Raw genomic sequence first — 57671 nt, forward strand, 5'->3', positions numbered from 1 at the left:
GACAATGCAGACGCTCGACGGGGTGAAACCCTGCAGGCGTTCAGCAAACAGCGACAGGCAGTTCAGCCCGCGCTCCATCGCCTCTTCGCTGAGCATATTGTCCGCACCCAGGCCGTCAGCCAGGTGGACGCGCTGCTTCAGACGACCGATGATCTGCATTGCGCCATCCACCTCACGGGCGATGACCATGTGGAAGCTGTTAGAACCAAGGTCGACTGCAGCAAACTCCTGCGGTCGTGGGGTCTTATCGTTTATCGGCATAGGTTAATCGGGTTGCTCGAGTGATTTGATATAGTCGTAAATCGCCAGCTGTGCCCGTACTTTACGGCGATTGCCGCGCGGCACATAGCGGTTACTCAGTTCTTTATCGACATAACGTGCTTTTACAGTATCACTTAACAACAGGTCGATAATATCAAGAATTTGTTGCTTCAGCCGCGGATCGAGCAGCGGGGCCGCTACTTCAATTCGGTAATCGATGTTTCGCGTCATCCAGTCGGCGGAAGAGAGGTAGACGCGTTTATCGCCGCCGTTCTCAAAAATATAGATCCGATCGTGCTCAAGATAGCGATCGACGATGCTGATGACGCGAATATTTTCACTGATGCCCTCAAGATCGGGGATCAGCGAGCACATGCCGCGGATCAGCAGATTAACCTGAACTCCCGAACTGGAGGCGGCATACAGGCGATCCACCAGCCCTTTATCGACCAGGTTATTCAGCTTAAGCGTAATGCCGGCTGGCTGGCCGTTTTGCGCGTTGGCGATCTCGCGGTCGATCATGTCATACAGCAGGCGACGGGAGTTCTGCGGGGAGACCAGCAGATAGTCGAAGCTGACCGGGCGATACGGGTTTTCGATAAAGTTAAATACCCGACGCACCTCGTTGGTGATCCGCGCATCGGCAGTGAGCAGCGAGTAGTCGGTATAGATGCGCGCGGTCTTCTCATTGAAGTTACCGGTGCCGATATGAGCATAACGCACCACGTCATCGCCCTCTTTACGGGAGATGAGGAACAGCTTGGCGTGGATCTTCAGCCCTGGGGCTGAGAAGATCACGTGCACGCCCGCTTCGGTCAGACGACGGGCCCAGTGGATGTTGGCCTCTTCATCGAAACGTGCCTGCAGCTCCACCACCACGGTCACTTTTTTGCCGTTGTGGGCAGCGTGGATCATCGCATCGATGATGCGGGAATCTTTCGCCACGCGGTAGATGTTGATTTTAATCGCCAGCACGTTGGGGTCGAACGACGCCTGGCGCATCAGCTCCAGCACATGCTCAAAGGTATGGTACGGATAGTAGAGCAGGACATCGCGCTCGCGAATGGCGTCGAAGCCGTTGCGGAACTTATCAAACCAGATATGGCGCAGGCGCGGCAGCGGTTTGTTCACCAGGTTGGCTTTGCCGACGTTCGGGAAGCCGATAAAGTCTTTGAAGTTGTGATAGCGACCGCCCGGCACGATGGAGTCGTAGCGGGAGATGGTCAGCTTTTCGCGCAGCATATCGACCATGGCATCGGGCATATCGCGCTGATACACAAAGCGCACCGGCTCCGCCGTCAGACGCTGCTTGAGGCTGGAGGACATCAGCTCCATCAGGCTGGCCTCCATCTCGTGCACCAGGTCGTACTCGGCATCGCGGGTCATCTTCATGGAATAGGCGTTCAGGGCGTCGTAATCGAAGAAGCCTTTGAAGATGTCGTCCAGGCAGTAGCGCAGGATGTTATCCAGCAGGATCATCGGCTTGCGGCGGCGCGGCGTCTCCGGCGGCAGGTTGACGAAGCGCGGCACTTTGTCTGACGGGATCTCCAGCAGCGCATAGCGGATGCTGTCGCCGCGGATAATCTCCACCGCCAGATAGGTGTAGTCATCTTTCAGGAACTGCACCAGATCGGTTTCGCGGTTAATCAGAATCGGGGTGATGTGCTGGCGCAGATACTGTTTGAAATAGTGGCGCAGCCAGCTCTGCTGGTTAACCGAGAGTTGCCGCTCGTTAATCAGGAAGATTTGATTACGCGCCATCTCCAGCAGCAGTTCGTTATACAGGCTGTCAAATTCCTGATCGGCTTTCAGGACCCTGGACTGGATCTTGCCCAGCAGATGACGCGAATTCGAGTTTAAACCCTGCTCTTCGCTAATGATGATTCGACGCTTCAGTTCAGCAAAGCGAACTTTATAGAACTCGTCCAGGTTATTGGAGTAAATCCCCAGAAAACGCATGCGCTCAATCAGCGGGTTACTTTTGTCGGCCGCTTCCTGAAGCACGCGCTCGTTGAATGCTAACCAGCTTAGCTCTTTCTCGATGTATAACTTTTCCTGACCCATTACTACTCACACTCCAGTTCAATCACAGGACGTGGTAAATCCGTCTCGCCTTTATTATGGCGAGCATTTCCACAATATGTCCAACTGTGTCAGAAAAGTATGACAGTTAAATTTTTTCTTGAGGAATAATAGAGCGTTGGCGGGGCAAAAGGTGCTGTAGGCCGGGTAAGCGATAGCGCCACCCGGCAAAAGTTTACTCTTCCGCCGCATGGCCTTGCGGGGGTAACGGCGCGCCATCCAGCCAGGCGGCGCCGTCGCGCATTTCAAGACGGCCATCAACAAACCAGCTTACCACCAGCGGGTAGATAGCGTGCTCCTGGGTCTGCACCCGGGCGGTCACATCCTCTTCGCTGTCACCTTCAAACACCGGCACTTTCGCCTGCAGGATCACCGGGCCACCGTCCAGTTCGTCGGTAACGAAATGGACCGAGGTGCCGTGCTCCTGGTCGCCATTGCCCAGCACCTGACGGTGGGTATTCAGGCCGGGATATTTTGGCAGCAGGGAAGGGTGGATATTGAGCAGACGTCCGGCATAGTGCGCGACAAACGCCGGGCTTAAGATCCGCATGTAGCCAGCCAGCACCACCACGTCCGGGGCGTAGGCGTCAATCTCCTGCACCAATTCGCGGTCAAAAGCCTCGCGGCTGGCAAACTGGGCGGCGCTGAGCGCATGCGCGGCAATGCCCGCGTCGCGGGCACGCTCAAGGCCGTATGCATCGGCCTTGTTACTGAATACTGCGCGGAGGGTGCCGTTGATCTTCTTCTGTTTGCAGGCATCGATGATAGCCTGCAAATTACTTCCGTTACCGGAAATGAGCACCACTATATTTTTCATTCAATGACCACACGCTGTTCGGAATCAGACGCTTTGATGATACCGATTTTCCACGCGTTTTCACCTTTCGCCTGCAGCAGCGCCAGGGCATTGTCCACTTCGCTTGCCGGCAGGGCGATAACCATCCCCACGCCGCAGTTGAAGGTGCGATACATCTCGTGATCGCTGACGTTACCGGCATCCTGCAACCAGTTGAATACTGCTGGCCACTGCCAGGAGGATTCGTCGATCACCGCCTGGGTGTTATCCGGCAGTACGCGCGGAATATTTTCCCAGAAGCCGCCGCCGGTCAGGTGGGCAATCGCGTGAACGTCCACATTCTCAATCAGCTCCAGAATGGATTTCACGTAGATACGGGTCGGTTCGAGCAGGTGATCGGCAAGCGGTTTGCCTTCCAGCTCGGTGGTCAGCGGGTCGCAGCCGCTCACTTCAACAATTTTACGCACCAGGGAGTAGCCGTTAGAGTGCGGGCCACTGGAGCCCAGCGCAATCAGCACGTCGCCGTCGGTCACTTTGCTGCCGTCAATGATCTCTGATTTTTCGACAACGCCCACGCAGAAGCCAGCCACGTCGTAATCGTCGCCGTGATACATGCCCGGCATTTCAGCGGTTTCACCGCCCACCAGCGCACAACCAGACTGCAGACAGCCTTCGGCGATACCGCTGATGACGCTGGCTGCGGTGTCGACGTCCAGCTTGCCGGTCGCGTAGTAGTCGAGGAAGAACAGCGGCTCAGCGCCCTGAACCACCAGGTCGTTCACGCACATGGCGACCAGGTCAACACCGATGGTGTCGTGGCGTTTCAGATCCATCGCCAGACGCAGCTTGGTGCCCACGCCGTCGGTGCCTGAGACCAGAACCGGTTCACGATATTTTTGTGGCAGCGCGCACAGGGCGCCGAATCCTCCCAGCCCACCCATCACTTCCGGGCGGCGGGTTTTTTTAACTACCCCTTTGATACGGTCAACCAGCGCATTACCTGCGTCAATATCTACACCGGCATCTTTGTAGCTGAGAGAAGTTTTGTTGGTCACGGCTCAAGTCCCCACGCGATTGCATTGCGATATAAGAAAAATCGGCGCAATTCTAACAGTCCAGGCAAACGTTTGCGAGCCCATTCTGCAACAGAAAATTGTGCGCTTGAAAATCGAGTAAAAATCGCCCCTTAGCATACAAACTTGAACCCGTTCACGAAAATGAAACCGGGTACATTCTTATTCTTGCAACCCTACCAGTGAATGCACATCATTTCACTGAAACCGGTTTCTGTACTCTTTTTTGCCGATAATTAACGCTGAATGAGGGATATCGCATGTCAGGATTTAAAGAGGGTTTTCTGTGGGGCGGCGCGGTGGCGGCGCATCAACTTGAAGGCGGCTGGCAGGAGGGCGGGAAGGGCACGAGCGTGGCAGACGTGATGACCGCTGGCGCCCACGGCGTCCCCCGCGAAATTACCGACGGCGTACTGCCGGGCAAAAACTACCCCAACCATGAAGCCATCGATTTCTATCACCGGTACAAAGACGACATCCAGCTGTTCGCAGAAATGGGCTTTAAATGCTTCCGTACCTCGATTGCCTGGACGCGTATTTTCCCGAAAGGCGATGAACAGCAGCCTAACGAGGCGGGGCTCCAGTTTTACGACGATCTGTTTGATGAGTGCCTGAAGCATGGCATCGAGCCGGTGATCACCCTCTCGCACTTCGAAATGCCTTATCACCTGGTGAAAGAGTACGGCGGCTGGCGTAACCGCAAACTGATCGACTTCTTCGTGCGCTTTGCCAGCGTGGTGTTCGAGCGCTATCAGCACAAAGTGAAGTACTGGATGACCTTTAACGAGATCAACAACCAGGCCAACTTCCACGAAGATTTTGCCCCGTTTACCAACTCCGGGCTGAAGTACCAGCCTGGTGAGGATCGTGAGCCGGTGATGTTCCAGGCGGCGCACTATGAGCTGGTGGCCAGCGCCCTGGCGGTAAAAGCCGGACGCGACATCAACCCGTCCCTGCGTATCGGCTGCATGATCGCCATGTGTCCGATCTATCCCCTGACCTGCGCCCCGAACGACATAATGATGGCGATGAACGCCATGCACCGCCGCTACTGGTTCACCGATGTACACGTGCGCGGTGCCTATCCGCAGCATCTGCTGAACTACTTTGCCCGTCGCGGTTTTGCGCTGGATATCACCGAAGAGGATAAAGCGGCGTTGAAGCAGGGCTGCGTGGATTACATCGGCTTCAGCTATTACATGTCGTTTGCCACCAAAGCCACAGAGGACAACCCGCAGCTCGACTACGACGAAAGCAAAAGCCTGGTCTCCAACCCCTATGTACAGAAATCGGACTGGGGCTGGCAGATTGATCCGGTGGGGCTGCGCTACTCCCTGAACTGGTTCTGGGATCACTACCAGCTGCCGCTGTTTATTGTCGAGAACGGGTTTGGCGCCATCGACGTGCTGGAGAGTGACGGCACGGTGAACGACCAGTACCGCATTGACTATCTCAGCGCCCATATCCGTGAGATGAAAAAAGCGGTGGTAGAAGATGGCGTGGATCTGATGGGCTATACCCCGTGGGGCTGTATCGATCTGGTCTCTGCCGGAACGGGCGAGATGAAAAAACGCTATGGCTTTATCTATGTTGATAAAGACAACGAAGGCAACGGCACGCTGAATCGCAGCAAGAAGAAGTCGTTCGCCTGGTATCAGAAGGTGATCGCCAGCAACGGCGAATCGCTTTAAATGTCCACGGCCGGGTGGCGGCTTCGCCTTACCCGGCCTACAAAACCGCAGGCCCGTGCAAGCGCAGCGTCGCCGGGCGAAAACCCGCACAAAAGCCGGCGATCCCCCGCCGGTTTTTTTTGTCTCTTTTATACTCTCTGACAGCCTCTAATTCATTTTGGTTGATCCCGGTCAAGCAAGATGGGTATGGCGCTATCCAAAAAAAGCGGTATAATCCGGCGATTTTTTTTGTGGCTGCCACCCGAAGGAGAAAGAGAATGAAGATTGTGGAAGTGAAACACCCACTCGTTAAACACAAGCTGGGCCTGATGCGTGAGCATGACATCAGCACTAAGCGCTTTCGTGAACTGGCCTCTGAAGTTGGCAGCTTACTGACCTATGAAGCAACCTCCGATCTGGAAACCGAAACTGTCACCATTGAAGGCTGGAACGGCCCGGTACAGGTTGAGCAGATCAAAGGCAAAAAAATTACCGTTGTGCCAATCCTGCGCGCAGGTCTGGGCATGATGGAAGGCGTGCTGGAGCACGTCCCTAGCGCGCGTATCAGCGTGGTTGGCATCTACCGTAACGAAGAGACGCTGGAGCCGGTGCCTTATTTCCAGAAGCTGGTCTCCAACATCGACGAGCGTATGGCGCTGGTCGTTGACCCGATGCTGGCTACCGGTGGTTCGATGATCGCCACGATCGATCTGCTGAAAAACGCCGGCTGCAGCAGCATCAAGGTGCTGGTACTGGTTGCCGCGCCGGAAGGCATCGCCGCGCTGGAAAAAGCGCACCCGGACGTTGAGCTGTACACCGCCTCTGTCGATCAGGGCCTGAACGAGCACGGATACATCATCCCGGGCCTCGGCGATGCCGGCGATAAGATTTTTGGTACTAAATAAGTGAATAACGAAAAAGAAGCCGACTTTGATAGTCGGCTTTTTTTTGAATAAAAAACCCAACCGCTTAAAACAAACAACACTTGAGGAAGATTCTATGACGCGCCGTGCTATCGGGGTGAGTGAAAGACCGCCACTTTTACAGACAATCCCGCTTAGTTTGCAGCACCTGTTTGCGATGTTTGGTGCAACCGTGCTGGTGCCCATTCTGTTCCACATTAACCCGGCCACCGTGCTGCTGTTTAACGGCATCGGTACGCTGCTTTATCTCTTTATTTGTAAAGGTAAGATCCCGGCCTACCTGGGCTCCAGCTTTGCCTTTATCTCCCCGGTCTTGCTGTTGCTGCCGTTAGGCTATGAAGTGGCGCTGGGTGGTTTCATTATGTGCGGCGTGCTGTTCTGTCTGGTGGCTTTCATTGTGAAGAAAGCGGGGACCGGCTGGCTGGATGTGATGTTCCCCCCTGCGGCGATGGGCGCAATCGTTGCCGTCATCGGTCTTGAGCTGGCCGGTGTGGCGGCGAACATGGCGGGTCTGCTGCCTGCAGACGGGCAATCCCCGGATACTAAAACCATTACTATCTCGCTGGTAACCCTGGGCGTGACGGTCTTTGGCTCCGTGTTGTTCCGTGGTTTTATGGCAATTATCCCGATCCTGATCGGCGTACTGGCAGGCTATGCGCTCTCCTTCGCGATGGGCGTTGTGGATACCACCCCGATTGCGCAGGCCCACTGGTTCGCGCTGCCAACCTTCTACACCCCGCGCTTTGAGTGGTTTGCCATCTTCACCATTCTGCCTGCCGCGCTGGTGGTGATTGCCGAGCACGTCGGTCACCTGGTGGTCACGGCCAATATCGTCAAGCGCGACCTGATCCGCGACCCGGGTCTGCACCGCTCGATGTTTGCCAACGGCTTCTCAACCATTATCTCCGGTTTCTTCGGCTCCACGCCAAACACCACCTACGGTGAGAATATCGGCGTGATGGCCATTACTCGTGTGTACAGCACCTGGGTTATCGGCGGCGCGGCGATTTTCGCTATCCTGCTCTCCTGCGTCGGTAAGCTGGCGGCGGCTATCCAGATCATTCCGGTTCCGGTCATGGGCGGTGTTTCGCTGCTGCTGTACGGGGTAATCGGCGCCTCCGGTATTCGCGTTCTGATCGACTCAAAAGTTGACTACAGCAAAGCGCAAAACCTGATCCTGACCTCGGTGATCCTGATTATCGGCGTCAGCGGTGCCAAGGTGCACATTGGCGCAGCCGAGCTGAAAGGCATGGCGCTGGCGACCATCGTCGGTATCGGTCTGGCCCTCATCTTCAAGCTGATCTCCGTTCTGCGCCCGGAAGAGGTGGTGCTGGACGCCGAAGAGAGCGAAAAATTCTCGCATTGATCCTGCAACCGGGCGGCCGATCCGCCCGGTTCTCTCCCCGCTTGTTCCGTGTTAAACTCTGGGCCGATTCCGAGTAAGACCTGGTTGAGGTATTTCTGAACGCACCGGCACAGCTCTCTTTGCCACTCTATCTTCCCGACGACGAAACTTTCGCGAGTTTCTGGCCGGGTGATAACCCCTCTTTACTGGCTGCACTGCAAAACGTGTTGCGCCAGGAGCACAGCGGTTACATCTATATCTGGTCACGCGAAGGTGCAGGGCGCAGCCATCTGCTTCACGCCGCCTGTGCTGAACTTTCTCAGCGCGGGGATGCGGTCGGCTATGTGCCGCTGGATAAACGCACCTGGTTTGTGCCGGAGGTGCTCGATGGGATGGAACAGCTGTCGCTGGTTTGCATCGACAATATCGAATGCGTGGCGGGGGATGAGCTGTGGGAAATGGCGATTTTCAATCTCTATAACCGCATTCTGGAGTCCGGAAAGACCCGGCTGCTGATCACCGGCGATCGACCGCCGCGTCAGTTAAATCTCGGGCTGGCCGATCTGGCCTCGCGTCTCGACTGGGGACAAATCTACAAATTACAGCCGCTTTCCGATGAAGATAAACTGCAGGCTTTGCAGCTGCGAGCGCGGTTACGGGGATTTGAACTGCCGGAAGATGTGGGACGTTTTCTGCTAAAACGTTTAGATCGCGAGATGCGTACGCTGTTTATGACCCTCGATCAGCTGGATAAGGCATCCATCACTGCCCAGCGGAAACTTACCATTCCTTTTGTGAAAGACATTCTCAATCTATAGGCCCGGCGCACGCGCTACCGGGCCAATCCTGCTTACTTCACAATCTCAAGCACCTGCTCAGGCGGGCGTCCAATCCGGGCCTGGCCGTTGGCCACCACAATCGGGCGCTCAATCAGCTTCGGATGCTCTACCATCGCCTGAATTAACGCCTCTTCACTCAGCGCGCTGTCTGCCAGACCCAACTCTCTGTAAAGCTCCTCTTTCTGGCGCATTAATGCTCTGGCGCTGGTCATTCCCAGTTGGGCAAGCAGCGTGCGGAGGGTGTCGGCATCCGGCGGCGTATCCAGATAGAGCACCACCTGCGGCTCAACGCCGTTGGCTTTCAACAGGGTCAGGGTTTCGCGGCTCTTTGAGCAGCGAGGGTTATGGTAGATCGTAACCGCGTCAGACATCTTTTCTCCTTTTACATCTTTTCATACGCGCGATAGCGCTGCTGCAGCTGGCGCAACTGATCGATACGGGCATCGTAACGGGCCTGTTGCAGGCTGCCGAGTTTCACCTGCGAGCTGGCGCTGCTCAGCAGGGAGATGGCCTGATCCAGACGTCCGGCCAGGGCATAACCTTCGGCGCGGGCTGCCAGCTCCTGATCGCGATGGCCGAGCGCGGCTTCCGCCTGGGCCAGCAGATCCCAGCCGTTAGGATCATCTTTATTATTGAAGGTGTAGCGGTTGAGAATGGGCGCGGCTTCCTGCGGCTGTCCACCCTGTAAGTAAGCATTCGCCAGGTTGAGCTGCAGGACCGGGTTATTGCGCAGGTCACGGGCGCCTTTCAGACGGTTGATCGCATCCTGGGCTTTTTTCTGCCCTAAGTCGATGTCGGTGGCCAGATCAAGATACCAGGCATTGTTGGCCTCTGCGGTCAGCAGCGGCTGCAGGTTCTTGCGGGCCTCGTCATAATTGCTGGCCTCCATCGCCTGTAAGGCACGGCCATACCGGGCAGCGCGCTGTTCACGCACGTTGCCTTTGTTCAGGGCATCCAGCAGATCGTTGGTCAACTGGTTGCGCCCCGAGTTGTACATGCCGAGGGTTCTGACCTTCGCCATATAGAAATCTTCTGAGGACTGCACCACCACCGGACGCATCTGGTTGGCACGGTTGCGGGCATCCGAGAGACGGCTTTCCGGCAGGGGGTGAGTCAGCAGAATTTCCGGCGGACGCGAAGAGTAGCGCGCCCGGTCGAGTAACTTTTCGAGGAAGTTCGGCATCGCCTGCGGGTCGAACCCGGAGCGTTGCAATACCTGAATACCGATGCGGTCCGCTTCCTGTTCATTCTGCTGGGTAAAGCTGATCATCCCCTGACGGGTTCCCGCCAGGGTACCGGTCAGCGCGGCCATACCCGCTTGCGGGCTCGCCATCGCCAGCAGGATAGAGCCCAGTGCGCCCACCCAGGTGAGCGGGGCGCTGCGCTTCTGATCTTCCATCGCGCGCGCCAGGTGACGCTGGGTGACGTGAGAAATTTCGTGCGCCATTACCGAGGCCAGCTGGCTTTCGTTGTCGGCATAGCGGAATAACGCCGAGTGCAGTACCACGTTGCCGCCGAAGAAGGCGAAGGCGTTGATCTCGTCGTTATTGATCAAATAGAAATGGAAAGGGGTCTTTACCGAATCCGCGTGGGAGACAAGGCGCATCCCCAGCGAATTGATGTACTGCACCAGCAATGGATCGTTGATCAGCGGCGCACTGCCGCGCAGTTGGCGCACGTAGAAATCGCCCATTTGCATCTCCTGACCAATGGAGAGCGTGCTTCCTGCCGAGGTGCCCATATCCGGCAATGCGTCTGCAGAGTCAGCGAAGGCTGGCATCATCTGGCCAGCGGTCAGCGCAGCGATGAGCGTCGCAACCAACGTTTTTTTCAACTGCCTGAACATAACCTCTGTCCTGTCTGGTGGGTGTGCTAATTTGACCGAAGAACCCGCATATCGTTCATCTGCGGCTGCTCTGCAAGTGTATGCGCCTCAGGGCGATAAGAAAATCCCTCTTTTCAGGCTTTTGCGTTTTGTGACAGAGCAAGAAAAAGCGAAAGTCTTTTCATTAACTCTTCGATACAATTCACCCTTTACGTTCCGCCAATATCTTCAGGGAAGGGTTGAATGCTCGAGTTATTAATGCAGTGGTACCGCCGTCGCTTTAGCGACCCCGAGGCCATTGCTTTGCTGGTTATTCTGGTTGCCGGTTTTGGCATCCTCTTCTTCTTTAGCGGGCTGCTGGCGCCGCTACTGGTGGCGATCGTGCTCGCCTATTTACTGGAGTGGCCTACCGTCCAGCTGGAAAATATTGGCTGTTCCCGCCGCTGGGCCAGCATCATCGTGCTGGTCTTTTTTGTCGGCATCCTGATGGTGATGTCCTTTGTAGTATTGCCGATCGCCTGGCAGCAGGGGATCAATCTCATCCGCGATATGCCGGGGATGCTCAGCAAACTCTCTGATTTTGCCGCCACCCTGCCGCGCCGCTATCCGGCCCTGATGGATGCGGGCATTATCGATGCCATGGCCGAGAACATGCGCACCCGCATCATGACGATGGGGGATACGGTGGTGAAATTCTCCCTCGCGTCGCTGGTGGGGCTGCTGACGCTGGCGGTCTATCTGGTGCTGGTGCCGCTGATGGTCTTCTTCCTGGTCAAGGACAAAGATCAGATGCTTAACGCGGTGCGCCGCGTCCTGCCGCGTAACCGTGGGCTGGCAGGGCAGGTGTGGAAGGAGATGAACCAGCAGATCACCAACTACATTCGTGGCAAAGTGCTGGAGATGATTGTCGTTGGGGTTGCCACCTGGATTGGCTTCTTAATCTTCGGCCTGAACTACTCGCTGCTGCTGGCGGTGCTGGTGGGCTTCTCGGTGCTGATTCCCTATATCGGCGCGTTTGTGGTCACCATTCCGGTGGTGGGCGTGGCGCTCTTCCAGTTTGGTCTGGGTACCGAGTTCTGGAGCTGTTTCGTCGTCTATCTGATCATTCAGGGGCTGGACGGAAACCTGCTGGTGCCGGTGCTGTTCTCGGAAGCGGTAAACCTTCATCCGCTCGTCATTATTCTGTCGGTGGTGATTTTTGGCGGATTATGGGGATTCTGGGGAGTCTTCTTCGCGATCCCGCTGGCCACGCTAGTCAAAGCGGTGGTGCATGCCTGGCCGGATGTGCCGGCAGTGGAGGAGTAGGCTGTTGCCCGGCGGCGCTAATGCTTGCACGGGCCTACGGGTTTTGTAGGCCGGGTAAGCGTAGCGTCACCCGGCGAAACAAGCGAAGAGCCGAATCAGGCGTTCGCTTTCACCCACTCCAGCACCACATCGTGGTGATTGCTGGTTTTGAAGTCATCAAACACGTGTTCAACTTTGCCGTCAGCGTCGATCAGGAAGCTGATGCGGTGGATACCGTCATAGGTTTTACCCATAAAGGTTTTCTCACCCCAGACGCCAAACGCGTTGCAAACCTGGTGATCTTCGTCAGAAAGCAGCGTGAAGTTAAGCAGCTCTTTTTCGGCGAAACGAGACAGTTTTTCCGGCTTGTCGGTGCTGATACCCAGCACTTCGACGCCGGCGGTTTTCAACTCGTCCATGTTATCGCGTAAGCCGCAGGCTTGTACGGTACAGCCTGGGGTCATGGCTTTCGGGTAGAAATAGACCAGTACACGCTGTCCCTGGAAGTCGGTCAAATTTACTTGCTCACCGTCTTGATCGGGCAAGCTAAATTTCGGTGCGATGTCACCGGCTTTCAGTGGATTCATTACTCAACTCCATCCTGTTCATGCTGGGAATAATTGACGACGTTAATACTGCCTTGCGCATTCAGTTCTGTACAGAGGGCTTTGAACGCTTGCTCGATATTTGAGGCATCCCGCGACGCCGGGCTGTGGGCGGTGATCTGAATAAACAGTTTCGGCACGGTGTCATCTTTGCCCGGTTGCGTCCGCGAGACCAGCTCGGCGATATTCATCTGGTGGCTGTCAAACAGGGCGGTAAAGCGTTCGATTAAATGCGGGGAGTCAGTCACTTCCACCTGGACCCAGACGGTAGCGGGCAGAGCCGGCTGCGGGCGCGCGGTGGTGCGCTTCATCACGATCAGCAGATCCAGCTCTGCGCCTTTTAACGGCAGGGTCGATTCAATCAGGGTGATCGCATTCCACGACCCGGAAAGCAGCATGATGAAAGTGAACTCTTCACCCAGCATCGCCAGGCGGCTGTCTTCGATATTGCAGCCGCAGCTACTGACGTGGCGGGTGATGGTGTTCACGATCCCCGGCCTGTCGGCACCCAGCGCAGTAATAACCAGGTAATGTTGTGATGAGGTTGTCAAACCTGTTCTTCCTTTGCGTGGTTTAGTCTTTCTAAGGAAAGCATAAAAAAAACCGGCATACAATAACCTGGAGGTCTCACGTCGCTTGCTTTTATTACAGCACCAAACGTACCATTGAGGCTCTTGTACGCACAGAGGATGGCCCATGTTCACGGGAAGTATTGTCGCGCTTGTAACACCGATGGATGAGAAAGGTAATGTCTGCCGGTCAAGCCTGAAGAAACTGATTGATTATCATGTCGCCAGCGGAACCTCGGCGATTGTTTCGGTAGGGACTACCGGTGAATCTGCTACGTTGAGCCACGAAGAGCATGGCGAAGTGGTGTTGATGACCCTTGAACTGGCTGACGGGCGTATCCCGGTTATCGCTGGTACGGGCGCCAACGCCACGGCTGAAGCCATCAGCCTGACCCAGCGCTTCAACGATAGCGGCGTAGTAGGTTGCCTGACGGTAACCCCATACTACAACCGCCCAACCCAGGAAGGTCTGTTCCAGCATTTCAAAGCCATCGCTGAACATACTGACTTGCCACAAATTCTGTATAATGTGCCGTCGCGCACTGGCTGCGATATGCTGCCAGAAACGGTAGGCCGCCTCGCGAAAGTAAAAAATATTATCGGTATTAAAGAGGCGACCGGGAACTTAAGCCGCGTTCATCAGATCAAAGAGCTGGTTTCAGACGACTTTATTCTGCTGAGTGGCGATGATGCGACCTCGCTGGACTTTATGCAGCTCGGCGGCCACGGCGTGATTTCCGTGACCTCTAACGTTGCAGCCCGCGATATGGCTGAAATGTGTAAACTGGCTGCGGCTGGTCATTTCCAGGAAGCGCGTGTGATTAACCAGCGTCTGATGCCGCTGCACAACAAATTATTTGTCGAACCCAATCCAATCCCAGTGAAATGGGCATGTAAGGAGTTGGGACTTGTAGCGACCGATACGCTGCGTCTGCCAATGACCCCGATTACCGACCACGGTCGTGAAACGGTCACTGCGGCGCTGAAGCATGCCGGTCTGCTGTAAAGTTTAGGGAGATTTGATGGCTTACTCAGTACAGAAGTCGCGCCTGGCGAAGGTTGCGGGTGTTTCGCTTGTTATGCTGCTCGCGGCCTGTAGCTCAGATTCACGCTACAAGCGCCAGGTGAGCGGTGACGAATCCTATCTGGATGCTGCGCCGCTTGCTGAACTTCATGCACCTGCTGGCATGATCCTGCCCATTCAGAATGGCGACTACAACATTCCGGTTGCCAACGGTAGCGGCGCGGTAGGCAAAGCGCTTGATATTCGTCCGCCAGCACAGCCTCTGGCGCTGGTAAGCGGGGCGCGTACTCAGTTCACCGGCGATACCGCGACGCTGCAGGTTGAGAGCGCGCGCAATGCCGGGCTGTGGCCGCAGGTGGTGAGCGTACTTCAGTCGAAGAATTACGCAATCACCCAGCGCGACGATGCCAGCCAGACGCTGACGACAGACTGGATCGAATGGAGCCGTCTGGATGAAGATCAACAGTACCGTGGGCGCTATCAAGTCTCTGTTAAACCTCAGGGTTATCAGCAGGCGGTGGTGGTTAAGCTCATCAACCTGGAGCAGGCGGGCAAACCGGTTGCCGACGCGGCATCCATGCAGCGTTACAGTACCGAGCTGCTTAACGTGATTGCTGCGGGTCTTGATAAGAGCGCCACCGACGCGGCGAATGCTGCTCAGAACCGTAATGGTGCCACCTTCGACGTGCAGAGCGCTGCCGACGATACCGGTCTGCCAATGCTGGTGGTGCGTGGTCCGTTCAACCAGGTCTGGCAGCGTCTGCCTTCCACCCTTGAGCGTGTCGGCATGAAAGTCACCGACAGCACCCGCTCAACCGGCAGCATGACGCTCACCTACAAACCGCTCTCTGACAGCAACTGGGAAGAGCTGGGCGTACGCGATCCGGGTCTGGCTTCAGGCGATTACAAACTTCAGGTCGGCGATCTGGATAACCGTAGCAGCCTGCAGTTTATCGATCCGAAAGGCCATACGCTGACCCAGTCGCAGAATGATGCGCTGGTCGCTGTCCTTCAGGCGGCATTCAACAAGTAAAAAAAGGGGCTGGTTAATCCAGCCCTTTTAATTTTCGTGCTACGCAAACGTGTGCGTGGCATAATATCTCCAGTTTTGAACACAAATCATCACACCAGGAGTAATGAAGATGCAGAAGCAAGCTGAGTTGTATCGTGGCAAAGCGAAAACCGTATACAGCACCGAAAACCCGGATCTGTTGGTGCTCGAGTTCCGCAATGATACGTCAGCAGGAGATGGCGCGCGCATTGAGCAGTTTGACCGTAAAGGCATGGTGAACAACAAGTTCAACCATTTCATTATGAGCAAGCTCGAAGAGGCGGGTATCCCGACGCAGATGGAAGCGTTACTGTCCGATACAGAGTGTCTGGTGAAGAAGCTGGACATGGTGCCGGTTGAATGTGTCGTCCGTAACCGCGCCGCGGGCTCCCTGGTGAAGCGTCTGGGCATCGAAGAGGGCATGGAGCTGAACCCACCGCTGTTCGACCTGTTCCTGAAAAACGACGCCATGCACGATCCGATGGTCAACGAATCTTACTGCGAAACCTTTGGCTGGGTGAGCAAAGAGAATCTGGCGCGTATGCAGGAGCTGACCTTCAAAGCCAACGACGTGCTGAAGAAGCTGTTTGACGACGCGGGCCTCATCCTGGTCGACTTCAAACTGGAATTCGGATTGTATAAAGGTGAGGTGGTGCTGGGTGATGAATTCTCCCCGGACGGCAGCCGCCTGTGGGACAAAGAGACCCTGGATAAAATGGACAAAGACCGCTTCCGCCAAAGCCTGGGTGGCCTGATTGAAGCGTACGAAGCCGTTGCTCACCGTCTGGGTGTTAAACTCGATTAATCCTGCCTTACCTGCCAGAGGAGCACAGCCTCCTCTGGCATCTCACTCCTGTTTCCTGTGGTAATCTTGCTTCGAAGCGCCTACGATCATACTTATTATCAAGATGATATTTTTCGAGGTGGGATTATGCGCTGGCAAGGGCGTCGTGAAAGTGACAATGTGGATGACAGACGCAGCAGTGGGGGCCCGTCGATGGGCGGCCCGGGATTTCGCCTGCCGGGAGGCAAGGGCGGCATTATTATTTTGCTGGTGGTCGTAGTGGCGGGCTACTACGGGGTCGACCTGAGCGGGCTGTTAACCGGGCAACCGATTCAACAACAGCAGCAGGCAACGCGCTCCATCAGCCCGAGCGAAGACGAGGCGGCGAAATTTACGTCGGTCATTCTCGCCACCACGGAAGATACCTGGGGCCAGCTGTTCGAAAAAATGGGCCGTACTTACCAGCAACCGAAGCTGGTGATGTACCGCGGCGCCACCCGCACAGGCTGCGGCACCGGACAATCGGTCATGGGTCCGTTCTACTGTCCTGCTGACTCTACCGTCTATATCGATCTCTCCTTCTACGATGACATGAAACATAAGCTGGGCGCCGACGGCGACTTTGCCCAGGGCTATGTTATCGCCCATGAAGTCGGCCATCACGTGCAAAAACTGCTCGGGATTGAACCTAAAGTGCGTCAGCTCCAGCAGAATGCCAGCGAGAGAGAGGTGAATGCCCTGTCGGTACGCATGGAGCTGCAGGCCGACTGCTTCGCCGGCGTCTGGGGTCACAAGATGCAGCAGGAGGGCGTGCTGGAGGCGGGCGATCTGGAAGAGGCCCTCAACGCGGCCCATGCCATTGGCGATGACCGCCTGCAACAGCAAAGCCAGGGCCATGTCGTGCCAGACAGCTTTACACACGGCACGTCAGAACAGCGCTATAACTGGTTCAAAAAGGGCTTTGACGGCGGCGATCCGGCACAATGCAATACCTTCGGCAAGGCGTTGTAATCTTCAATGTCAGGGATGAATTTAGCAGGTTTACCTGAACAACTGGCGCGGGAAGGGCACCGGCGGTTGCTGGTGCTGAGCGGGGATGAAACATGGACGCAGCAGCAGGCGCGGCTGTTGAAAGAGGACTATCCCGGGGAGTGGCTGTGGATTGGCGTTGATGCCCCGCAGCCGCCATCCTGCGCGCCTCAGGCGCTGCATCAGCTGCTGGGCCGCGAGTTTCTTCACGCTATCTTCGACGCCCGGCACGGCTTCGACGTCTCGGCCTTTGCTGCCGTGGCGGGCACCCTGCACGCCGGCAGTCTACTGGTTCTACTCACCCCCGCCCTGACGCAGTGGCCAAAAATTCCCGACCAGGATTCCCTGCGCTGGAGCGACAGGCCAGAGCCCATCCCTACGCCGCGCTTTATTGACCGCTTCTGCCGCCACATCCTGGGCGATCCGCAGGTGTTACGCTGGCAGCAGGGCGAGCCTTTTATGCTTACGCCAACGCCACCCGCACCCGACTGGCATCCGGCCAGCGGCGAGCCCCAGAGCGAGCAGGCTGCGATACTCGACCAGCTCATTACCATGCCTGAAGGCGTCGCCGCCGTCACCGCTCCGCGCGGGCGCGGCAAGTCGGCGCTGGCGGGCATGCTGCTGCATCGCATTACGGGCAACGCCATTGTCACCGCTCCCGCCAGGGCGGCGACCGACGTCATTGCCCGTTTCGGCGGTGAGCGCTATCGCTTTATGGCCCCTGACGCCCTGCTGGCCTCGGACGAACATGCCGACTGGTTGATTGTTGATGAGGCGGCGGCCATTCCCGGCCCGCTGCTGGAGCGGCTGGTGACGCGCTTCCCCCGGGTCCTGCTTACCACCACGGTGCAGGGCTATGAGGGCACCGGCAGGGGGTTCCTGCTGAAGTTCTGCGCCCGTTTTGCCGGGCTGCGTTACTTCACCCTCTCCACCCCGGTGCGCTGGGCGGCAGAGTGCCCGCTGGAGCGCTTTATCGCGCAGGTGCTGCTGTTTGATGATGAGCCCGACGAGAGCATCCCGCTGGGGGAGATCAGCTACGCAACCCTGGAGCAGGAGGCCTGGAACCGCGCCCCTGCGCTCCCGGCGGCGGTCTATAAACTGCTTTGCGCGGCCCACTACCGGACATCCCCCCTCGATCTGCGACGCATGATGGATGCCCCCGGACAGCATTTTGCCGTAGCCCGGGCAGGAGAGAGCGTCTGCGGCGCGCTGTGGCTGGTGGAGGAGGGAGGCTTAAGCCCGGCGCTCAGCCAGGCGGTATGGGCGGGCTACCGGCGTCCGCGCGGCAATCTGGTGGCGCAATCTTTGGCGGCACACGGGGGCTCGCCCCTGGCGGCAACGCTGAGCGCGAGACGGGTGACCCGCGTAGCCGTTCATCCTGCCCGCCAGCGCGAAGGCATTGGCCGGGCGCTGGTGGTCGCGGCCTGCCAGCAGACGAGCCTCGACTACCTTTCTGTGAGCTTTGGTTACACCGACGCGCTCTGGCGTTTCTGGCAGCGCTGCGGTTTTGTGCTGGTGCGGATGGGGAGCCACCGGGAGGCCAGCAGCGGCTGCTTCACGGCGATGGCACTCCTGCCGCTTAGCCCGGCGGGGCAGGCGCTGTGTCAGCGCGAGCATCAGCGGCTCTGTCGTGATGCCGCGGTGATTGAACGCATGAACGGAGAAAAGATCCCGGTAGAGCCCGCGGGTGAGTCTACCCTTAATGATGATGACTGGCTGGAGCTGGCCGGATTTGCTTTTGCGCATCGCCCCCTCACGGCGTCGTTTGCCAGTCTGACGCGCCTGCTGCGGTCAACGGTTCTGCCCCTGGCAGGCTTGCGGGGCAAAATCGAGCAGGACCGGGACGACGGCGCTCTGAGCCAGAGTCTGGGGCTGAACGGGCGCAAGGCGTTACTGAATTATCTGCGCAGCGAGGCGGGTCAGGCGCTGGCGCAGCTGGACAGCGAACGCTGTCAGGGCGTGAAGCACACCGTTTTGCAATGGCAATTTTTTCAATAACTTCATCAGTAAACTGGCATGTTCATTCTGCCTGTCAGGCGTAGAATCCCGCTTACCTATTAAGGAGACTGCCATGAAACATGACCATTTTGTTGTCCAGAGCCCCGCTATGCCGGCCAAACAGCTTTTGCTGCTGTTTCATGGCGTTGGCGACAACCCGGTCAATATGGGGGAGATTGGCCGCTGGTTTGCACCCCTGTTTCCTGACGCGCTTGTGGTGAGCGTGGGCGGTCCGGAGCCTTGCGGCCCAAACGGCCGCCAGTGGTTTTCAGTGCAGGACGTGACCGAAGAGAGCCGTCAGGGGCGCGTGGATGCCATCATGCCCACCTTTGTCGAAACGGTGCGTTACTGGCAGCAGAAAAGCGGTGTGAAGGCCGATGCCACAGCGTTGATCGGTTTTTCCCAGGGGGCGATTATGGCGCTGGAGAGCATAAAAGCGGAGCCAGGCCTGGTCTCGCGGGTAATTGCTTTCAATGGCCGCTATGCGACCTTGCCCGGACAGGCGACCACCAGAACCACTATTCACCTGATCCACGGCGGGGAAGATCGCGTGATTGAGCTCTCCCATGCGGTTGCTGCTCAGGAGGCGCTGATCCGCGCGGGCGGTGATGTGACGCTGGATATTGTCGACGATCTGGGACACGCCATTGACGATCGCAGCATGCAGTTTGCGCTGGATCATCTGCGTTTTACCGTGCCGAAACGTTACTTCGATGAAGCGCTCAGCGGCGGCAAGCCCAATGATGACGACATCGTGGAGTTCTTTTAGCGGATAACCCTCTCCCCGCCAGGGGAGAGGGAAAGGCATTACTTCTTCTGGTCTTTCTTCGGCCAGTCGTCTTCATCATCCCACTTGTCGTTAAAGTCACGATGTGGGGGGAGTTCGGGTTTGTTGGCGAGGAATTTCTTATGGTCAACGCGCTTGAGATCCTTGATCACATTCAGCAGTACGCCTACCAGAAAAACCAGTACCAGGATCCACCAGTATTTAGCCAGCCAGTCCATTCGCTTATCCTTCTTTGGGGCAATCGTCAGGCGACGAGTTGCTCCATGATACGTTGATACATACGGGCCAGCAGTTGCAAATCAGCGGCATTCACGCATTCATTGATTTTATGAATCGTGGCATTCACCGGCCCAAGTTCGACCACCTGTGCACCCATGCGGGCAATAAAACGTCCGTCAGAGGTACCGCCTGTGGTCAGCAGTTGCGGTTTAATTTCATTATAGTGCGCGATGGCGTTAACCACCGCATCCACCAGTTTGCCGCGCCCGGTCAGGAACGGCTGGCCGGAAAGCCACCAGTCGATGCTGTAGCGCAGCTGGTGTTTCTCCAGCAGGGCCACGACGCGGGCTTTGATCATCTCGTCCGTCAGCTCGGTGCTGAAGCGGAAGTTGAACTGCACAAAGAGATCGCCAGGGATCACGTTATTGCTGCCGGTACCGGCCTGAATGTTGGCGATCTGCATGCTGGTCGGCGGGAAATACTCGTTGCCTTTATCCCACTCAATACCAACCAGCTCGTCGAGCATCGGCGCGGCGCGGTGCACCGGGTTATCAGCCAGATGCGGATAAGCCACGTGGCCCTGGACGCCGTGAATGGTCAGGTTGCAGGTGATAGAGCCGCGACGGCCATTTTTCACCACGTCGCCCACCATTTCGGTGCTGGACGGCTCGCCCACCAGGCAGTAATCCAGACGTTCATTACGGGCCATCAGCGTTTCAACCACCTTCACGGTGCCGTTTTTAGCGCTGGCCTCTTCATCAGAGGTGATTAAAAACGCCAGGCGGCCTTTATGGTTCGGGTACTGCGCCACGAAACGTTCGGCGGCAACCACCATCGCTGCCAGCGATCCTTTCATATCTGCCGCGCCACGACCAAAGAGCATGCCGTCGCGGATGGTCGGTTCGAAAGGAGGGTTGATCCAGCGATCGGCATCACCGGCTGGCACCACATCAGTATGTCCGGCAAATGCCAGCGTTTCACCCTGGCCGCGCCAGGCCCAGAAATTTTGCGTATCGCCAAAATCCATCGGTTCGACGGTAAAACCAATCGCCCGCAGGCGTTCGATCATCAAAGCCTGACAACCCGCATCATCAGGGCTCAGGGAGGGGCGGCGAATAAGCTGCTGAGTCAGCTCAATGACCGGGCATGACATAGACTACACCTCAATAAAATAGGTTTGGTATTGATTTTCGTTGAAACCCAGCAGCATAGGCTTACCGGGCGCCCAGAGCAATGGGCGTTTGATGATTGCGGGCATTTCCACCATTAATGCGGCTGCGCTGTCGGCATTGTTGATGCTGGCCCGCACACTTTCATCCAGTTTGCGCCAGGTGGTGCCGCGCGTGTTGAGCAGCGCTTCCCAGCCGAGCTCCGCAATAAATTTCTGCATCAAATCAGCATCAATACCATCGGCGCGATAGTCGTGAAAACGGTACTCAACGTTGTTTTGCTCCAGCCAGCGGCGGGCTTTTTTGATAGTGTCGCAATTTTTAATGCCATAGAGGGTGATCATGGTGAATCCTTTTGTCTTAAAAATGGTCAGTTGCTCAGTAATTTCGATGGTTAAACGTTTGTGGAAATATAACACATTTGTTTTATTACCTTATTGAATATTCAGCAGCGGGACAAATTGTACTTAAGTCGTGAATATTATTTCATCTTTATTGCATAGAGCGCTGACGGCAAAAAATGCATTTAAGAACAACTACAAAGTTATTTTCCCGGCTCTGATCAAGGTTATTTCAAAATATTGCAGTTGGTCACATAAAATTTAACGCGAAGGGCCCATAGTATCTACAAGCCAGTCGTACCAACGGGGGTAGAGCAGTATCACTGATTAAAAACTCTTCACAATGATGATATATTCTCGTAGAATGGCCGATAATAATAAGAGAGGTAGTTATGATTGAACGTGAACTGGGGAACTGGAAAGATTTTATCGAAGGCATGCTTCGTAAATGACATTCAGCAAGAAACGCAAGAGCACTTAATTTTCTAAATAATAAAAGTGTGAAAATTAACACACAAAAAAGGCGGCCGGTAAGGACGCCTTTTTTATTATCAAGATCTTATTTTTGTTTTTCCTTTAACGGGAAACGTCGCCGTACCAGAACAAAGAACAGCGGAACAAAGTAAATGGCGAGAACAGTGGCCGAAATCATCCCGCCCATCACCCCGGTACCCACCGCATGCTGACTACTTGAGCCCGCACCAGAGCTGGTCGCCATCGGCAGAACGCCAAACACAAACGCCAGCGAGGTCATCAGGATGGGGCGCAGGCGCTGGCGACAGGCTTCCAGGGTGGCGGCCATCAGCTCCTGACCTTTTTCATTCATCTCGTTGGCGAACTCGACAATCAAAATGGCGTTCTTCGCCGACAGACCGATGACCGTTAACAGCCCTACCTGGAAATAGACATCATTTTCCAGGCCGCGCATCCAGGTGGCGAGCAGGGCGCCGATAACCCCCAGCGGCACCACCAGCATCACCGAGAACGGCACCGACCAGCTCTCATACAGCGCGGCCAGACAGAGGAAGACCACCAGCAGCGACAGGGCATACAGTGCCGGAGCCTGAGCACCCGAGAGGCGCTCCTGATAGGACATGGCGGTCCACTCGAGACCAAATCCGGCAGGCAGCTGTCGCACCAGATTTTCCATCACATCCATCGCGGTACCGGTACTGACGCCCGGCGCGGCTTCACCGACAATTTCCACCGCGGCGTAGCCGTTGTAGCGCTCCAGGCGCGGTGAGCCTGTCTCCCAGCGCGAGGTGGCAAAGGCCGAGAAGGGGACCATGCCGCCCTCTTTATTACGCACGTACCACAGGTTGATATCGTCCGGCAGCATGCGGTATTTGGCCGCCGCCTGCACATAGACCTTTTTCACGCGTCCACGATCCATAAAGTCGTTCACGTAGCTCGAACCCCACGCGGTTTGCAGGGTGTCATTGATATCATCGATGGAGACGCCCAGCGCCTGGGCTTTACGCTGATCGATATCGATCTGCAGCTGTGGGCTGTCGTCCAGACCGTTGTGACGCACGCGGGTCAGGGAAGGTTCTTCTCCGGCCAGCTCCAGCAGACGGTCGCGGGCGGCCATCAATGCATCATGTCCGGCCCCGGCGTGATCCTGCAACTCCATATCAAAGCCCGCCGAACTGCCGAGCCCGCTGATCGCGGGTGGGCTGCTGGCAAAGACCCGCGCCTCTTTAATGCGGCTGAAGGCTTTGGTGGCGCGCTCGATAATGGCAAACGAGCTGCCGGTTGTGGCATCGCGCTCATCCCAGTCTTTCAAACGGACAAACATACGCGCCACGTTCTGTCCGTTCCCGCCCGGGCCGGAGCCGACGGTGGCAAAGACTGACAGCACGTTGTCTTTCTCCTGGTTAAAGAAGTACGACTCCACCTGCTGCACCACCTTCAGGGTCTGCTGCTGGGTCGAGCCGCTCGGTAACTGCACGGAGGTGATAAACATGCCCCGGTCTTCCAGCGGCAGGAAGGAGGTGGGCAGGCGCAGGAACATGAAAACCATGCCCCCCAGCAGCAGAAGGTAGATCAGCATCCAGCGCAGGCTGCGATGCAGAACCCGCCCCACGCCCGCCTCATAGCGCGCCGCGTTGCGGTTAAACATGCGGTTGAACCAGCCAAAGAAGCCTTTCTGACCGTGGTGTTCACCTTTATGCAGGGGTTTAAGCAGGGTGGCGCACAGCGCCGGAGTGAGGATCATCGCCACCAGCACCGACAGCACCATCGCCGCCACGATGGTGATTGAGAACTGACGGTAGATCGCGCCCGTGGTGCCGCCAAAGAAGGCCATTGGCACAAATACTGCCGACAACACCATGGCGATACCCACCAGCGCGCCCTGGATCTGCTTCATCGATTTTCGCGTCGCTTCGCGCGGGGAGAGTCCCTCTTCGCTCATGATACGTTCAACGTTCTCCACCACCACGATGGCATCATCCACCAGCAGGCCTATCGCCAGCACCATCGCAAACATGGTGAGGGTGTTGATGCTGTAGCCAAAGGCGTAGAGCACCGTGAAGGTGCCCATCAACACTACCGGGACGGCGATGGTGGGGATTAATGTTGCGCGGAAGTTTTGCAGGAACAGGTACATGACCAGGAACACCAGCGCGATGGCTTCGAGCAGGGTTTTCACCACATCCTCAATAGAGGCCTTCACGAACGAGGTGGTCTCGTAGGCGATTTTGTACTCCAACCCGTGCGGGAAGTAGTGCGACAGCTCGTCGAGACGGTCGATAACCCGTTCTGCGGTGGCCATCTCGTTGGCGCCGGAAGCCAGCTTGACCCCCAGCCCGGAGGCCGCCTTGCCGTTAAAGCGGCTCAGGTAATCATACTTCTCGGCCCCCATCTCCACGGTGGCGACATCCCCCAGGCGCACCTCGGAGCCATCCTGATTGACACGCAGGGTGATGTCGCGGAACTGCTGGGGCGTTTGCAACAGCGACTGGGAGTTAATGGTGGCATTCAGGGCCTGCTTATCCACGGACGGCGTGCCCCCCAACTGACCCACCGCAATCTGGGCGTTCTGCGATTCAATGGCGTCGGTGACATCTTTCGCGGTCATCTGGAAGCTGTTGAGCTTCGCCGGGTCGAGCCAGATGCGCATGGAGTACTGCGACCCGTAGGCGTCGATATCCCCCACGCCGTTGATACGGCTCAGCGGATCCTGAATATTACTGGCGACATAGTCGGCGATATCCTGCTTATCCATTGAACCGTCAGTGGAGACAAAGGCGATGGTCAGGATGTTGGTATCGCCGGTTTTGCGCACCGTCACGCCCTGGTTTTGCACCGCCTGCGGCAGCTTACGCAAGGCTGACTGGAGCTGGTTCTGCACCTGCTGCACCGCTTCATCCGGGTCAGCGCCCGCGGTAAAGCTGAGCGTTATCGATGCCTGGCCGGTGGCGCTGCTCTGGGACGACATGTACATCAGGTTGTCGAGGCCCGTCATGTTCTGTTCAATCACCTGGGTAACGGTGTTCTCCAGGGTTTGTGCGGATGCCCCCGGATAGTTAGCCGTGATCCGCACGTTAGGCGGGGCAAGATCCGGGTACTGCTCAACAGGGAGAGAAAAAATAGCCAGCGTGCCGGTCAGGCACAATAAAATTGCCAGCACCCAGGCAAAAATGGGGCGATCGATGAAAAAATTCGCCATTAAAATAGGACCTCGTTTTGCTGCGCGTCGTAATTGTAGATAGCCCGCTTCACTCTAGCGGCAAGGGAGATGTCAAACGTGGAGAAATAAAGGAGATAATGTAAATTATCATGCGCTTTTTCCGCGCCATCGCCCTGGTGCAGCGGTGAGTATTGTTCATCTGCGTGGCTGCCAGGCGATCCCCCGCCTGTTTTTACCGTTATTTACCCTCGGTTGCGTTCGAAGAACAAAAGCGCACGCTCACCTGGGTACCGCCCTCTGGCGGCTGTGAGAAGCTCAGGGTTCCCCCCAGCCGGTCGGCGCGTTCACGCATGATGTTCAGACCGTAGTGACCCGGAGGTTCGCTGGCATCACCAATGCCGATGCCGTTGTCGGAAATTGTCACCGTGTGCTTGCCATCCGGGGCGGTGATGCAGCAGACCGTGATGTCGCTGGCCTGCGCATGCTTGATGGCGTTCAGTACCGCCTCCCGGACAATCTGCAACAGGTGGACCTGCATCTGTGCATCCAGCGCCAGAGACGAAAGCTGGCAGTCGAGAGTCAGCCGGGCAGCGGTCTGTTTTTGTAAATCATCCAGCATCTCCTGCAACGCCGCCGGCAGATTGGCCTGGTTCAGCGTCAGGCGGAAGGTGGTAAGCAGCTCGCGCAGCTGGCGGTAGGCGGCATTCAGCGCCTGGGAAAAATCGGTAATGATCCCCTGCGCCGTTTCGTTTTCTTCCGGCACCGCATGTTTGAGTAGCGTTAACTGGATGCGCAGATAAGAGAGCACCTGCGCCAGCGAATCATGCAGTTCACGGGCAATAGTGGCGCGCTCCTCCATCAACAGCAGCTGGTGATAGTGCTTCTGCGCCTGGTTGGAAAAGAGGCCGCGGCCAAGCATCGTCGCCACGCTTTTCATCAGCGGCATCGGGACGGGGCGCTGCGCGCTTTGCCAGCGCAGCTCACCGAAGCGGGTCTCCATCATCACTACCGGCAGCACCTGGGTGTCGATATGCAGTGCGGCTTCACCCTCCTGCATCTGCCAGCCGTCGCTGGTGTGCAGGGCCAAGTAAGTGATCCCGGTGTATTCGCAAACAATGTGCAGGATGTGGCGGAAGCAGTGACTGTCAATCTTGCCGGTATTCAACGCCTGGGAGCAGGTAAACAGCATCTCCAGCTGCTGGTGGGCTTCGTGCAGGTGATGCGTCTTCTCTTCAACCGAAATCTCCAGCGAGCGGTACAGGGTGTGCAGCTCCGCCGACATATGGTTGAAGGTACGGGAGAGCAGGCCAAGCTCATTGGAGAGATCGGTATTCGGCACCGGGGTATCAAAATGACCTTGTTCAATGCGCAGGCTGGAGGTGACCAGGTGATTGAGCGGGGCGACAACCTGCTGGCGGATACGGCGGAGGGTGACAAACACCAGCAGAAAAATACTGGCCCCACCGGCAAAGGAGATGGCAAAAACCAGAGTGATCTTACGTTCGGCATAGTGCTGCAGGGAGAGGACAAAGGCGTCGATACGCGCCACATACTCGTCCATCTGCGCCTGATACCAGGCGTAATCACCCTGAGCGAGTTTCTTATCCACCGCCTGCCACCGGATCTGCAGCTGGCGATAGTGCTGCTTAACCTCGTCCGGGACATACCAGCTGTTCAGGGTTTGCAGGGCAGGGGCATCCAGGGTTTGTTGCCAGATCCGGCGATGGGGCACCAGGTCGACGCTGCCCCGCTGGATGTTGTAACCCAGGCGATAGCTCTGCATCCGTAACGATCCGGCCAGGTTGATGGCTTCAGCATCACGCTGGCCGCTGGCGAGAGTAAACAGCGCAATCGCGCTGGTCAGCAGCGACAGGGCAATGATGGAGAAAAAGGCCCGGGCAAGGCTGCGTGAAACAGGTTGTTTAACTCTCACCGGTCGCGTCCTGATAAGGGTTTATGCTGGGGAATGAAACGTAATTTCACCCGCGCTGAAATAAATTGATCTGATACAGGTTCAGGCGAAATATTTTCCGTTCCTGGGCAAATGAACATTGCCTGTTACCGTTGCGGTGGGTAAATACACTATTCCGTTAAAAGAATAAGGTTATCAGGGCCAGCAAGGGAACCGTCATGAACCGTTTTATTATGGCAAATAGCCAGCAATGTATTGGATGCTATGCCTGCGAGGTCGCTTGCGTCATGGCACATAATAATGAGCAACATGCCCTCAGCCAGCGCCATTTTACCCCGCGCATCACCGTGGTCAAAGAGGGCAATAAACAGAGCGCCGTAACCTGCCACCACTGTGAAAACGCCCCCTGCGCCCAGAGCTGCCCGAACGGGGCCATCAGCCGCATGCATGACAGTGTACAGGTGGATCAGCGCAAATGTATCGGCTGTAAAGCCTGTGTGGTTGCCTGCCCGTTTGGCACCATCGAGATTGTCACCACACCGCTGGCGGCTACCGCTCAGAAGTGCGATCTCTGCCTTGAGCGTCCGCAGGGGCTCGCCTGTGTGGCGAACTGCCCGGCGGATGCCCTGTCACTGGTGACCCCCGATAACCTGAACCAGCTGGCTCGCGCCCGGCAACTGCGCACGGCGCGCCATGAGGCCCATCCGTGGCAGACCCGGGCGGTGAGCGTGACCAGAACAGGTAGCAAACGCGAGCAGCTGGAGGCTACGCCTGCGCGCGGCGAGCCGGACAAGCTCACCCCTGACGCGCGGGCGGGTAATTTCAACGAAATCTATCTGCCGTTCCGTCCGGCGCAGGCGAAGCGGGAGGCCGACCGCTGCCTTACCTGTGGCGAGCATTCAATATGCGAATGGACCTGTCCGCTGCACAATCATATCCCCCAGTGGATCGAACGGGTGAAAGCGGGGGATATCGCTGGGGCAGTCGAGCTCTCTCACCAGACCAACTGCCTGCCGGAAGTGACAGGCCGGGTCTGCCCTCAGGACAAACTGTGCGAGGGCGCCTGCACGGTGCGCGACGTGGCCGGGTCGGTGACCATTGGCAACATCGAGCGCTATATCTCCGACCAGGCGCTGGCGAAAGGCTGGCGACCGGATCTGAGCCACGTTACGCCGGTTAATAAGCAGGTCGCCATCATCGGCGCCGGACCCGCCGGGCTGGCGTGTGCTGACGCGTTGATCCGTCGCGGCGTCAGCGTCACGGTCTTTGACCGCCATCCGGAAATCGGCGGCCTGCTCACCTTCGGTATTCCGGCCTTTAAGCTGGATAAATCCCTGCTGGCCCGCCGTCGGGAGATCTTCACCGCCATGGGCATCCGCTTCGAACTGAACTGCGAGGTGGGTAAAGATATCCCGCTGGCGCAGCTGCTCAGCGAGTACGATGCCCTCTTTGTCGGGGTGGGGACCTATCGTTCAATGAAAGCGGGTATTCCCAATGAAGATGCGCCGGGCGTTTACGATGCCCTGCCGTTCCTGGTGGGCAATACCCGTCAGCTGATGGGGCTGCCGCCGTCGGTGGAAGAGCCCTTTGTCGATACCGCCGGACTCAACGTCGTGGTGCTGGGCGGTGGCGATACGGCGATGGACTGTGTGCGCACTGCCCTGCGCCACGGGGCGGCGAATGTCACCTGCGCCTATCGCCGGGATGAGGCCAATATGCCGGGCTCGAAAAAAGAGGTTAAAAACGCCAGAGAAGAGGGAGCGACCTTTGAGTTTAACGTCCAGCCGGTGGAGCTCACCCTCGATGACACCGGGCGGGTCAATGGCATCCGCCTGCTGCGCACCCGGCTGGGTGAGCCGGATGCCCAGGGACGCCGTCGTCCGGAGCCCATCGAGGGCAGCGAGTTTGTGATGCCTGCCGAGGCGGTGATTATGGCCTTTGGTTTTAACCCGCATGCGATGCCCTGGCTACAGGCGCAGGGGGTTGAGGTGGATGACTGGGGCAGGATTGCGGCAAGCGTGGAATCGCGCTATCGCTACCAGACCAGCAACCCGCAGATCTTTGCCGGTGGCGACGCGGTGCGGGGAGCCGATCTGGTGGTAACGGCGATGGCGGAAGGGCGACACGCCGCCCAGGGGATCGCCGACTGGCTTGGGGTCGCTTCTCCTACCGAACATTAACCCGACGGGCGACAACGCGGGCTTCGCAGCGTAGTATGACCTGTATTGAGCGCAACGGAGCCCGTATTACCGTGAAAATTGAATTAATTAAAGACAAGTGCCTTTCGGATAACTATTTCATCCTGCGCAACCTGACCTACGATCTGACGCGGCGTAATGGTGAGGTGGTGCGCCACAAACGCGAAGTGTACGATCGGGGCAACGGCGCCACGGTCCTGCTTTACAACCGTGAGAAGCAGAGCGTGGTGTTGATCCGCCAGTTCCGCATTGCCACCTGGGTGAATGGCAACCCCGACGGGCGCCTGATTGAAACCTGTGCCGGGCTGCTGGATAACGATGAGCCGGAAGTGTGCATTCGCAAAGAGGCGATTGAAGAGACCGGCTTTGTCGTCGGCGAGGCACGCAAAGTGTTTGAGCTCTATATGTCTCCGGGTGGCGTAACGGAAATCGTCCATTTCTTCGTGGCGGAATATAGCGACACCCGGCGTGCCGGAGCGGGTGGTGGCATCGAAGATGAGGAGATCGAGGTACTGGAACTACCCTTTGCTCAGGCATTATCGATGATGCAATCAGGTGAAATACGGGACGGCAAAACGGTGATATTATTACAGTATTTGCAAAGTTCCGGGTTAATGGCTTGATCTTATTGCCGTTAATAAGATGTATTCAAAATAAATCTATCCGATAAATCTGATTGAGCAACCCCGTTCTGAGCAGGAAGATACGCTCTGTCTGTTCAGCTATTGCTTTCGGGATCCTGCTATTCATGCGTCACTGCCTTTTATTTGTTTTCATGCTCAGCGTGCTGCCCGCGATGTTAGCCCGGGCGGCACCTGCACAGCGGTCGTTTATTGACTGGCAGGTGACCTGCAACAACCAGAACTTTTGCATCGCCCGTAATGCTGGCGAGCATCACGGGCTGGTGATGACCTTAAGCCGCAGCGCGGGTGCAAAAACTGACGCGTTGCTGCGCATCGATCTCGGTGGGCTGGCAACACCCGATCCCAAACAGCCCGCCATTGCCCCCCGCTTGCTGCTCGACGGCGAGCCGTTGCAGCTTAGCCCCCCGCACTGGCAGATTACCCCGTGGCGTCTGACGACCGACCATGCCGCCACCATTACCGCCTTGCTGACCACACTTCAGCAAAAAAGGGTCATCACGCTCGCCGGTGGCAAGCAGGTCATCTCCCTGGATGGGATGAAAGAGGCGCTACAGTTTATTGATGCTCAGCAAAAGCGTGGCGGGAGCGAAACCGCGTGGATCAACAAAGGGGCACAACCCCCGCTGAGCGTACCGCCCGCACCGGCGCTGAAAGAGGTGGCCGTGGTGAACCCGACGCCGACGCCGCTCACCCGCGAGGAGCGTAGCGATCTGCTCGACTATGGCACCTGGCGTATCAACAACAGCCAGTGTTCGCTCGACCCGGCCCGTCGTGAAGTGCGGGTCACCGCCCTAACGGATGACAAAGCGCTGCTGATGGTTGGCTGCGAGGCGGGGGCATACAACACCGTCGATCTGGCCTGGCTGGTCTCACGCAAAAAGCCGTTTGCTTCCCATGCGGTACGTCTGCGCCTGCCGTTTGTTCCCGCCAGCGACAGCAGCGAGATGGAGTTAATGAACGCCAGTTTTGATGAGAAGAGCCGCGAGCTGACGACCCTGGCGCTGGGGCGTGGGATTGCCGACTGCGGTATCCAGACACGCTGGCGTTTTACCGGCCAGCGTTTCCGTCTGGTGCGGTATGCGGAAGAGCCAAGCTGTGATAACTGGCATGGGCCAGATGCATGGCCGACATTGTGGATAACGCGTTAAAATGCCGGATGGCGCTGCGCTTACCCGGCCTACGAATGACATTAAACTAGTAGGCCCGGCAAGCACGGCGCCGCCGGGCAAAGCACTTACAATAAGGCCTGCGCCTTCTCGACCACATTCTCCACCGTAAAGCCGAAGAACGGGAACAGCTTCTCGGCCGGGGCGGATTCACCGTAGCCGGTCATGCCGACAATCTTCCCTTTTAGCCCGACATACTTGTACCAGTAGTCCGCGATACCCGCTTCCACCGCCACGCGGGCCGTGACGTCTGACGGCAGCACCGACTCGCGGTACTCTTCATCCTGCGCATCAAAGATATCCGTTGAAGGCAGCGACACCACCCGTACTGCATGGCCTTCGGCGGTGAGCTTCTCCGCCGCCTTGACGGTGATCTCCATCTCCGAACCGGTAGCAATCAGAATCAGATCCGGCTTGCCGCCGCTGTCTTTCAGAATATACCCCCCGCGGGCAATATTTTTCACTTGCTCCGGGGTACGCTCGATCTGCGCCAGGTTCTGGCGGGAGAGGATCAGCGCCGTCGGACCGTTGTGGCGCTCTATCGCCAGTTTCCAGCCGACAGCGGCTTCAACCTGATCGCACGGTCGCCAGGTGCTGAAGTTCGGCGTCAGACGCAGGCTGGCCAGCTGTTCCACCGCCTGGTGGGTTGGGCCATCTTCCCCCAGACCGATGGAGTCGTGGGTGTAAACCATGATCTGCCGGGCCTTCATCAGGGCCGCCATACGCGCGGCGTTACGCGCATACTCCACAAACATCAGGAAGGTGGCGGTATAAGGCACAAACCCGCCGTGGTGGGCGATACCGTTGGCAATGGCGGTCATGCCGAACTCGCGCACCCCGTAGTGGATGTAGTTCCCGGCGATATCTTCCTTGAGCGAGGTCGAGCCCGACCAGATGGTCAGGTTACTCGGTGCCAGGTCCGCCGAACCGCCGAGCAGTTCCGGCAGGATTGGGCCAATGGCGTTAAGGACGTTTTGCGAGGCCTTACGGGTGGCGATTTTCGCCGGATTAGCCTGTAAATTTTCAATCAGCGCCTGGGTAGTCTCTTGCCAGTTTTCAGGCAGGCCACCGCCCATGCGACGGCTGAACTCTGCCGCCAGCTCCGGATGGGCTTTCTGATAGGCAGCAAATTTGTCGTTCCAGGCCGCCTGCGCTTTTTCGCCCTCTTCACGGGCATCCCAGGCTTTATAGATCTCTTTCGGGATCTCAAAGGCAGGATATTTCCAGCCCAGCTTCTGGCGGGTCAGGGCCACTTCCTCTTCCCCCAGCGCCGCGCCATGGGACTCTTCCTTGCCGGCCTTGTTCGGGGAACCAAATCCGATGACCGTGCGACAGATTATCAGCGACGGTTTATCAGTTACGCTTTGCGCTTCCTGAATGGCCGCTTTCAGCGCCTCTGGATCGTGACCGTCAATCTCATGAACCACGTGCCAGTTATAGGCCTCAAAGCGTTTGGCCGTGTCGTCAGTGAACCAGCCCTCGGTTTCGCCGTCGATGGAGATGCCGTTGTGATCGTAGAAGCCGATCAGCTTGCCCAGGCCCAGCGTGCCCGCCAGGGAACAGACCTCGTGCGAGATCCCCTCCATCAGGCAGCCATCGCCCATAAAGACATAGGTGTGGTGATCGACAATCTCATGTCCCGGCTGGTTAAACTGCGCCGCCAGCGTGCGCTCGGCAATCGCCAGACCGACCGCATTCGCCAGCCCCTGACCGAGCGGCCCGGTGGTGGTTTCGACCCCTGGCGTATAACCCAGTTCCGGGTGCCCCGGCGTTTTTGAGTGCAGCTGACGGAAGTTTTTCAACTCCTCCAGCGGCAGGTTATAGCCGGAGAGGTGCAGCAGGCTATAAAGCAGCATCGAGGCGTGACCGTTAGAGAGAATAAAGCGGTCGCGGTCATACCACGTCGGATCGTTAGGGTTATGTTTCAGGAAGTCGTTCCACAACACTTCGGCAATATCGGCCATGCCCATCGGCGCGCCTGGGTGACCGGAATTGGCTTTTTGCACGGCATCCATGCTGAGGGCGCGAATGGCATTGGCTAACTCTTTACGGGACATAGTTCACTCCATGGCAAGGTTACAGTTTGGCGGCAAGCAGATCTTCGAGTTTGCGCTGGTCGACCGCGAAAAGACGGATCCCTTCTGACAGCTTCTCGACCGCCATGGCGTCCTGATTATGCTCCCAGCGGAATTCGGCTTCGGTCATGGGTTTGGGTTTTGGCAGCACCGTGGAGGAAGGCACCAGACGGCGGATAACCGGCTCATCTTTCTCCTGCAACTCTTTCAGCAGGTTAGGGGAGATGGTCAAACGGTCGCAGCCGGTGAGGGCCAGGATCTGTTCGGTCCGACGGAAGCTGGCACCCATCACGATGGTTTCATAGCGGTGTTGCTTATAGTAATCGTAGATATTGCGAACGGATTTCACGCCGGGATCTTCGTCCACCACATAAGGGTCCATCGGCTGGCGGGCCTGATACCAGTCGTAGATTCGCCCGACGAACGGTGAAACCAGATGCACCCCGGCCTCGGCGCAGGCACGCGCCTGAGCGAAGGAGAAGAGCAGGGTCAGGTTACAGTTGATCCCCTCTTTCTCAAGCACTTCGGCGGCGCGGATCCCCTCCCAGGTGGAGGCCAGCTTGATCAGAATGCGCGATTTCTCCACATCCTGCTCCTCATAGAGCTGCACAATCTGCCGCGCTTTGGCGATGCTCTTCTCCTGGTCAAACGACAGCCGGGCGTCCACTTCGGTGGAGACGCGCCCCGGAATACTTTTCAGAATTTCGCTACCGATATTCACCGCCAGTTTGTCGCTGGCCTCGGCGACCTGTTGCTCTTTGGTCTTCCCGCGGGCTTTACCAAACGTAATAGCGTCGTCAATCAGGTGCGAGAAGTGCTCAAGCCCGGCGGCTTTCAGCAGCAGCGACGGGTTGGTGGTCGCATCCTGGGGTTGATAATGGCGAATAGACTCGATATCACCGCTGTCAGCCACGACTGTGGTGAATTGTTTGATGCCGTCTAGTTGGTTCATAAATGATGACTCCTTGAAAATAAAAGAGTTGGTGGAGTGTGTTAGATCACACTTCTGCGAAATTCGCGATGGACTTAACAAAAAAGCATAGCAGACGGACATGGTCTTGCTTCGCTGGGCAGGTAACATGATTGTTATAAATTGATAACAATTTTTGTTTTTGGATAGTGAGACTTTGGCACCCTTCAAAGTTTGAACCGCGGTCAGCAGCGATACTATCCGCCACCCTGGGTGAACTCAGACCATAACAACATCACCCATTTTGAACGACACGTGAAAGGAACCTTACAATGGACGATCAGTTGAAACAGAGTGCCCTCGATTTTCATGAATTCCCTGTACCCGGTAAAATTCAGGTCTCCCCCACCAAGCCTCTCGCCACCCAGCGCGACCTGGCGTTAGCCTACTCGCCGGGCGTGGCCGCGCCATGCCTTGAAATCGAAAAAGATCCGCTGGCGGCCTACAAATACACCGCCCGCGGCAACCTGGTGGCGGTGATCTCCAACGGCACCGCGGTGCTGGGGCTGGGGAATATCGGGGCGCTGGCCGGTAAACCGGTAATGGAAGGCAAGGGCGTACTGTTTAAGAAATTTGCCGGTATCGACGTGTTCGATATTGAAGTGGACGAGCTCGACCCGGACAAATTTATCAACGTGGTGGCCGCGCTGGAGCCGACCTTTGGCGGCATCAACCTTGAGGACATCAAAGCGCCGGAATGTTTCTACATCGAGCAGAAACTGCGTGAGCGGATGAACATTCCGGTGTTCCACGACGACCAGCACGGAACCGCCATCATCAGCACCGCCGCTATCCTCAATGGCCTGCGGGTGGTGGAAAAAAACCTCTCTGACGTACGCATGGTGGTCTCCGGGGCAGGCGCGGCAGCTATCGCCTGTATGAACCTGCTGGTGGCGCTGGGGATGCAGAAGCACAACATCGTGGTCTGCGACTCCAAAGGCGTTATTTATAAAGGCCGCGAAGCCAACATGGCGGAGACCAAAGCTGCCTACGCTGTGGAAGATGACGGCAGGCGCACTCTGGCAGAGGTGGTGGACGGCGCGGATATCTTCCTTGGCTGCTCGGGCCCGAAAGTGCTCAGCGAAGAGATGGTGATGAAGATGGCGCGCGCGCCGTTAATCCTTGCCCTGGCCAACCCGGAGCCGGAGATCCTGCCCCCGCTGGCGAAAGCGGTACGCCCGGATGCGATCATCTGCACCGGTCGCTCAGACTACCCGAACCAGGTGAACAACGTTCTCTGCTTCCCATTCATCTTCCGCGGGGCGCTGGACGTCGGCGCGACCGCCATCAACGAAGAGATGAAGCTGGCAGCGGTTCACGCCATTGCCGAGCTGGCCCACGCGGAGCAGAGCGAAGTGGTGGCCTCCGCCTATGGCGATCAGGATCTGAGCTTTGGCCCGGATTACATTATTCCGAAGCCGTTCGATCCGCGCCTGATTGTCAAAATTGCTCCGGCAGTAGCAAAAGCGGCGATGGACTCCGGCGTGGCAACGCGCCCGATCGCCGACTTTGATGCTTACATCGATAAACTCACCGAGTTCGTTTACAAAACCAACCTGTTCATGAAGCCGATCTTCTCCCAGGCGCGCGCGGACGCAAAACGCGTGGTGCTGGCGGAAGGGGAGGAGGCGCGCGTCCTGCACGCCACCCAGGAGCTGGTAAGCCTGGGGCTGGCGAAGCCGATCCTGATTGGTCGTCCGAGCGTGATCGAGATGCGTATCCAGAAGCTGGGTCTGCAGATCAAGCCGGGCGTCGATTTCGAGATCGTCAACAATGAATCCGATCCACGCTTCAAGGAGTACTGGAGCGAATATTACGCGATCATGAAACGTCGGGGGATCACCCAAGAGCAGGCGCAGCGGGCGGTGATCGGCAACACCACGGTGATCGGGGCGATCATGGTCCACCGTGGCGAAGCCGACGCGCTAATCTGCGGCACCATCGGTGAGTACCATGAGCACTTCAGCGTGGTGCAGGAGATCTTCGGCTATCGCGACAACGTGCATACTGCCGGGGCGATGAACGCGCTGCTGCTGCCAAGCGGTAACACCTTTATTGCCGATACCTACGTCAACGACGATCCGACCCCGGAACAGCTGGCGGAGATCACGGTGATGGCCGCGGAAACGGTGCGTCGCTTCGGTATCGAACCGAAGGTGGCGCTGCTGTCGCACTCCAACTTTGGCTCATCCAAATCGGCTGCCGCCTGCAAAATGCGCCAGACTCTGGCGCTGGTGCGCGAGCGCGCGCCGGAGCTGATGATCGACGGGGAGATGCATGGCGATGCCGCGCTGGTGGAGAGTATCCGTAACGAGCGGATGCCGGACAGCCCGCTGAAAGGCTCTGCCAACGTGCTGATCATGCCGAACGTGGAAGCGGCGCGTATCAGCTACAACCTGCTGCGCGTCTCCAGTTCAGAAGGGGTGACCGTCGGGCCGGTACTGATGGGGGTGGCGAAACCGGTGCATGTATTAACCCCGATTGCCTCGGTGCGCCGTATCGTGAACATGGTGGCGCTGGCGGTGGTAGAGGCGCAAACGCAGCCGCTGTAGTGGGTAATTGTCGGGTGGCACTTTCGCTTACCCGACCTGTGGGTCGGGCAAGCACAGCGCCGCCTGGGGTTAAACCCAGTCGCGAACCTTAATAAAATCCTTCAGGGCAGCCTCCGGGCTGCCTTCTTTTGGCTCATAACTGTACTCCCAGCGCACCAGCGGCGGCATCGACATCAGAATCGACTCTGTGCGCCCACCGGTTTGCAGGCCGAACAGCGTCCCGCGGTCCCACACCAGGTTAAACTCCACGTAGCGCCCGCGGCGATAGAGCTGGAACTCGCGCTCGCGCACGCCGTAATTGTGGTTTTTACGCCGTTCGACAATCGGCAGGTACGCCTCGGTATAGCCGTTGCCCACAGCCTGCATAAAGCGGAATGCGGTATCAAAATCGGGGGTGTTGAGATCGTCAAAGAACAGCCCGCCAATGCCGCGCTGCTCGTCGCGGTGCTTCAGGTAAAAATAGTCGTCACACCACTTCTTGTATTTCGGATAGACCTCGTCGCCAAAGGGCTGACACAGATCGCGGGCGGTCTGGTGCCAGTGCACCGCGTCCTCTTCAAAGCCGTAATAAGGCGTTAAGTCGAAGCCGCCACCGAACCACCACACCGGCTCAGCACCCGGTTTTTCGGCAATAAAAAAGCGCACGTTAGCGTGGCTGGTCGGCACGAACGGGTTATGCGGGTGCACCACCAGCGAGACGCCCATTGCCTCAAAGCTGCGGCCTGCCAGCTCCGGGCGGTGCGCGGTAGCCGAGGCGGGCATGGCGTCGCCGTGGACGTGGGAGAAGTTAACCCCGGCCTGCTCGAACACGCCGCCGTTGCGCAGTACGCGGCTGCGTCCGCCGCCACCGGCCTCGCGCTGCCACTCGTCCTGCTGGAATTCACCGCCATCGACGGCGCTCAGTTTCTGGCAAATGTCATCCTGCAGTTGCAGCAGAAAGGTTTTAACCAGCTGTGCATTGGGTTTCATCAACGTTTCCTGGAGTGCGCTTTCTGGTTATCGAACCAGTTAAAGTAACTGATAATGCCGGAGGCAATCGCGTTGGCAATCTTCTGGCGAAACGCCGCCGTGCCGAGCAGACGCTCCTCTTCCGGGTTGGTAATAAAAGAGGTTTCCACCAGCACTGACGGAATTGACGGCGATTTCAGCACCACAAACGCCGCCTGCTCGGTGCCTTTACTGTGCAGACGGTGTACCGGCTTAATCTTCTTCAGAATATGCGAGCCGAGCGTCAGGCTGTTTTTGATGGTATCCGTCTGAACAAGGTCAAACAGCACCTGCTGCAGGAGATGATCTTTATCGGTGGTTTTCTTTCCGGCCACTTCATCCGCGCGGTTTTCCCGGTCGGAGAGGTATTTTGCCATGGCGCTACTGGCGCCGCGGTTGGAGAGGGCAAATACCGATGCCCCCGCCGCCGACGGGTTAGTAAAGCCGTCGGCGTGTATCGACATAAACAGATCCGCGCCGTGCTTGTGGGCGATCTCCACGCGGTCGTACAGCGGAATGAAGGTATCGCCGGTGCGCGTCAGGCGGGCGTCAATGCCGTTGCTGCGTAAAATCGACCGGACATTTTTTGCAATCGCCAGCACAACGTGTTTTTCTTTGGAACCGTTTCTGCCAATGGCGCCGGTATCAATGCCGCCGTGACCGGGATCGAGCATGACCAGACGCTTCGCGCCGGGTTTTTTGGTTTTGGGTTTACTGTGTCCGTTACTGGTTTTGAGTGTGCTCTCGTCTTTTGCCTGAGCCTGCTTTGCGATGCCCGTTAACGTTAAGGCCGCCAGCCCCGCTTTGAGAACCTGACGACGCGATGTGAGTGCTTTTAATGGTTTGAATGTGCTCATGCGGCCTGAATTGTAAAAATTGGGGTCCTGGTGTTATATCGTATCGTCTTTTCCGTTACGACAGTCCATGTGGCGAATTGTTTTACTTTTCATTTCAATACGTGACAAAGTGCCATTATGCCAAATTTTCAGGTGTTTTTCGCGGGATATTGGCGAAAGCGGGCGTTCGCGTCATAATCACTGTTTTTGAACCCAAAAAGGCGGTTAATACCATGGAGATACGTGTTTTTCGCCAGGCAGACTTCGAAGAGGTGATCACTCTCTGGGAGCGCTGCGAGCTCCTGCGACCGTGGAACGATCCGGAGATGGACATCGAGCGCAAGCTCAATCATGACGTCAGCCTGTTTCTTGTGGCGGAGGTGAACGGCGAAGTGGTAGGCACCGTGATGGGCGGCTATGACGGGCATCGCGGCTCGGCGTACTATCTGGGCGTGCACCCGGAGTTTCGCGGGCGCGGCATTGCCAACGCGCTGCTCAATCGTCTGGAAAAGAAACTGATCGCCCGTGGCTGTCCAAAAATTCAGATCATGGTGCGGGAAGATAACGACATGGTACTGGGCATGTACGAGCGTCTTAACTATGAACATGCCGACGTGCTGACGCTGGGCAAGCGCCTGATAGAAGATGAAGAGTATTGATTTTCACCCGGGCGACTACGACAGCTATGGCCGGGTGCGTCTGCCGTTTCTGTTCTGGTGCGTACTGCTCCTCCAGGCGCGCACCTGGGTGCTGTTCGTACTGGCTGGCGCCTCCCGCGATCAGGGCAACACGCTGCTGAGCCTGTTTTATCCCGATCGCAATAACTTCTGGCTCGGGCTGCTGCCGGGGATCCCGGCGGTGCTGGCCTTTTTACTGAGCGGGCGGCGTCACCTCTGGCCGCGCCTGTGGCGTACGCTGCACGGGTTGCTTATCCTCGCCCAGGGCGTACTGCTGTGCTGGCAGCCGCTCCTCTGGCTGAACGGTGAAGCCCTGAGTGGCGTGGGCATTGCGCTGGTGGTGGCCGATATTGTGGCGCTGCTGTGGCTGCTGACCCATCCCCGTCTGCGCGCCTGTTTCACCCTCGAGAAAGATTAAACGGCACTTTTTAGCGATGCTGTACTCCAACAAGCGTTCAAATAACCAGAAAGGAACTCCCGATGAAATCGCTGCGTTTACTGTTATGTGCGCTCCCCGTTGTCCTGACGGGCTGTTCAACGCTTTCCGCCGTTAACTGGTCTGCGGCTTATCCCTGGAACTGGTTCGGCTCATCCACCGACGTGACTGAGCAGGGGGTGGGCAACCTCACCGCCGCCACGCCGCTGGAACAGAGCGCCATCGAATCGGCATTAGGCGGTGATTACCGGCTGCGCAGCGGCATGAGAACGCAGAACGGCAACATTGTGCACTATTACGAAGCGCTGAAAGATGACCAACTGGCCCTGGTGATTAACGGTAATAAAGAGACGGTGACGCGCATCGAGGTGCTGGATAGCGACATCGAAACCGACAGTGGGGTGAAGATCGGTACCCCATTTAGCGACCTCTATCAGAAGGCCTACGGCAACTGCGCGAGCGCACCTGCCGAAGAGGGTGTGGCGGTAGAGTGTAAGGCGGAAGGCAGCCAGCATATCAGCTACCAGTTCAGCGGAACCTGGAATGGCCCGCAGGGGTTAATGCCCTCTGACGACACCCTGAAAAACTGGAAAGTCAGCAAAATTATCTGGCAGCAGTAAATTGCGCCTGGACAAGCCGCCTCGCTGAAAAAGCGGGTATAATCGCCGCCAACCATGCCACGACTTCGTGGCATCTTTTTTTCAGGAGGAGCGATGTCTCAGGTTCAGAGTGGCATTTTGCCAGAACATTGCCGCGCGGCGATTTGGATCGAAGCCAATGTCAAAGGGGATGTTGATGCCCTGCGTGCGGCCAGCAAAGTCTTTATTGATAACGTGGCCACCTTCCAGGCCAAATTCCCGGATGCCCACTGCGGCGCAGTGGTGGCGTTTGGCCACAACGTCTGGCGTCAGCTGAGCGGCGGAGAAGGGGCCGAAGAGCTGAAAGACTTTGTGCCTTATGGTAAAGGTCTGGCTCCGGCCACCCAGTACGACGTGCTGATCCATATTCTCTCTCTGCGTCATGACGTGAACTTCTCCATTGCCCAGGCTGCGATGGTTGCCTTTGGCGACTGCGTTGAAGTAAAAGAAGAGATCCACGGTTTCCGCTGGGTGGAAGATCGCGATCTGAGCGGCTTTGTTGACGGCACCGAAAACCCGGCTGGGGATGAGACCCGTCGTGAAGTCGCGGTGATCAAAGAGGGCGTGGACGCGGGCGGCAGTTACGTCTTCGTCCAGCGCTGGGAGCACAACCTCAAACAGCTTAACCGCATGAGCGTGCACGACCAGGAGATGATGATTGGCCGCACCAAAGAGGCCAATGAAGAGATCGACGGCGACGAGCGCCCGGTGACTTCACACCTGAGTCGCGTGGATCTGAAAGAGGATGGCAAAGGGCTGAAGATTGTCCGCCAGAGCCTGCCGTATGGTACCGCCAGCGGCACACACGGTCTCTACTTCTGCGCCTATTGCGCGCGTCTGTATAACATTGAACAGCAGCTGCTGAGCATGTTTGGCGACACCGACGGTAAGCGCGACGCGATGCTGCGCTTCACCAAACCGGTGACCGGCGGCTACTACTTTGCGCCATCTATCGAGCGTCTGCTGGCGTTATAAAACGGCACTCCTTTCACAGGCCGGGTAAGCGTAAGCGCCACCCGGCACTTTACCCGCACCCTTATTCCCTTTTCTGCTTCCAAATCACTAAACGGTATATAAAACCGTTACTCCTTTAGTACGCGTTATAAATATTATGGCCCTGAGAAAAACATCACATTTTAAGGGTGCGCAATGGCCATTACTGTACTGAAAAAAGGATCTCTGGTGCTGGCAGCTTCAGTGTTGCTGGTCGCGCAGGCGCAGGCAACCGAGCTGCTGAACAGCTCCTATGATGTCTCGCGCGAGCTGTTTGCCGCCCTGAATCCGCCATTTGAACAGCAGTGGGCGAAAGAGAATAACGGCGATAAGCTGACCATTAAGCAGTCTCATGCCGGTTCGTCGAAACAGGCGCTGGCGATTCTGCAGGGGCTGAAGGCCGATGTGGTCACCTATAACCAGGTCACCGATGTGCAGATCCTGCACGACAAAGGCAAGCTGATCCCGGCCAACTGGCAGAGCCGTCTGCCAAACAACAGCTCGCCGTTCTACTCCACCATGGGCTTCCTGGTGCGTAAGGGCAACCCAAAGAACATCCACGACTGGAACGACCTCGTGCGTTCTGACGTGAAGCTGATCTTCCCGAACCCGAAAACTTCCGGCAACGCGCGTTATACCTACCTGGCCGCCTGGGGTGCCGCAGACAAAGCGGACGGCAACGATAAAGCCAAAACCGAACAGTTCATGACTCAGTTCCTGAAAAACGTTGAGGTGTTCGATACCGGCGGTCGCGGTGCTACCACCACCTTCGCGGAACGTGGTCTGGGCGATGTGCTGATCAGCTTTGAATCGGAAGTGAACAACATCCGTAAGCAGTACGAAGCCCAGGGCTTTGAAGTGGTTATCCCGAAAACCAACGTGCTGGCGGAGTTCCCGGTAGCGTGGGTGGATAAAAATATCGAAGCCAACGGCACGGAGAAGGCGGCGAAAGCCTATCTCAACTATCTCTACAGCCCGCAGGCGCAGACGGTGATCACCGATTTCTACTATCGCGTGAATAACCCGGACGTAATGAACAAGCTGAAAGACAAATTCCCGCAGACCGAGCTGTTCCGCGTGGAAGATCACTTTGGCTCATGGCCTGAGGTGATGAAAACCCATTTCGCCAGCGGCGGTGAGTTAGACAAACTGTTGGCGGCGGGGCGTAAGTAATGTTTGCAGTTTCCTCCAGACGTGTGCTGCCGGGCTTTACCTTAAGCCTCGGGACCAGCCTGCTGTTCGTCTGTCTGATTTTGTTGTTACCGCTCAGCGCGCTGGTGGTCCAGCTCTCTGAGATGAGCTGGTCCCAGTACTGGGAGGTGATCAGCAATCCGCAGGTAGTGGCGGCCTATAAGGTGACGCTGCTGTCGGCGTTTGTCGCCTCCCTGTTTAATGGCGTGTTCGGCCTGCTGATGGCGTGGATCTTAACCCGCTACCGTTTCCCGGGCCGCACGTTGCTGGATGCGCTGATGGATTTACCCTTCGCGCTGCCCACCGCGGTGGCGGGCCTGACTCTGGCCTCGCTGTTTTCCGTCAACGGTTTTTACGGCGAGTGGCTGGCGAAGTTTGATATCAAAGTGACCTATACCTGGCTCGGTATTGCGGTGGCGATGGCCTTTACCAGCATCCCGTTTGTGGTGCGAACCGTACAGCCGGTGCTGGAAGAGTTAGGCCCCGAATATGAAGAGGCGGCAGAAACGCTGGGCGCAACGCGCTGGCAGAGCTTCCGCAAGGTGGTACTGCCTGAGCTCTCTCCGGCCCTGCTGGCAGGCGTGGCGCTGTCGTTCACCCGCAGCCTCGGTGAGTTTGGCGCGGTGATTTTTATCGCCGGTAACATCGCGTGGAAAACCGAAGTGACCTCGCTGATGATTTTTGTTCGCCTGCAGGAGTTTGATTACCCGGCGGCGAGCGCCATTGCCTCGGTGATCCTGGCGGCATCGCTGCTGCTGCTGTTCTCGATTAACACTCTGCAAAGTCGCTTTGGTCGACGCGTGGTAGGTCACTGATGGCGGAAATCACTCAATTGAAACGCTACGACGCTCCCCGTATTAACTGGGGAAAATGGGTGCTGATTGGCACCGGCGTGCTGGTATCGGCCTTCATTCTGGTCGTGCCGATGGTCTATATCTTTGTCCAGGCGTTCAGCAAAGGGATTATGCCCGCGCTGCAAAATCTGGCCGACCCGGACATGCTGCATGCCATCTGGCTGACGGTGATGATTGCGCTTATCACCGTGCCGGTAAACCTGGTGTTCGGCATTCTGCTGGCCTGGCTGGTCACCCGCTTTAATTTCCCGGGCCGCCAGCTGCTGCTGACCCTGCTGGACATTCCGTTTGCGGTCTCACCGGTGGTGGCCGGTCTGGTCTATCTGCTCTTCTACGGCTCCAACGGCCCGCTGGGCGGCTGGCTGGATGAGCATAACCTGCAGATCATGTTCGCCTGGCCGGGCATGGTGCTGGTCACGATATTTGTTACCTGTCCGTTTGTGGTACGTGAGCTGGTGCCGGTGATGTTAAGCCAGGGCAGCAACGAAGACGAAGCGGCGGTGCTGTTGGGCGCATCCGGCTGGCAGATGTTCCGCCGCGTCACCCTGCCGAATATCCGCTGGGCGCTGCTCTATGGCGTAGTGTTGACCAACGCCCGTGCGATTGGCGAATTCGGTGCGGTGTCGGTGGTATCCGGATCTATCCGCGGCGAAACGCTGTCGCTGCCGTTACAAATTGAATTGCTGGAGCAGGACTATAACACCGTCGGTTCCTTTACCGCCGCAGCCCTGCTGACGCTGATGGCTATTTTGACCCTGTTTTTAAAGAGTATGGTGCAGTGGCGTTTAGAGAATCAGGCCAAACGCCAGCATCAGGAGGGAAATCATGAGCATTGAGATTGCCAATATTAAGAAGTCCTTTGGTCGCACCCAGGTGCTGAACGATATCTCGCTGGATATCCCTTCCGGACAAATGGTGGCGCTGCTGGGGCCGTCTGGCTCCGGGAAAACCACGCTGCTGCGTATTATCGCCGGTCTGGAGCATCAGACCAGTGGGCACATCCGCTTCCACGGCACCGACGTCAGCCGCCTGCATGCGCGCGACCGTAAGGTGGGCTTTGTGTTCCAGCATTACGCCCTGTTCCGCCACATGACGGTGTTCGATAACATCGCCTTTGGCCTGACGGTGCTGCCGCGCCGTGAACGTCCAAACGCCGCCACCATCAAAGCGAAAGTGACCAAACTGCTGGAGATGGTGCAGCTGGCGCACCTGGCTGACCGTTATCCGGCCCAGCTTTCCGGCGGCCAGAAACAGCGCGTGGCGCTGGCCCGCGCCCTGGCGGTGGAGCCGCAGATCCTGCTGCTGGATGAACCCTTCGGCGCGCTCGATGCCCAGGTGCGTAAAGAGTTGCGTCGCTGGCTGCGCCAACTGCATGAAGAGCTGAAATTCACCAGCGTCTTCGTCACCCACGATCAGGAAGAGGCGATGGAAGTAGCCGACCGGGTGGTGGTAATGAGCCAGGGGAATATCGAGCAGGTTGATGAGCCTGAGCAGCTCTGGCGTGAACCGGCGACCCGCTTCGTGCTGGAGTTTATGGGGGAAGTGAACCGACTGCATGGCAACATCCGCGGCGGCCAGTTCCACGTTGGCGCCCACCGCTGGCCGCTGGGTTATACCCCAGGCTATCAGGGGCCGGTCGATCTCTTCCTGCGTCCGTGGGAAGTGGATGTCAGCCGTCGCACCAGTCTCGACTCGCCGCTGCCAGTCCAGGTGCTGGAAGCCAGCCCAAAAGGTCACTACACCCAACTGGTGGTACAGCCGCTGGGCTGGTACAACGAACCGTTAACGGTGGTGATGCGCGACGAGGAGCCGCCGCACCGTGGTGAACGCCTGTTTGTCGGCCTGCAACATGCGCGTATTTACCACGACAAGGATCGTATCGAGACGCGCGGAAATCTTGCTCTGGCGGAATCTGCCTGATAGGTTAACGCCACGTAGTTTTGCCGGGTGGCGCTGCGCTTACCCGGTCTACGATATGCTTTGTGTAGGCCCGGTAAGCGTCAGCGCCACCGGGCTTTTTATTGGACAGCGGTCATGAACACATTAGAACAAACCATCGGCAATACCCCTCTGATCAAGCTGCAACGGATGGGGCCGGATAACGGCAGCGAAATCTGGATCAAACTGGAAGGCAACAACCCGGCGGGTTCGGTGAAGGATCGTGCCGCGCTGTCGATGATTGTCCAGGCGGAAAAGCGCGGTGAAATCAAACCCGGCGATGTGCTGATCGAGGCGACCAGCGGGAACACCGGCATTGCGCTGGCGATGATCGCCGCCCTCAAGGGCTATCGCATGAAGCTGCTGATGCCGGACAACATGAGCCAGGAGCGCCGTGCCGCGATGCGGGCTTACGGTGCCGAGCTGATTCTTGTGACCAAAGAGCAGGGGATGGAAGGGGCGCGCGATCTGGCCCTTGAGATGGCTGAGCGCGGTGAAGGTAAGCTGCTGGATCAATTCAACAACCCCGATAACCCCTATGCCCATTACACCACCACCGGCCCGGAGATCTGGCAGCAGACCGAAGGCCGCATCACCCATTTTGTCTCCAGCATGGGAACCACGGGCACCATCACCGGCGTCTCTCGTTTTCTGCGTGAGCAGGAAAAAGCGGTCACCATTGTTGGCCTGCAACCGGAAGAGGGGAGCAGCATCCCGGGTATTCGCCGCTGGCCTGCGGAGTACATGCCGGGCATTTTTAATGCTCAGCTTGTGGACCAGGTGCTGGATATTCACCAGCGCGAGGCGGAAAATACCATGCGTGAACTGGCCGTGCGCGAAGGCGTTTTTTGCGGCGTCAGTTCAGGTGGCGCGGTAGCAGGTGCCCTGCGCATTGCACAGGCGGTGCCGGGCGCGGTAGTGGTGGCGATCATCTGCGATCGCGGCGATCGCTATCTCTCTACCGGCGTGTTTGGTGAGGAGAGCTATACGCAGGGGGCAGGGATCTAAAAGCGATGGAGATGATTTTATTCCGGGATAAAACCCGGGCGCAGCAGAGCGATATTGTGGCTGTGCAGTCGCAGGTGGTGTATGGCAGCGTGGGCAACAGCATTGCGGTGCCCAATATTCGACAGCATCGCCTCAACGTGACGGCGATACCGACCGTGCTGTTCAGTAATACCCCTCACTACGACACCTTTTACGGTGGGGTGATCCCCGACGAGTGGTTCAGCGGCTACCTGCAAGCGTTGGACGAGCGGGACATTTTGCGGGAGCTGAAAGCGGTTACCACCGGCTACATGGGCAGCGCCAGCCAGATTATCCTGCTGGCGAACTGGCTGCGCACGATTAAGGCGCAGCATCCGGATATCTTTATTCTGGTGGACCCGGTCATTGGCGACACCGACAGCGGAACCTACGTTAAACCCGACATTCCGGAGGCCTATCGTCAGCATCTGCTGCCGCTGGCGCAGGGGATTACGCCCAATGTTTACGAGCTGGAAGTGCTCAGTGGCAAAACGTGTCGGGATAACGCCAGCGCCATTGCGGCGGCAAAAGGGCTCCTTTCCGATACGCTGCAGTGGGTGGCGATTACCAGCGCCCCGGTGGCCGGTGGCGCTGACGCTATTCATGTGGTGTTGGTATCCCATGACGAGGTGACAATCAGCACCCATCCCCGCGTCAACGTCGATCTTAAAGGTACTGGCGATCTGTTTTGTTCAGAGCTTGTCAGCGCGCTGGTGCAGAATGAGAGTGTGGCGGCGGCGATAAATCGGGCAGGGGAGAGGGTGACGCAGGTCATGCAGTACACTCAGGAAAAAGGGTACGACGAACTGGTTTTACCCCTCTGACAAACAAAAATGGCGCCCGAAGGCGCCATTTTTCTGTGCGGTCAAAAATTACTTTTTGATGCGGATAACCGGGGTTTCACCCACGGTGACGCTGCCGGACAGTTTAATCAGCTCTTTGATTTCGTCCATGTTGGAGATAACAACCGGCGTCAGGGTAGACTTGGCTTTCTCTTCCAGCAGTGGCAGATCGAATTCAATCACCGGATCGCCAACTTTAACGCGCTGGCCTTCTTCAGCGATACGCTTGAAGCCTTCGCCTTTCAGTTCAACAGTGTCGATACCGAAGTGAACGAACAGCTCAATACCGCTATCGGATTCGATAGAGAATGCATGGTTGGTTTCAAAAATCTTACCAATCGTGCCGTCAACCGGTGCAACCATTTTGTTACCGGTTGGTTTGATAGCAATGCCATCACCAACGATTTTCTCAGCAAATACGACATCTGGCACGTCTTCGATGTTGACGATCTCACCAGACAGCGGAGCAACAATCTCAATAGTTCCGGTGTCGTTATTGCCTTTGTCACCGAATAGTTTACTAAATAAACCCATTAGACTTCTCTCCTAAGCAGTAATTTGGGCCGCATCTCGTGGATTAGCAGATTGTTTTTTCTTCAATGAACTTGTTAACCAGCGTCATTAACTCGTCCGTTGTCGGTTGAGCAAGAGCCTGCTCTGCTAACACCTTCGCATCTTCGAAGTTCGTGTTACGGATAATCTTCTTGATGCGCGGGATGGAAATGGCGCTCATAGAGAATTCGTCCAGACCCATACCCAGCAACAGAAGTGTAGCACGTTCATCGCCTGCAAGCTCACCACACATGCCTGTCCACTTACCTTCTGCATGAGAAGCATCAATAACTTGCTTGATCAAGTTCAGTACGGACGGTGACATTGGTTGGTAAAGATGTGAAATCATATCATTACCACGGTCAACTGCCAGGGTGTACTGGGTTAAATCGTTGGTACCAATACTAAAGAAGTCCACTTCTTTGGCTAAATGACGGGCAATCGTCGCGGCAGCTGGGGTTTCTACCATCACGCCAACTTCGATTGCTTCGTCGAATGCTTTACCTTCGTCGCGCAGTTCCTGTTTGAAGATTTCGATCTCTTTCTTCAGTGAACGCACCTCTTCAACAGAGATGATCATCGGGAACATGATGCGCAGTTTACCGAAAGCGGAGGCGCGCAGGATAGCGCGGACCTGGTCGCGCAGGATCTCTTTGCGATCCATGGCGATACGCACGGCACGCCAGCCCAGGAACGGGTTCTCTTCTTTCGGGAAGTTCATGTACGGCAGCTCTTTGTCGCCGCCGATGTCCATGGTACGGACGATAACGGCCTGAGAGCCACAGGCTTCTGCAACCGCTTTATAGGCAGCAAACTGCTCTTCTTCGGTTGGCAGGGCGTCACGGTCCATGAACAGGAATTCAGTACGATAGAGACCGACACCTTCCGCGCCGTTGCGCTCAGCGCCATCGACGTCGCGTACGGTACCGATGTTTGCGCACACTTCTACCTGATGACCATCCAGCGTAATAGCAGGCAGATCTTTCAGCTTAGCGAGTTCCGCTTTTTCAGTCGCAACCTGCTCCTGAACGGTACGCAGTTTTTCGATCTCTTCGTTAGTTGGGTTGACGTAAACCACGTTGTTTACGGCATCCAGAATCAGATAATCGTCGTTTTTCACCTGTGCGGTCACGCTACCGGTACCCACGATGGCTGGCAGCTCCAGAGAACGCGCCATGATAGAGGTGTGGGAGGTACGGCCACCCGCGTCGGTGATGAAACCCAGCACCTTGTTCAGGTTCAGCTGTGCGGTTTCTGACGGGGTCAGGTCGGCAGCAACCAGGATGACTTCATCCTGAATCGCGCTCAGATCGATAATGGCAAGGCCAAGGATGTTGCGCAGCAGGCGCTTACCGATATCACGCACGTCAGCCGCGCGTTCTTTCAGATATTCATCATCCAGCTCTTCCAGGGCAGATGCCTGACCTTCGATAACTTCATGCGCAGCGGCATCCGCTGTCATGCCTTTATCTTTAATCAGGGCTATGATTTCCTGCTCAAGCTCCTCATCTTCGAGCAACATGATGTGCCCTTCGAAGATGGCTTCTTTTTCTTCACCGAAAGTTTCGCCAGCTTTAGTTTTGATCGCTTCCAGTTGCGCAGATGCTTTTGCACGGCCACTCAGAAAACGTTCAACTTCCTGATTTACCTTATCAGCAGAAATTTTTTTCCGGTCGATGACGATCTCGTCTTCTTTCAACAGAAGTGCTTTGCCGAAAGCGATACCCGGGGATGCTAAAATGCCTGAAATCATAACCCTACCTTACTTGTGACTGATATTTAAAAGAACCCGGATACTTACTCGAGCTCAGCCATCAGTTTTACCAGATGCTCAACTGCTTTCTGCTCGTCTTCGCCTTCCGCGGAGATGGTCACAACGGTGCCCTGAGTCAGACCCAGAGTCTGCAGTTTGAACAGGCTTTTTGCGCTTGCGCTTTTGCCGTTGGAAGTCACAGTGATCTCAGAAGTGAAGCCTTTTGCTTCTTTAACAAACTGAGCAGCAGGGCGGGTGTGCAGACCGTTCGGAGCGGTAATGGTAACTTCTTGCTGGAACATTGTATTTCCCCAACTTATTGGTTTAGTGTTGTGGAACTAAAGTCTAGCCTGGCGGCAGGACTTTAGCCTGTATTGTTAGCACCGGCTTAACGGCACGAGGCACAAATGTGTCAAACGTATTCCGGCACTGGCATGTCAGGCTGCTGACGTCTCGCTCGACATTAAACATTATGCCGCGAAAGCAAGACTTGAACCAAATCATAAAATCGATTCAGCAGCGCGAATTCCTGGATCGATTAATTTCGTGCTTCAAAATAATTGTCAGCTTAAATACCAGAGCCAACGGGGTTGAGCAATGCCGGAAGAGATAAAAGTTTGAAGCAGGCCACAAAAAAGCACCCGAATGGGTGCTTTTTTACGCGATATTTACATTCTGGCACTACTGTTGCAGTTCTTTCTCGGTGAAGAGATCGGCAAACAGGGCAGTACTTAAATAACGCTCACCCGACGATGGAAGAATAACCACGATATTCTTATTGGTAAAGGTTTCATCCTCAAGTAATTTTAGCGCGGCGGCTACAGCAGCACCGGAGGAGATACCCGCCAGAATACCCTCTTCTTCCATCAGGCGGCGCGCGGTAGAAATGGCTTCATCGTTAGTAATAGCCACAACTTTATCAATCAGTTTCAGATCCAGGTTGCCTGGAATAAAGCCCGCGCCGATACCCTGAATTTTATGCGGGCCCGGCTTCAGCTCTTCTCCGGCCAGCGCCTGGGCAATGACTGGAGAGTCGGTTGGCTCAACGGCAACGGTAATAAGATCTTTTTTACCTTTTGTGCCTTTAATATAACGGCTCACGCCTGTCAGCGTACCGCCGGTACCGACACCAGAGATAAAGACATCAACCTGACCGTCGGTATCTTCCCAGATTTCCGGACCGGTGGTCTTCTCGTGGATTTCCGGGTTAGCCGGGTTGCTGAACTGCTGCAACAGCAGATATTTAGCCGGATCGCTGGCCACAATTTCTTCTGCTTTCTGAATAGCGCCTTTCATGCCTTTTGCGCCTTCGGTTAAGACCAGATTTGCGCCCAGGGCCTTCAGCAGTTTACGACGTTCGATACTCATGGTTTCTGGCATAGTCAGCGTCAGCTTATAACCGCGCGCGGCGGCAACGTAGGCCAGCGCGATACCGGTGTTACCGCTGGTCGGCTCAACGAGCTCAACGCCCGGTTTCAGCACGCCACGCTTTTCCGCATCCCAAATCATGTTGGCACCGATACGGCATTTTACGCTGAAGCTTGGGTTACGAGATTCTACCTTCGCCAGGATGCGTCCATTACCGATACGGTTCAGTCGAACCAGGGGCGTGTGACCGATAGTCAGCGAGTTATCTTCAAAAATCTTACTCATGGCCTGTCCTTAACTGTTTGAAATTGGGATACCGTCCCAGCATACCTGTTGCATAGGTAGGGGGAAGTAAGGAAATCGCATATCTATATGCTGCATAGAAATAATGGGGATCAGTATGGAATAAGGGGCGGCATAAGCCACCCCTCTTTTTAACTTATTTCCACAAAGCGTGTTTGTCGCGATAACAATCCACCCACATCGCCGTGGCCCCGCACACCGCCACCGGCATGATGAAAAGGTTAAGGAACGGGATCATAGTGAACAGGCTGGTCAACGCACCAAACTGCATATTGGCAACTTTGCGGCTGCGCAGAGCGGTGCGCATCTCTTCGAAAGGCACTTTATGGTTATCAAAAGGATAGTCGCAATACTGGATGGCCAGCATCCACGCGCTGAACAGGAACCAGAGCACTGGCGCTACGGTCTGGCCGATACCGGGAATAAAATAGAGGAGCAGCAGCACGATGGCGCGGGGCAGATACCATGCCAGCTTTTGCCATTCGCGTTTCATAATCCGCGGCAGATCTTTCATAATCCCCAGCACGCCGGTGTCCGGCGGCGTGGCGCCCGTCAGCCGCGCTTCCAGCTGTTCGGCGAGCAGACCGTTAAAGGGGGCAGCGATCCAGTTGGCGAGCGTCGAGAAAAAGTAGCCAAACACCAGCAGAACCGAAACGATCGCAATCGGCCACAGCAGATAGCTCAGCCATTGCAGCCAGTCGGGAACATGGCTCATGAGCGCCGGGATCCAGGTGTCCAGACGGGTAAACAGCCACCAGAAGGCGCCCCCCATCAGCAGAACGTTGATCAGCAGAGGCAGGATCACAAAGCGTCTGATGCCGGGCAGGGAAACCAGTTTCCAGCCCTGCGAAAAGTACCAGACGCCGCTGCGTGAAGGGGAAGATGTCGATGAAACCATAACCAGGTTGAGCTCCTTTTATCACAACCAGTGAAATTGCCTGCCTATATTAGCCAGTTGCGGCACGTTGACCAGTTCGGAAATGTTCGAAAAAACAGCAAAAAGCACGATTTAACTCATCTTTATGCTGCGAATGCTCTGCACGCACTTGCACTTGACGTAATCGGCAAATACTCTTAGTGAGTAAATGTTTGCCGTGGTGGCAAGGTGTTAGAACAACAGAGAATATAATGATGCAGGATTTGCGTCTGATATTAATCATTGTTGGCGCGATCGCCATAATCGCTTTACTGGTCCATGGGTTCTGGACCAGCCGTAAAGAGCGCTCTTCTATGTTTCGCGATCGCCCACTGAAGCGCATGAAGTCTACCCGTGACGACGATAGCGATGAGGATATCGACGACATGGAAGACGAGGGTGTAGGTGAAGTACGCGTTCATCGGGCCAATAGTGTGCCCGGCGCAGGCCATGGGGAGCATGAAGCGCCTCGTCAGCCTCCGCAGCATCAGTACCAGCCGCCTTACGCCTCTGCACAGCCACGTCCCGCTGCGCCGCAGCCCGTGGCCGAACCGGTACGCCAGCCGCAGCCGCAGCAGCATGAACCTGTGCGACAGCAGCCCGTGCCGCCGCAGCATGAACCTGTGCGTCAGCAGCCGGTGCCGCAGCCGCAATATGCCGCTCAGCCTGAACCACAGCCGCAGCCACAACCTGTCGTACAGCAGGCGCCACAGCCTGTTGCACCAGCGCCGCAACCCGCCCCTGCGCCAGCACCGGTTTCAGAGCCGGAGCCGGTTGTCGAGGCCGCGCCAGTGGCTGAAAAACCACAGCGTAAAGAGACGGTGATTGTGATGAGCGTTGCGGCTCACCAGGGCACCACCCTGAATGGCGACGTGCTGCTTAACAGCATTCATCAGGCGGGCTTTAAATTTGGCGATATGAATATCTTCCATCGCCACCTCAGCCCTGACGGCAGCGGTCCTTCGCTGTTCAGCTTGGCGAATATGGTTAATCCGGGAACCTTTGATCCTGAGATGACCGGTGATTTCACGACGCCGGGCATTACGATCTTTATGCAGGTGCCCTCGTATGGCGATGAACTGCAAAACTTTAAGCTGATGCTGCAGTCCGCTCAGCATATTGCCGATGAAGTCGGCGGTATGGTGCTCGACGATCAGCGTCGAATGATGACGCCGCAGAAACTGCGCGAATATCAGGACCGCATCCGCGAAGTGAAAGAAGCTAACGCGTAAACTTTCGCGTTTGTTTCACACCTCCTCAACCCCCGCCTGTCGGGGGTTTTTCTCATTAATGGTGCGACATGGACTCAATCGAACAACAACTCACCGAACTGCGAACCACGCTTCGCCACCATGAATATCTCTATCATGTGATGGATGCGCCGGAAGTGCCGGACGCGGAGTATGACCGTCTGATGCGTGAGCTGCGCGAGCTTGAAGCGCAGCACCCCGAATTAATCACGCCGGACTCGCCAACCCAGCGCGTCGGGGCGGCACCGCTGGCCTTTTTCAGCCAGGTCCGTCATGAAGTGCCGATGCTGTCGCTGGATAACGTCTTTGATGAAGAGAGCTTCCTCGCCTTCAACAAACGCGTCCAGGATCGCCTGAAGCATACCGATGCCCTGAGCTGGTGCTGCGAGCTGAAGCTGGATGGGCTGGCCGTCAGCATTCTGTACGAAAATGGCGTGATGATCCGCGCGGCCACCCGCGGCGATGGCACCACTGGCGAGGACATTACCGCCAATGTGCGTACCATCCGCGCCATTCCGCTCAAATTACATGGCGAGAACATTCCGGCACGTCTCGAAGTGCGCGGCGAAGTTTTCCTGCCCCAGGCGGGATTTGAAAAAATTAACGAAGAGGCGCGTCGTACCGGCGGCAAAATCTTCGCTAACCCCCGCAATGCCGCCGCCGGATCGCTGCGCCAGCTTGACCCGCGTATTACCGCGAAGCGCCCGCTAACGTTCTTCTGCTATGGCGTCGGCATCCTGGAAGGGGGCGAGCTGCCTGATACCCATCTGGGCCGTTTGCTGCAGTTTAAAGCCTGGGGGCTGCCGGTCAGTAACCGGGTGCAGCTGTGCGACTCGCCGGAGGCCGTGCTGGCGTTTTATCGTCAGGTTGAAGCCGATCGTCCGACGCTGGGCTTCGATATCGACGGGGTGGTGATCAAAGTCAACTCCCTCGCACTGCAGGAGCAGCTTGGCTTTGTCGCCCGTGCGCCGCGCTGGGCGGTAGCCTTTAAGTTCCCGGCGCAGGAACAGATGACCTTTGTGCGTGACGTAGAGTTCCAGGTGGGGCGAACCGGGGCGATAACGCCTGTCGCGCGTCTGAAGCCGGTTCAGGTGGCCGGGGTACTGGTCAGCAATGCAACCCTGCACAACGCCGATGAGATCGATCGGCTTGGGCTGCGTATTGGCGATAAGGTGGTGATCCGCCGTGCCGGGGACGTGATCCCGCAGGTGGTGAACGTGGTGGAATCAGAGCGTCCTGACGATACGCGCCCCGTTGAGTTCCCGACCCACTGTCCGGTGTGCGGCTCAGATGTTGAGCGCGTCGAAGGGGAGGCCGTAGCCCGCTGTACCGGCGGTTTGGTCTGCGGCGCCCAGCGCAAAGAGTCCCTGAAACATTTCGTCTCCCGCCGGGCAATGGATGTAGACGGTATGGGCGATAAGATCATCGACCAGCTGGTGGAAAAAGAGTATGTCCATACGCCAGCCGATCTGTTCCGCCTGACGCCCGGTAAGCTGACCGGGCTGGATCGCATGGGGCCTAAATCTGCCCAGAACGTGGCCGATGCGCTGGAAAAGGCCAAAGAGACCACCTTTGCCCGTTTCCTCTACGCACTGGGTATCCGCGAAGTAGGTGAAGCGACGGCGGCAGGGCTGGCGGCATATTTCGGTACGCTGGAGGCGCTCGAAAAGGCGACGATCGACGAACTGCAAAAGGTGCCGGACGTTGGCATCGTGGTTGCTACCCACGTCTTTAACTTCTTCTCGGAAGAGAGCAACCGCGACGTTATCGGTCAGTTGCTTAATGAAGGGATCCGCTGGTCTGCGCCGGTGGCGATCAACGCCGACGAGATTGATAGCCCCTTTGCCGGCAAAACCGTGGTGCTGACCGGTAGCCTGAGCCAGCTTTCACGCGATGATGCTAAAGCGCGTCTGACGGCGCTGGGGGCGAAAGTGGCTGGCAGCGTGTCGAAGAAAACCGACCTGGTGATTGCCGGTGAAGCGGCGGGCTCTAAACTTGCCAAAGCGCAGGAGCTGGGCATTACGGTCATCGACGAAGACGAAATGCTGCGTCTGTTGGGAGAGTAACGTGGATAAAGCGCAGCTTATTGAGATAGCCAATACCGAAATGCCGTTCGGCAAGTACAAAGGCCGTCGGCTGATTGACTTGCCGGAAGAGTATTTGCTGTGGTTTGCCCGTAAGGATGAATTTCCTGCCGGGCATCTGGGTGAGCTGATGGCCTTAACGTTGCTGATTAAAACCGAAGGGCTGACCCAGCTGGTTCAGCCCCTGAGACGTCCTTAAACTTTTGCCGCGCGGGCCTGCTCCCGCGCCTGCAACTCATCGGTCTGGCGACGGTAGCGACGCGCCAGCACCGCGCAAATCATCAGCTGCAGCTGGTGGAAGATCATCAGCGGCAGCACCATTATCCCAACCACCGAGGCTGGAAACAGAATGTTGGCCATCGGGATGCCGTTAGCCAGACTCTTTTTCGAGCCACAGAAGACAATGGTGATTTCGTCAGCTTTGTTAAACCCGAAGCGGCGCGCGGCAAAGATGTTGATGGCAATGATAATCGCCAGTAGCACCAGGCTGACCACCACGATAAACAGCAGCGATCCGACCCCAACCTTATGCCAGATGCCATGCACCACGGCTTCGCTGAACGCGGAGTAGACCACCAGCAAAATCGATGACTGATCGGTTTTGGCGATCCACTTTTTATGTTTCGCCACAAATGCCTCGGTCCACGGGCGGGAAAGATGCCCCAGGACAAACGGCAGCAGCAGTTGCAGCATGATTTTGCCCACCTGCTCCAGACTGCCCTCTGCGCCGTGCATGTCCATCACCAGCCCCACCAGAAGCGGCGAAAGGAAAATCCCCAACAGGCTTGAGGCGGAGGCTGAACAGACCGCAGCCGCCACGTTACCGCCGGCCATGGAGGTAAAGGCGATGGCCGACTGCACCGTAGCTGGCAAAATGCAGAGATAGAGGAAGCCGGTATAAAGTGCCGGGTCGACGTCGACTGGCGCCCACCAGGCAAACAGCACGCCCAGCACAGGGAAAACGACAAAGGTGCTGCACATTACCCACAGGTGCAGTCGCCAGTGACTGCCGCCCGCGATAATTGCCTCACGGGAGAGTTTTGCCCCATGCATAAAGAACAGCAGCGCGATGGCGGCAGTGGTTAAACCTTCAAAGAAAGGGACAAAGCCGCCGCGAGCCGGGAAGAAGGAGGCGAGCAGAACCACGACGATAAGAATAAGGGTGAACGGATCGAGAATGCGCAAAAGTTTCATAAACACTCCTGAAAACAGATAACGCTATTGTGCTTAACTCCGTTTGAGAAATAAAATTGATTTATTGCATCAATTTATGAGTAAAACAGATGAATTACTCTCTGCGGCAACTTCGTATATTTGTCACCGTCGCGCAGGCGAAAAGTTTCAGCCGCGCGGGAACGATGATCGGCCTGAGCCAGTCCGCGGTGAGCCATAGCGTGAAAGAGCTGGAGTTACAGACCGGCGTGCGGCTTATCGATCGCACTACCCGTGAGGTGGTGTTGACAGAGGCGGGTCAACAGCTGGCCGCGCGTCTGGAAAGACTGCTGGATGAACTTACCAGTACGCTACGGGATGCAGGCAGAGTAGGGCAACAGCTCTCCGGAACAGTAAGGGTCGCCGCCAGCCAGACCATTTCGGCGCATTTGATTCCACACTGTATCGCGCAAAGTAATCATCAGTACCCGGATATCAATTTTGTGCTCCATGACCGGCCGCAGCAGTGGGTTCTGGAGAGCATCCGCCTGGGGGAAGTCGATTTCGGTATCGTTATCGATCCGGGGCCGGTTAGCGATCTGGAGTGTGAAGAGGTGCTCTCTGAGCCTTTCTTATTGCTTTGCCGTGACGACGATCCCCTTGCTGCTCTGGAGGAGGTGACGTGGCAGTCGCTTCAGGGGACCAAACTGGTGTTACAGGATTACGCCTCTGGCAGTCGGCCACTGATTGATGCGGCTCTGGCAGAGCAGCAGGTCAGGGCGACGATTGTGCAGGAGATTGGTCATCCCGCCACGCTCTTTCCAATGGTAGAAGCCGGGATTGGGATTAGCGTGCTGCCAGCGCTGGCGCTCCCGTTGCCGCAGGGGAGTCGGCTGACGGTAAAACGTTTCACGCCAATCATCGAGCGGAAGCTGATGCTGGTTCGTCGAAAGAATCGCTCGCTTTCGGGTGCTGCTCAGGCGCTGTGGGAAGTGGTACGCATGCAGGCGAAGCGGCTGACGCAGGCCCGCATACGTGATCCGCTTTTTA

53 protein-coding genes (2 of these 53 only partly in view) are annotated in these 57671 nt (G+C 56.9%); 30 read left to right on the plus strand and 23 right to left on the minus strand.

All coding sequences use genetic code 11. The annotated features are described in order from the left end of the window. The 4 genes from ppx to purM all read right to left on the minus strand — a co-directional run. Nucleotides 1-261, minus strand: the start of a protein-coding gene (ppx, locus tag DVA44_RS06225; protein ID WP_114385989.1) for an exopolyphosphatase. Its footprint begins 1281 nt before the window's first position; 261 of the gene's 1542 nt are visible here — the first part of the coding sequence; the start codon lies at nt 259-261; its stop codon lies off the left edge, out of view. Between the two features lie 3 nt (nt 262-264). Further along, on the minus strand, nt 265-2325 hold the full coding sequence (ppk1, locus tag DVA44_RS06230; protein WP_114314296.1) for a polyphosphate kinase 1: 2061 nt from the start codon (nt 2323-2325) through the stop codon (nt 265-267). A gap of 193 nt (nt 2326-2518) precedes the next feature. Continuing rightward, nucleotides 2519-3160 carry a phosphoribosylglycinamide formyltransferase gene (gene purN, locus DVA44_RS06235; protein ID WP_114385990.1) on the minus strand — a complete coding sequence of 214 codons (642 nt, stop codon included), beginning with the start codon at nt 3158-3160 and terminating at the stop codon, nt 2519-2521. Further along, nucleotides 3157-4194 (minus strand): phosphoribosylformylglycinamidine cyclo-ligase, encoded by a 1038-nt coding sequence (gene purM / locus DVA44_RS06240; RefSeq protein WP_103824650.1) that lies wholly within the window; start codon nt 4192-4194, stop codon nt 3157-3159. The genes purN and purM overlap by 4 nt, the downstream gene beginning before the upstream one ends. Before the next feature lie 278 nt (nt 4195-4472). On the opposite strand from purM, the gene DVA44_RS06245 reads away from it, so the two are divergent. From DVA44_RS06245 to DVA44_RS06260, 4 genes are all read left to right on the plus strand, one after another. Beyond that, the gene (locus DVA44_RS06245; protein ID WP_114385991.1) at nt 4473-5903 is read left to right on the plus strand and encodes a 6-phospho-beta-glucosidase; all 1431 of its coding nucleotides are present in this window, start codon (nt 4473-4475) and stop codon (nt 5901-5903) included. 257 nt (nt 5904-6160) lie between these two features. Beyond that, on the plus strand, nt 6161-6787 hold the full coding sequence (upp, locus tag DVA44_RS06250) for a uracil phosphoribosyltransferase (RefSeq protein WP_032613066.1): 627 nt from the start codon (nt 6161-6163) through the stop codon (nt 6785-6787). A 94-nt stretch (nt 6788-6881) separates the two neighbouring features. Beyond that, entirely contained in the window at nt 6882-8171 is a 1290-nt protein-coding gene (uraA, locus tag DVA44_RS06255; protein ID WP_114385992.1) for a uracil permease, read from the plus strand. Between the two features lie 95 nt (nt 8172-8266). Beyond that, a complete protein-coding gene (locus DVA44_RS06260) occupies nt 8267-8968 on the plus strand; it encodes a DnaA inactivator Hda (RefSeq protein ID WP_214422612.1) in 702 nt (233 codons plus the stop codon). A 32-nt stretch (nt 8969-9000) separates the two neighbouring features. On the opposite strand, the gene arsC is transcribed toward DVA44_RS06260, so the two are convergent. After that, nucleotides 9001-9360: an arsenate reductase (glutaredoxin) gene (gene arsC / locus DVA44_RS06265; protein ID WP_114314301.1), complete on the minus strand. Its 360-nt coding sequence runs from the start codon at nt 9358-9360 to the stop codon at nt 9001-9003. 11 nt (nt 9361-9371) lie between these two features. Further along, nucleotides 9372-10835 carry a beta-barrel assembly-enhancing protease gene (bepA, locus tag DVA44_RS06270; protein ID WP_114385993.1) on the minus strand — a complete coding sequence of 488 codons (1464 nt, stop codon included), beginning with the start codon at nt 10833-10835 and terminating at the stop codon, nt 9372-9374. A 222-nt stretch (nt 10836-11057) separates the two neighbouring features. On the opposite strand from bepA, the gene DVA44_RS06275 reads away from it, so the two are divergent. Further along, complete coding sequence (locus tag DVA44_RS06275) at nt 11058-12119, plus strand: AI-2E family transporter (protein WP_114385994.1); 1062 nt, start codon at nt 11058-11060, stop codon at nt 12117-12119. Between the two features lie 95 nt (nt 12120-12214). Here the strand turns inward: DVA44_RS06275 and bcp are convergent, their stop codons facing one another. Continuing rightward, on the minus strand, nt 12215-12685 hold the full coding sequence (gene bcp / locus DVA44_RS06280) for a thioredoxin-dependent thiol peroxidase (protein WP_039029687.1): 471 nt from the start codon (nt 12683-12685) through the stop codon (nt 12215-12217). Continuing rightward, entirely contained in the window at nt 12685-13254 is a 570-nt protein-coding gene (locus tag DVA44_RS06285; RefSeq protein WP_197080105.1) for a glycine cleavage system transcriptional repressor, read from the minus strand. The genes bcp and DVA44_RS06285 overlap by 1 nt, the downstream gene beginning before the upstream one ends. Before the next feature lie 145 nt (nt 13255-13399). Here DVA44_RS06285 and dapA point away from each other — a divergent pair, with 145 nt between their 5' ends. The 6 genes from dapA to ypfH all read left to right on the plus strand — a co-directional run bounded on the left by dapA (nt 13400) and on the right by ypfH (nt 19927). After that, complete coding sequence (gene dapA / locus DVA44_RS06290; protein WP_103180679.1) at nt 13400-14278, plus strand: 4-hydroxy-tetrahydrodipicolinate synthase; 879 nt, start codon at nt 13400-13402, stop codon at nt 14276-14278. A gap of 16 nt (nt 14279-14294) precedes the next feature. Then, complete coding sequence (bamC, locus tag DVA44_RS06295) at nt 14295-15329, plus strand: outer membrane protein assembly factor BamC (RefSeq protein ID WP_103824657.1); 1035 nt, start codon at nt 14295-14297, stop codon at nt 15327-15329. Between the two features lie 109 nt (nt 15330-15438). Further along, nucleotides 15439-16152, plus strand: coding sequence for a phosphoribosylaminoimidazolesuccinocarboxamide synthase (purC, locus tag DVA44_RS06300; protein ID WP_103180677.1), 714 nt, complete (start codon nt 15439-15441; stop codon nt 16150-16152). Between the two features lie 126 nt (nt 16153-16278). Next, nucleotides 16279-17142 carry a neutral zinc metallopeptidase gene (locus tag DVA44_RS06305; protein ID WP_114385995.1) on the plus strand — a complete coding sequence of 288 codons (864 nt, stop codon included), beginning with the start codon at nt 16279-16281 and terminating at the stop codon, nt 17140-17142. A gap of 6 nt (nt 17143-17148) precedes the next feature. Next, a complete protein-coding gene (locus tag DVA44_RS06310) occupies nt 17149-19158 on the plus strand; it encodes a tRNA(Met) cytidine acetyltransferase TmcA (RefSeq protein WP_114385996.1) in 2010 nt (669 codons plus the stop codon). A gap of 73 nt (nt 19159-19231) precedes the next feature. Next, nucleotides 19232-19927: an esterase gene (gene ypfH, locus DVA44_RS06315; RefSeq protein WP_114385997.1), complete on the plus strand. Its 696-nt coding sequence runs from the start codon at nt 19232-19234 to the stop codon at nt 19925-19927. 38 nt (nt 19928-19965) lie between these two features. Here the strand turns inward: ypfH and DVA44_RS06320 are convergent, their stop codons facing one another. Genes DVA44_RS06320 through DVA44_RS06330 form a run of 3 tightly spaced genes read right to left on the minus strand, consistent with a single transcriptional unit; the run spans nt 19966 to nt 21677 of the window. After that, on the minus strand, nt 19966-20163 hold the full coding sequence (locus DVA44_RS06320) for a YpfN family protein (RefSeq protein ID WP_039029679.1): 198 nt from the start codon (nt 20161-20163) through the stop codon (nt 19966-19968). 26 nt (nt 20164-20189) lie between these two features. Further along, nucleotides 20190-21317: a succinyl-diaminopimelate desuccinylase gene (gene dapE, locus DVA44_RS06325; protein WP_103824661.1), complete on the minus strand. Its 1128-nt coding sequence runs from the start codon at nt 21315-21317 to the stop codon at nt 20190-20192. Nucleotides 21318-21320: 3 nt separating this feature from the next. Beyond that, nucleotides 21321-21677, minus strand: coding sequence for an ArsC family reductase (locus DVA44_RS06330; RefSeq protein ID WP_114388376.1), 357 nt, complete (start codon nt 21675-21677; stop codon nt 21321-21323). 389 nt (nt 21678-22066) lie between these two features. On the opposite strand from DVA44_RS06330, the gene ypfM reads away from it, so the two are divergent. Then, a complete protein-coding gene (gene ypfM, locus DVA44_RS06335; protein WP_015572204.1) occupies nt 22067-22126 on the plus strand; it encodes a protein YpfM in 60 nt (19 codons plus the stop codon). Between the two features lie 107 nt (nt 22127-22233). Here ypfM and acrD read toward each other — a convergent pair whose 3' ends face one another. Both acrD and narQ read right to left on the minus strand, forming a co-directional pair. Beyond that, entirely contained in the window at nt 22234-25347 is a 3114-nt protein-coding gene (acrD, locus tag DVA44_RS06340) for a multidrug efflux RND transporter permease AcrD (protein ID WP_114385998.1), read from the minus strand. Nucleotides 25348-25546: 199 nt separating this feature from the next. Continuing rightward, nucleotides 25547-27241: a nitrate/nitrite two-component system sensor histidine kinase NarQ gene (gene narQ, locus DVA44_RS06345; protein ID WP_114385999.1), complete on the minus strand. Its 1695-nt coding sequence runs from the start codon at nt 27239-27241 to the stop codon at nt 25547-25549. 197 nt (nt 27242-27438) lie between these two features. Here narQ and aegA point away from each other — a divergent pair, with 197 nt between their 5' ends. From aegA to DVA44_RS06360, 3 genes are all read left to right on the plus strand, one after another. Further along, the gene (gene aegA, locus DVA44_RS06350; protein ID WP_114386000.1) at nt 27439-29400 is read left to right on the plus strand and encodes a formate-dependent uric acid utilization protein AegA; all 1962 of its coding nucleotides are present in this window, start codon (nt 27439-27441) and stop codon (nt 29398-29400) included. 65 nt (nt 29401-29465) lie between these two features. Further along, on the plus strand, nt 29466-30041 hold the full coding sequence (gene nudK, locus DVA44_RS06355; protein ID WP_103824708.1) for a GDP-mannose pyrophosphatase NudK: 576 nt from the start codon (nt 29466-29468) through the stop codon (nt 30039-30041). A 125-nt stretch (nt 30042-30166) separates the two neighbouring features. Beyond that, entirely contained in the window at nt 30167-31210 is a 1044-nt protein-coding gene (locus DVA44_RS06360) for a DUF1176 domain-containing protein (RefSeq protein WP_114386001.1), read from the plus strand. 86 nt (nt 31211-31296) lie between these two features. On the opposite strand, the gene tkt is transcribed toward DVA44_RS06360, so the two are convergent. Further along, the gene (gene tkt, locus DVA44_RS06365) at nt 31297-33285 is read right to left on the minus strand and encodes a transketolase (RefSeq protein ID WP_114386002.1); all 1989 of its coding nucleotides are present in this window, start codon (nt 33283-33285) and stop codon (nt 31297-31299) included. A gap of 19 nt (nt 33286-33304) precedes the next feature. Next, nucleotides 33305-34255, minus strand: a complete 951-nt coding sequence (gene tal, locus DVA44_RS06370; RefSeq protein ID WP_103180666.1) for a transaldolase — start codon at nt 34253-34255, stop codon at nt 33305-33307. 290 nt (nt 34256-34545) lie between these two features. Here tal and maeB point away from each other — a divergent pair, with 290 nt between their 5' ends. Then, nucleotides 34546-36825 carry an NADP-dependent oxaloacetate-decarboxylating malate dehydrogenase gene (gene maeB / locus DVA44_RS06380; protein WP_114386003.1) on the plus strand — a complete coding sequence of 760 codons (2280 nt, stop codon included), beginning with the start codon at nt 34546-34548 and terminating at the stop codon, nt 36823-36825. Between the two features lie 69 nt (nt 36826-36894). Here the strand turns inward: maeB and hemF are convergent, their stop codons facing one another. Further along, nucleotides 36895-37794: an oxygen-dependent coproporphyrinogen oxidase gene (gene hemF, locus DVA44_RS06385; RefSeq protein WP_114386004.1), complete on the minus strand. Its 900-nt coding sequence runs from the start codon at nt 37792-37794 to the stop codon at nt 36895-36897. Next, nucleotides 37794-38669: an N-acetylmuramoyl-L-alanine amidase AmiA gene (gene amiA / locus DVA44_RS06390; RefSeq protein ID WP_103824669.1), complete on the minus strand. Its 876-nt coding sequence runs from the start codon at nt 38667-38669 to the stop codon at nt 37794-37796. The genes hemF and amiA overlap by 1 nt, the downstream gene beginning before the upstream one ends. Before the next feature lie 212 nt (nt 38670-38881). On the opposite strand from amiA, the gene DVA44_RS06395 reads away from it, so the two are divergent. From DVA44_RS06395 to pdxK, 10 genes are all read left to right on the plus strand, one after another. After that, nucleotides 38882-39307: a GNAT family acetyltransferase gene (locus DVA44_RS06395; protein ID WP_032613000.1), complete on the plus strand. Its 426-nt coding sequence runs from the start codon at nt 38882-38884 to the stop codon at nt 39305-39307. Then, nucleotides 39294-39743, plus strand: coding sequence for a DUF2919 domain-containing protein (locus DVA44_RS06400; protein WP_114386005.1), 450 nt, complete (start codon nt 39294-39296; stop codon nt 39741-39743). The genes DVA44_RS06395 and DVA44_RS06400 overlap by 14 nt, the downstream gene beginning before the upstream one ends. Before the next feature lie 62 nt (nt 39744-39805). After that, the gene (locus DVA44_RS06405; protein WP_103824671.1) at nt 39806-40381 is read left to right on the plus strand and encodes an RpoE-regulated lipoprotein; all 576 of its coding nucleotides are present in this window, start codon (nt 39806-39808) and stop codon (nt 40379-40381) included. Between the two features lie 93 nt (nt 40382-40474). Continuing rightward, entirely contained in the window at nt 40475-41374 is a 900-nt protein-coding gene (locus DVA44_RS06410) for a Dyp-type peroxidase (RefSeq protein ID WP_114386006.1), read from the plus strand. Between the two features lie 174 nt (nt 41375-41548). Beyond that, nucleotides 41549-42565: a sulfate ABC transporter substrate-binding protein gene (locus DVA44_RS06415; protein ID WP_103824673.1), complete on the plus strand. Its 1017-nt coding sequence runs from the start codon at nt 41549-41551 to the stop codon at nt 42563-42565. After that, nucleotides 42565-43398, plus strand: coding sequence for a sulfate/thiosulfate ABC transporter permease CysT (gene cysT, locus DVA44_RS06420; protein WP_103180651.1), 834 nt, complete (start codon nt 42565-42567; stop codon nt 43396-43398). The genes DVA44_RS06415 and cysT overlap by 1 nt, the downstream gene beginning before the upstream one ends. Further along, nucleotides 43398-44273 (plus strand): sulfate/thiosulfate ABC transporter permease CysW, encoded by an 876-nt coding sequence (gene cysW / locus DVA44_RS06425; RefSeq protein WP_103824674.1) that lies wholly within the window; start codon nt 43398-43400, stop codon nt 44271-44273. The genes cysT and cysW overlap by 1 nt, the downstream gene beginning before the upstream one ends. Beyond that, nucleotides 44263-45357, plus strand: a complete 1095-nt coding sequence (cysA, locus tag DVA44_RS06430) for a sulfate/thiosulfate ABC transporter ATP-binding protein CysA (protein ID WP_114314317.1) — start codon at nt 44263-44265, stop codon at nt 45355-45357. The genes cysW and cysA overlap by 11 nt, the downstream gene beginning before the upstream one ends. Before the next feature lie 114 nt (nt 45358-45471). Continuing rightward, entirely contained in the window at nt 45472-46383 is a 912-nt protein-coding gene (gene cysM, locus DVA44_RS06435; protein ID WP_114314318.1) for a cysteine synthase CysM, read from the plus strand. A 5-nt stretch (nt 46384-46388) separates the two neighbouring features. Continuing rightward, nucleotides 46389-47225 (plus strand): pyridoxine/pyridoxal/pyridoxamine kinase, encoded by an 837-nt coding sequence (gene pdxK, locus DVA44_RS06440; protein WP_114386007.1) that lies wholly within the window; start codon nt 46389-46391, stop codon nt 47223-47225. A gap of 48 nt (nt 47226-47273) precedes the next feature. On the opposite strand, the gene crr is transcribed toward pdxK, so the two are convergent. The 5 genes from crr to cysZ form a co-directional block, all read right to left on the minus strand. Beyond that, nucleotides 47274-47777 (minus strand): PTS glucose transporter subunit IIA, encoded by a 504-nt coding sequence (crr, locus tag DVA44_RS06445; RefSeq protein ID WP_039029658.1) that lies wholly within the window; start codon nt 47775-47777, stop codon nt 47274-47276. Between the two features lie 43 nt (nt 47778-47820). Continuing rightward, nucleotides 47821-49548: a phosphoenolpyruvate-protein phosphotransferase PtsI gene (gene ptsI / locus DVA44_RS06450; protein ID WP_103824678.1), complete on the minus strand. Its 1728-nt coding sequence runs from the start codon at nt 49546-49548 to the stop codon at nt 47821-47823. A 44-nt stretch (nt 49549-49592) separates the two neighbouring features. Further along, nucleotides 49593-49850: a phosphocarrier protein Hpr gene (gene ptsH / locus DVA44_RS06455; RefSeq protein WP_000487600.1), complete on the minus strand. Its 258-nt coding sequence runs from the start codon at nt 49848-49850 to the stop codon at nt 49593-49595. 379 nt (nt 49851-50229) lie between these two features. Continuing rightward, nucleotides 50230-51201: a cysteine synthase A gene (cysK, locus tag DVA44_RS06465; protein WP_039029656.1), complete on the minus strand. Its 972-nt coding sequence runs from the start codon at nt 51199-51201 to the stop codon at nt 50230-50232. Nucleotides 51202-51355: 154 nt separating this feature from the next. Beyond that, the gene (gene cysZ, locus DVA44_RS06470; protein WP_114386008.1) at nt 51356-52117 is read right to left on the minus strand and encodes a sulfate transporter CysZ; all 762 of its coding nucleotides are present in this window, start codon (nt 52115-52117) and stop codon (nt 51356-51358) included. A gap of 230 nt (nt 52118-52347) precedes the next feature. Here cysZ and zipA point away from each other — a divergent pair, with 230 nt between their 5' ends. The 3 genes from zipA (at nt 52348) to DVA44_RS06485 (ending at nt 55668) form a co-directional block, all read left to right on the plus strand. Further along, complete coding sequence (gene zipA, locus DVA44_RS06475) at nt 52348-53367, plus strand: cell division protein ZipA (RefSeq protein ID WP_114386009.1); 1020 nt, start codon at nt 52348-52350, stop codon at nt 53365-53367. A 68-nt stretch (nt 53368-53435) separates the two neighbouring features. Further along, entirely contained in the window at nt 53436-55451 is a 2016-nt protein-coding gene (ligA, locus tag DVA44_RS06480; protein WP_114386010.1) for an NAD-dependent DNA ligase LigA, read from the plus strand. A 1-nt stretch (nt 55452) separates the two neighbouring features. Beyond that, nucleotides 55453-55668 carry a DUF3820 family protein gene (locus tag DVA44_RS06485; protein ID WP_103180635.1) on the plus strand — a complete coding sequence of 72 codons (216 nt, stop codon included), beginning with the start codon at nt 55453-55455 and terminating at the stop codon, nt 55666-55668. Here DVA44_RS06485 and DVA44_RS06490 read toward each other — a convergent pair. Further along, on the minus strand, nt 55665-56663 hold the full coding sequence (locus DVA44_RS06490; RefSeq protein WP_114386011.1) for a bile acid:sodium symporter family protein: 999 nt from the start codon (nt 56661-56663) through the stop codon (nt 55665-55667). The genes DVA44_RS06485 and DVA44_RS06490 overlap by 4 nt on opposite strands. A gap of 89 nt (nt 56664-56752) precedes the next feature. Between DVA44_RS06490 and DVA44_RS06495 the strand changes: the two genes are divergently transcribed. Then, nucleotides 56753-57671 carry the 5' portion of a LysR family transcriptional regulator gene (locus DVA44_RS06495; protein WP_114314322.1) on the plus strand. It continues 17 nt past the right edge of the window, so only the first 919 of its 936 coding nucleotides appear in the window; its start codon is at nt 56753-56755; its stop codon lies off the right edge, out of view.

It is taken from the genome of Leclercia sp. W17, assembly GCF_003336325.1.
Lineage (GTDB): Bacteria > Pseudomonadota > Gammaproteobacteria > Enterobacterales > Enterobacteriaceae > Enterobacter.

Bases quoted from the DNA above. Each gene is read 5' to 3' on its own strand.
- bcp (WP_039029687.1), bottom strand. From the start codon at position 12,685: ATGAATCCACTGAAAGCCGGTGACATCGCACCGAAATTTAGCTTGCCC.
- DVA44_RS06330 (WP_114388376.1), bottom strand. From the start codon at position 21,677: ATGATCACCCTCTATGGCATTAAAAATTGCGACACTATCAAAAAAGCC.
- DVA44_RS06305 (WP_114385995.1), top strand. From the start codon at position 16,279: ATGCGCTGGCAAGGGCGTCGTGAAAGTGACAATGTGGATGACAGACGC.
- DVA44_RS06275 (WP_114385994.1), top strand. From the start codon at position 11,058: ATGCTCGAGTTATTAATGCAGTGGTACCGCCGTCGCTTTAGCGACCCC.
- DVA44_RS06490 (WP_114386011.1), bottom strand. From the start codon at position 56,663: ATGAAACTTTTGCGCATTCTCGATCCGTTCACCCTTATTCTTATCGTC.
- ptsH (WP_000487600.1), bottom strand. From the start codon at position 49,850: ATGTTCCAGCAAGAAGTTACCATTACCGCTCCGAACGGTCTGCACACC.
- DVA44_RS06400 (WP_114386005.1), top strand. From the start codon at position 39,294: ATGAAGAGTATTGATTTTCACCCGGGCGACTACGACAGCTATGGCCGG.
- arsC (WP_114314301.1), bottom strand. From the start codon at position 9,360: ATGTCTGACGCGGTTACGATCTACCATAACCCTCGCTGCTCAAAGAGC.
- dapE (WP_103824661.1), bottom strand. From the start codon at position 21,317: ATGTCATGCCCGGTCATTGAGCTGACTCAGCAGCTTATTCGCCGCCCC.
- purN (WP_114385990.1), bottom strand. From the start codon at position 3,160: ATGAAAAATATAGTGGTGCTCATTTCCGGTAACGGAAGTAATTTGCAG.
- uraA (WP_114385992.1), top strand. From the start codon at position 6,882: ATGACGCGCCGTGCTATCGGGGTGAGTGAAAGACCGCCACTTTTACAG.
- aegA (WP_114386000.1), top strand. From the start codon at position 27,439: ATGAACCGTTTTATTATGGCAAATAGCCAGCAATGTATTGGATGCTAT.
- amiA (WP_103824669.1), bottom strand. From the start codon at position 38,669: ATGAGCACATTCAAACCATTAAAAGCACTCACATCGCGTCGTCAGGTT.
- purC (WP_103180677.1), top strand. From the start codon at position 15,439: ATGCAGAAGCAAGCTGAGTTGTATCGTGGCAAAGCGAAAACCGTATAC.
- DVA44_RS06410 (WP_114386006.1), top strand. From the start codon at position 40,475: ATGTCTCAGGTTCAGAGTGGCATTTTGCCAGAACATTGCCGCGCGGCG.
- tkt (WP_114386002.1), bottom strand. From the start codon at position 33,285: ATGTCCCGTAAAGAGTTAGCCAATGCCATTCGCGCCCTCAGCATGGAT.
- DVA44_RS06405 (WP_103824671.1), top strand. From the start codon at position 39,806: ATGAAATCGCTGCGTTTACTGTTATGTGCGCTCCCCGTTGTCCTGACG.
- DVA44_RS06395 (WP_032613000.1), top strand. From the start codon at position 38,882: ATGGAGATACGTGTTTTTCGCCAGGCAGACTTCGAAGAGGTGATCACT.
- hemF (WP_114386004.1), bottom strand. From the start codon at position 37,794: ATGAAACCCAATGCACAGCTGGTTAAAACCTTTCTGCTGCAACTGCAG.
- pdxK (WP_114386007.1), top strand. From the start codon at position 46,389: ATGGAGATGATTTTATTCCGGGATAAAACCCGGGCGCAGCAGAGCGAT.
- tal (WP_103180666.1), bottom strand. From the start codon at position 34,255: ATGAACCAACTAGACGGCATCAAACAATTCACCACAGTCGTGGCTGAC.
- DVA44_RS06310 (WP_114385996.1), top strand. From the start codon at position 17,149: ATGTCAGGGATGAATTTAGCAGGTTTACCTGAACAACTGGCGCGGGAA.
- bamC (WP_103824657.1), top strand. From the start codon at position 14,295: ATGGCTTACTCAGTACAGAAGTCGCGCCTGGCGAAGGTTGCGGGTGTT.
- cysZ (WP_114386008.1), bottom strand. From the start codon at position 52,117: ATGGTTTCATCGACATCTTCCCCTTCACGCAGCGGCGTCTGGTACTTT.
- DVA44_RS06320 (WP_039029679.1), bottom strand. From the start codon at position 20,163: ATGGACTGGCTGGCTAAATACTGGTGGATCCTGGTACTGGTTTTTCTG.
- maeB (WP_114386003.1), top strand. From the start codon at position 34,546: ATGGACGATCAGTTGAAACAGAGTGCCCTCGATTTTCATGAATTCCCT.
- zipA (WP_114386009.1), top strand. From the start codon at position 52,348: ATGATGCAGGATTTGCGTCTGATATTAATCATTGTTGGCGCGATCGCC.
- bepA (WP_114385993.1), bottom strand. From the start codon at position 10,835: ATGTTCAGGCAGTTGAAAAAAACGTTGGTTGCGACGCTCATCGCTGCG.
- acrD (WP_114385998.1), bottom strand. From the start codon at position 25,347: ATGGCGAATTTTTTCATCGATCGCCCCATTTTTGCCTGGGTGCTGGCA.
- cysT (WP_103180651.1), top strand. From the start codon at position 42,565: ATGTTTGCAGTTTCCTCCAGACGTGTGCTGCCGGGCTTTACCTTAAGC.
- cysM (WP_114314318.1), top strand. From the start codon at position 45,472: ATGAACACATTAGAACAAACCATCGGCAATACCCCTCTGATCAAGCTG.
- DVA44_RS06245 (WP_114385991.1), top strand. From the start codon at position 4,473: ATGTCAGGATTTAAAGAGGGTTTTCTGTGGGGCGGCGCGGTGGCGGCG.
- crr (WP_039029658.1), bottom strand. From the start codon at position 47,777: ATGGGTTTATTTAGTAAACTATTCGGTGACAAAGGCAATAACGACACC.
- ptsI (WP_103824678.1), bottom strand. From the start codon at position 49,548: ATGATTTCAGGCATTTTAGCATCCCCGGGTATCGCTTTCGGCAAAGCA.
- cysK (WP_039029656.1), bottom strand. From the start codon at position 51,201: ATGAGTAAGATTTTTGAAGATAACTCGCTGACTATCGGTCACACGCCC.
- DVA44_RS06360 (WP_114386001.1), top strand. From the start codon at position 30,167: ATGCGTCACTGCCTTTTATTTGTTTTCATGCTCAGCGTGCTGCCCGCG.
- upp (WP_032613066.1), top strand. From the start codon at position 6,161: ATGAAGATTGTGGAAGTGAAACACCCACTCGTTAAACACAAGCTGGGC.
- cysW (WP_103824674.1), top strand. From the start codon at position 43,398: ATGGCGGAAATCACTCAATTGAAACGCTACGACGCTCCCCGTATTAAC.
- ppk1 (WP_114314296.1), bottom strand. From the start codon at position 2,325: ATGGGTCAGGAAAAGTTATACATCGAGAAAGAGCTAAGCTGGTTAGCA.
- ligA (WP_114386010.1), top strand. From the start codon at position 53,436: ATGGACTCAATCGAACAACAACTCACCGAACTGCGAACCACGCTTCGC.
- dapA (WP_103180679.1), top strand. From the start codon at position 13,400: ATGTTCACGGGAAGTATTGTCGCGCTTGTAACACCGATGGATGAGAAA.
- cysA (WP_114314317.1), top strand. From the start codon at position 44,263: ATGAGCATTGAGATTGCCAATATTAAGAAGTCCTTTGGTCGCACCCAG.
- ypfH (WP_114385997.1), top strand. From the start codon at position 19,232: ATGAAACATGACCATTTTGTTGTCCAGAGCCCCGCTATGCCGGCCAAA.
- DVA44_RS06415 (WP_103824673.1), top strand. From the start codon at position 41,549: ATGGCCATTACTGTACTGAAAAAAGGATCTCTGGTGCTGGCAGCTTCA.